This window comes from Chitinophaga sp. OAE865, assembly GCF_040546735.1.
GTDB lineage: Bacteria > Bacteroidota > Bacteroidia > Chitinophagales > Chitinophagaceae > Chitinophaga > Chitinophaga polysaccharea_A.
On the sequence record NZ_JBEPOF010000001.1, the window covers coordinates 7,685,301 to 7,742,971 of the forward strand.

Annotated in this window: 45 protein-coding genes and 7 tRNA genes (2 of these 52 cut by a window edge); 10 read left to right on the forward strand and 42 right to left on the reverse strand. The window is 46.3% G+C overall.

Annotated elements, in window-relative coordinates:
* On the forward strand, window positions 1-432 hold the end of the coding sequence (locus tag ABIE50_RS30585; RefSeq protein ID WP_209862798.1) for a PKD-like family lipoprotein. The gene continues 1,074 nt to the left of window position 1, outside the view; only the last 432 of its 1,506 coding nucleotides appear in the window; its start codon lies beyond the left edge, outside the window; its stop codon occupies window positions 430-432.
* Window positions 433-455: 23 nt separating this feature from the next.
* Window positions 456-1,520, forward strand: a complete 1,065-nt coding sequence (locus tag ABIE50_RS30590) for a redoxin domain-containing protein (protein WP_209862801.1) — start codon at window positions 456-458, stop codon at window positions 1,518-1,520.
* Between the two features lie 59 nt (window positions 1,521-1,579).
* Here the strand turns inward: ABIE50_RS30590 and ABIE50_RS30595 are convergent, their stop codons facing one another.
* From ABIE50_RS30595 to ABIE50_RS30610, 4 genes are all read right to left on the reverse strand, one after another.
* Window positions 1,580-2,671 (reverse strand): sterol desaturase family protein, encoded by a 1,092-nt coding sequence (locus tag ABIE50_RS30595; protein ID WP_354028251.1) that lies wholly within the window; start codon window positions 2,669-2,671, stop codon window positions 1,580-1,582.
* 158 nt (window positions 2,672-2,829) lie between these two features.
* Window positions 2,830-5,151, reverse strand: coding sequence for an arylsulfatase (locus ABIE50_RS30600; RefSeq protein ID WP_209862804.1), 2,322 nt, complete (start codon window positions 5,149-5,151; stop codon window positions 2,830-2,832).
* 26 nt (window positions 5,152-5,177) lie between these two features.
* A complete protein-coding gene (locus ABIE50_RS30605; protein WP_209862807.1) occupies window positions 5,178-6,674 on the reverse strand; it encodes a SusD/RagB family nutrient-binding outer membrane lipoprotein in 1,497 nt (498 codons plus the stop codon).
* 20 nt (window positions 6,675-6,694) lie between these two features.
* Window positions 6,695-9,916 (reverse strand): SusC/RagA family TonB-linked outer membrane protein, encoded by a 3,222-nt coding sequence (locus ABIE50_RS30610; RefSeq protein ID WP_209862810.1) that lies wholly within the window; start codon window positions 9,914-9,916, stop codon window positions 6,695-6,697.
* A 630-nt stretch (window positions 9,917-10,546) separates the two neighbouring features.
* Between ABIE50_RS30610 and ABIE50_RS30615 the strand changes: the two genes are divergently transcribed.
* Window positions 10,547-11,425: a methyltransferase domain-containing protein gene (locus ABIE50_RS30615; protein ID WP_354028252.1), complete on the forward strand. Its 879-nt coding sequence runs from the start codon at window positions 10,547-10,549 to the stop codon at window positions 11,423-11,425.
* Window positions 11,426-11,859: 434 nt separating this feature from the next.
* Here ABIE50_RS30615 and ABIE50_RS30620 read toward each other — a convergent pair.
* The 28 genes from ABIE50_RS30620 to ABIE50_RS30755 form a co-directional block, all read right to left on the reverse strand.
* Window positions 11,860-11,930, reverse strand: a tRNA-Gln gene (locus tag ABIE50_RS30620).
* Between the two features lie 105 nt (window positions 11,931-12,035).
* Window positions 12,036-13,076, reverse strand: a complete 1,041-nt coding sequence (locus ABIE50_RS30625) for a glycosyltransferase family 9 protein (RefSeq protein ID WP_209862813.1) — start codon at window positions 13,074-13,076, stop codon at window positions 12,036-12,038.
* Window positions 13,077-13,086: 10 nt separating this feature from the next.
* Window positions 13,087-13,692, reverse strand: coding sequence for a DUF4254 domain-containing protein (locus ABIE50_RS30630; RefSeq protein WP_142686082.1), 606 nt, complete (start codon window positions 13,690-13,692; stop codon window positions 13,087-13,089).
* 611 nt (window positions 13,693-14,303) lie between these two features.
* The gene (locus ABIE50_RS30635; RefSeq protein ID WP_209862818.1) at window positions 14,304-15,737 is read right to left on the reverse strand and encodes an APC family permease; all 1,434 of its coding nucleotides are present in this window, start codon (window positions 15,735-15,737) and stop codon (window positions 14,304-14,306) included.
* Window positions 15,738-15,816: 79 nt separating this feature from the next.
* Window positions 15,817-16,431 (reverse strand): OmpH/Skp family outer membrane protein, encoded by a 615-nt coding sequence (locus tag ABIE50_RS30640; RefSeq protein ID WP_209862821.1) that lies wholly within the window; start codon window positions 16,429-16,431, stop codon window positions 15,817-15,819.
* 114 nt (window positions 16,432-16,545) lie between these two features.
* On the reverse strand, window positions 16,546-17,544 hold the full coding sequence (locus ABIE50_RS30645) for a glycerophosphodiester phosphodiesterase family protein (RefSeq protein WP_209862825.1): 999 nt from the start codon (window positions 17,542-17,544) through the stop codon (window positions 16,546-16,548).
* Between the two features lie 317 nt (window positions 17,545-17,861).
* Entirely contained in the window at window positions 17,862-18,563 is a 702-nt protein-coding gene (locus ABIE50_RS30650; RefSeq protein WP_209862829.1) for a DUF4397 domain-containing protein, read from the reverse strand.
* Window positions 18,564-18,661: 98 nt separating this feature from the next.
* A complete protein-coding gene (gene rpoC, locus ABIE50_RS30655) occupies window positions 18,662-22,960 on the reverse strand; it encodes a DNA-directed RNA polymerase subunit beta' (RefSeq protein WP_142686077.1) in 4,299 nt (1,432 codons plus the stop codon).
* 121 nt (window positions 22,961-23,081) lie between these two features.
* A complete protein-coding gene (gene rpoB / locus ABIE50_RS30660; protein ID WP_142686076.1) occupies window positions 23,082-26,891 on the reverse strand; it encodes a DNA-directed RNA polymerase subunit beta in 3,810 nt (1,269 codons plus the stop codon).
* Window positions 26,892-27,109: 218 nt separating this feature from the next.
* Window positions 27,110-27,481, reverse strand: coding sequence for a 50S ribosomal protein L7/L12 (gene rplL / locus ABIE50_RS30665; protein WP_142686075.1), 372 nt, complete (start codon window positions 27,479-27,481; stop codon window positions 27,110-27,112).
* Window positions 27,482-27,577: 96 nt separating this feature from the next.
* Entirely contained in the window at window positions 27,578-28,105 is a 528-nt protein-coding gene (rplJ, locus tag ABIE50_RS30670; RefSeq protein ID WP_142686074.1) for a 50S ribosomal protein L10, read from the reverse strand.
* A gap of 58 nt (window positions 28,106-28,163) precedes the next feature.
* Entirely contained in the window at window positions 28,164-28,853 is a 690-nt protein-coding gene (gene rplA, locus ABIE50_RS30675) for a 50S ribosomal protein L1 (protein ID WP_142686073.1), read from the reverse strand.
* A gap of 44 nt (window positions 28,854-28,897) precedes the next feature.
* Window positions 28,898-29,341 (reverse strand): 50S ribosomal protein L11, encoded by a 444-nt coding sequence (gene rplK / locus ABIE50_RS30680; protein WP_079470671.1) that lies wholly within the window; start codon window positions 29,339-29,341, stop codon window positions 28,898-28,900.
* A gap of 227 nt (window positions 29,342-29,568) precedes the next feature.
* Window positions 29,569-30,753, reverse strand: coding sequence for a transglutaminase domain-containing protein (locus tag ABIE50_RS30685; protein ID WP_209862832.1), 1,185 nt, complete (start codon window positions 30,751-30,753; stop codon window positions 29,569-29,571).
* A gap of 87 nt (window positions 30,754-30,840) precedes the next feature.
* Window positions 30,841-31,407 carry a transcription termination/antitermination protein NusG gene (gene nusG / locus ABIE50_RS30690; RefSeq protein ID WP_089902937.1) on the reverse strand — a complete coding sequence of 189 codons (567 nt, stop codon included), beginning with the start codon at window positions 31,405-31,407 and terminating at the stop codon, window positions 30,841-30,843.
* The gene (gene secE / locus ABIE50_RS30695) at window positions 31,408-31,608 is read right to left on the reverse strand and encodes a preprotein translocase subunit SecE (RefSeq protein WP_142686071.1); all 201 of its coding nucleotides are present in this window, start codon (window positions 31,606-31,608) and stop codon (window positions 31,408-31,410) included.
* 110 nt (window positions 31,609-31,718) lie between these two features.
* Window positions 31,719-31,789: transfer RNA gene (locus tag ABIE50_RS30700), tRNA-Trp, on the reverse strand.
* 101 nt (window positions 31,790-31,890) lie between these two features.
* Window positions 31,891-33,078 (reverse strand): elongation factor Tu, encoded by a 1,188-nt coding sequence (gene tuf / locus ABIE50_RS30705; RefSeq protein WP_209862835.1) that lies wholly within the window; start codon window positions 33,076-33,078, stop codon window positions 31,891-31,893.
* 72 nt (window positions 33,079-33,150) lie between these two features.
* Window positions 33,151-33,224 (reverse strand) — tRNA-Lys (locus ABIE50_RS30710).
* A gap of 115 nt (window positions 33,225-33,339) precedes the next feature.
* Window positions 33,340-33,411, reverse strand: a tRNA-Thr gene (locus tag ABIE50_RS30715).
* A gap of 23 nt (window positions 33,412-33,434) precedes the next feature.
* Window positions 33,435-33,507: transfer RNA gene (locus ABIE50_RS30720), tRNA-Gly, on the reverse strand.
* 196 nt (window positions 33,508-33,703) lie between these two features.
* Window positions 33,704-33,785: transfer RNA gene (locus tag ABIE50_RS30725), tRNA-Tyr, on the reverse strand.
* A 57-nt stretch (window positions 33,786-33,842) separates the two neighbouring features.
* A tRNA-Thr gene (locus tag ABIE50_RS30730) sits at window positions 33,843-33,916 on the reverse strand.
* A gap of 236 nt (window positions 33,917-34,152) precedes the next feature.
* Window positions 34,153-34,452 (reverse strand): HPF/RaiA family ribosome-associated protein, encoded by a 300-nt coding sequence (locus ABIE50_RS30735; protein ID WP_089902949.1) that lies wholly within the window; start codon window positions 34,450-34,452, stop codon window positions 34,153-34,155.
* Window positions 34,453-34,613: 161 nt separating this feature from the next.
* Window positions 34,614-35,555: a tyrosine-type recombinase/integrase gene (locus ABIE50_RS30740; RefSeq protein WP_502913949.1), complete on the reverse strand. Its 942-nt coding sequence runs from the start codon at window positions 35,553-35,555 to the stop codon at window positions 34,614-34,616.
* A gap of 86 nt (window positions 35,556-35,641) precedes the next feature.
* Window positions 35,642-35,839 carry a 30S ribosomal protein S21 gene (rpsU, locus tag ABIE50_RS30745; protein ID WP_079470678.1) on the reverse strand — a complete coding sequence of 66 codons (198 nt, stop codon included), beginning with the start codon at window positions 35,837-35,839 and terminating at the stop codon, window positions 35,642-35,644.
* A 71-nt stretch (window positions 35,840-35,910) separates the two neighbouring features.
* On the reverse strand, window positions 35,911-36,237 hold the full coding sequence (locus ABIE50_RS30750; RefSeq protein ID WP_209862840.1) for a cupin domain-containing protein: 327 nt from the start codon (window positions 36,235-36,237) through the stop codon (window positions 35,911-35,913).
* 136 nt (window positions 36,238-36,373) lie between these two features.
* On the reverse strand, window positions 36,374-37,126 hold the full coding sequence (locus ABIE50_RS30755) for an XRE family transcriptional regulator (protein ID WP_142686067.1): 753 nt from the start codon (window positions 37,124-37,126) through the stop codon (window positions 36,374-36,376).
* Window positions 37,127-37,234: 108 nt separating this feature from the next.
* Here ABIE50_RS30755 and ABIE50_RS30760 point away from each other — a divergent pair, with 108 nt between their 5' ends.
* Window positions 37,235-37,684: a hypothetical protein gene (locus ABIE50_RS30760; protein ID WP_209862843.1), complete on the forward strand. Its 450-nt coding sequence runs from the start codon at window positions 37,235-37,237 to the stop codon at window positions 37,682-37,684.
* Window positions 37,685-37,847: 163 nt separating this feature from the next.
* On the opposite strand, the gene ABIE50_RS30765 is transcribed toward ABIE50_RS30760, so the two are convergent.
* Window positions 37,848-38,519 carry an SdpI family protein gene (locus ABIE50_RS30765; RefSeq protein WP_142686065.1) on the reverse strand — a complete coding sequence of 224 codons (672 nt, stop codon included), beginning with the start codon at window positions 38,517-38,519 and terminating at the stop codon, window positions 37,848-37,850.
* 309 nt (window positions 38,520-38,828) lie between these two features.
* Here ABIE50_RS30765 and dinB point away from each other — a divergent pair, with 309 nt between their 5' ends.
* From dinB to ABIE50_RS30785, 4 genes are read left to right on the forward strand one after another with little or no spacing between them, the layout of a single operon-like run.
* Window positions 38,829-40,040 (forward strand): DNA polymerase IV, encoded by a 1,212-nt coding sequence (gene dinB / locus ABIE50_RS30770; protein ID WP_209862845.1) that lies wholly within the window; start codon window positions 38,829-38,831, stop codon window positions 40,038-40,040.
* 6 nt (window positions 40,041-40,046) lie between these two features.
* A complete protein-coding gene (locus ABIE50_RS30775) occupies window positions 40,047-43,004 on the forward strand; it encodes a DNA polymerase III subunit alpha (RefSeq protein WP_209862848.1) in 2,958 nt (985 codons plus the stop codon).
* Window positions 43,005-43,046: 42 nt separating this feature from the next.
* Window positions 43,047-43,502, forward strand: coding sequence for an Xre family toxin-antitoxin system antitoxin (locus ABIE50_RS30780; RefSeq protein WP_142686062.1), 456 nt, complete (start codon window positions 43,047-43,049; stop codon window positions 43,500-43,502).
* 18 nt (window positions 43,503-43,520) lie between these two features.
* Entirely contained in the window at window positions 43,521-43,979 is a 459-nt protein-coding gene (locus tag ABIE50_RS30785) for an RES family NAD+ phosphorylase (protein WP_142686061.1), read from the forward strand.
* Between the two features lie 52 nt (window positions 43,980-44,031).
* Here ABIE50_RS30785 and ABIE50_RS30790 read toward each other — a convergent pair whose 3' ends face one another.
* From ABIE50_RS30790 to ABIE50_RS30830, 9 genes are all read right to left on the reverse strand, one after another.
* Complete coding sequence (locus tag ABIE50_RS30790; RefSeq protein WP_209862851.1) at window positions 44,032-45,354, reverse strand: aspartate kinase; 1,323 nt, start codon at window positions 45,352-45,354, stop codon at window positions 44,032-44,034.
* A 78-nt stretch (window positions 45,355-45,432) separates the two neighbouring features.
* Window positions 45,433-46,446: an Ldh family oxidoreductase gene (locus ABIE50_RS30795; protein ID WP_354028300.1), complete on the reverse strand. Its 1,014-nt coding sequence runs from the start codon at window positions 46,444-46,446 to the stop codon at window positions 45,433-45,435.
* Window positions 46,376-46,834 (reverse strand): DUF3467 domain-containing protein, encoded by a 459-nt coding sequence (locus ABIE50_RS30800; RefSeq protein WP_354028254.1) that lies wholly within the window; start codon window positions 46,832-46,834, stop codon window positions 46,376-46,378. The genes ABIE50_RS30795 and ABIE50_RS30800 overlap by 71 nt, the downstream gene beginning before the upstream one ends.
* Window positions 46,835-46,916: 82 nt before the next feature.
* Entirely contained in the window at window positions 46,917-47,414 is a 498-nt protein-coding gene (locus ABIE50_RS30805) for a lipid-binding protein (protein WP_209862856.1), read from the reverse strand.
* Between the two features lie 26 nt (window positions 47,415-47,440).
* Entirely contained in the window at window positions 47,441-48,931 is a 1,491-nt protein-coding gene (locus ABIE50_RS30810) for a SusD/RagB family nutrient-binding outer membrane lipoprotein (protein WP_209862859.1), read from the reverse strand.
* 126 nt (window positions 48,932-49,057) lie between these two features.
* Window positions 49,058-52,159: a SusC/RagA family TonB-linked outer membrane protein gene (locus ABIE50_RS30815; RefSeq protein ID WP_354028255.1), complete on the reverse strand. Its 3,102-nt coding sequence runs from the start codon at window positions 52,157-52,159 to the stop codon at window positions 49,058-49,060.
* A gap of 695 nt (window positions 52,160-52,854) precedes the next feature.
* The gene (locus tag ABIE50_RS30820) at window positions 52,855-53,991 is read right to left on the reverse strand and encodes a hypothetical protein (RefSeq protein WP_354028256.1); all 1,137 of its coding nucleotides are present in this window, start codon (window positions 53,989-53,991) and stop codon (window positions 52,855-52,857) included.
* A gap of 25 nt (window positions 53,992-54,016) precedes the next feature.
* On the reverse strand, window positions 54,017-55,036 hold the full coding sequence (locus tag ABIE50_RS30825; protein WP_354028257.1) for a ComEA family DNA-binding protein: 1,020 nt from the start codon (window positions 55,034-55,036) through the stop codon (window positions 54,017-54,019).
* Window positions 55,003-55,797, reverse strand: coding sequence for a hypothetical protein (locus tag ABIE50_RS30830; RefSeq protein WP_209862868.1), 795 nt, complete (start codon window positions 55,795-55,797; stop codon window positions 55,003-55,005). Before ABIE50_RS30830 ends, ABIE50_RS30825 begins: the two co-directional genes overlap by 34 nt.
* A gap of 406 nt (window positions 55,798-56,203) precedes the next feature.
* On the opposite strand from ABIE50_RS30830, the gene ABIE50_RS30835 reads away from it, so the two are divergent.
* Entirely contained in the window at window positions 56,204-57,559 is a 1,356-nt protein-coding gene (locus ABIE50_RS30835; protein WP_209862871.1) for a hypothetical protein, read from the forward strand.
* An 18-nt stretch (window positions 57,560-57,577) separates the two neighbouring features.
* Window positions 57,578-57,671 carry the beginning of a hypothetical protein gene (locus ABIE50_RS30840; RefSeq protein WP_209862874.1) on the forward strand. 425 nt of this gene lie beyond the right edge of the window, so the window shows 94 of its 519 coding nt (coding positions 1-94); the start codon lies at window positions 57,578-57,580; its stop codon lies off the right edge, out of view.

The following is a 57,671-nucleotide window of genomic DNA, read 5'->3' on the forward strand; positions in this document are numbered from 1 at the left end:
CTGTTCCTGGCACGCTTCACCGTGGCAGGTAAGCAGAATTATTTTGCAGAAATAACCGGGGAAAATATCGCCGGTGCAGAAACATTTGCAGTAAGCCCCGAGCTTGGTTACCTGTTCTATAACGCTGGTGGAAAATTGTATGAATATGATCACGCTGCCAAACACAGCATCCTTATGCACGACTATGGCAACAGGAAAATTTCGCTCCTGAAATTCCAACCGTTTGCCTCTACCTATGCAACCGCTTCCAATGCCGTGTATTATACCACTCTCAGCAAAAAATTACTGGTAGGCACCTATGTCCAGGGACAGCCGGAAAACTCCGGCATACTCGATATGTATACCGTTCCAGACATCAATGCACAATTACAATTGTACAGATCATATACCGGAACAGGGAAAATTGCCTGCATCGCTTACAGGGAAAGATAACAACCAACATACAATTTTATAAAATGAGAAAAATCAAAACCAACCTCCTCCTGTTGCTGCTGGCGCTTTCCGCCACTGCATCCTATGCCGGGCTGCCATTCACTATCAATGGCAGCCTGCGCAAAGCGGACCATCAAACCTGGGCGCACCTTCATTACCAGCTGGATGGTAAACCGGTACACGACTCCGCCAGGATCAGCGATGACCGTTTTACATTGACCGGGAACATCTCCACACCAGTGAAAGCCAACATCTTCATTACTACTCCTTCCGGTAGCAAAAGAGGAACTTATTCAAGCGCAGGCTTTTACCTGGAAGCAGGCACCATAACGGTGACCAATGCAGATACCGGCCGGCAAATACGCGTAAGCGGCACACCGCTCAATGAAGCATACAACCAACTGAAACTGTCGCTCAGCAAGGCTTCTGACCGGCAGCCCGACAGTACACAGAATACTTACGCAGCCATCTCAAAACGCCAGCAGGATATTTACCGTGAATTTGTGGAAAAACATCCGGCATCCCGGATCAGCCTTGATCTTGTATTGAATGAGATCGGCGGGCTAACAGGCATGCAGCAGAAAGAAAACATGTTCAATACATTATCGCCTGAACTGAAAAACAGCTCAGCCGGGCTCGCGTTCACCAAAACCCTGGAACAGGCAAAGCTGTTGCTTCCGGGGAACCCCGCTCCTGATTTCACTGAAAAGGATACTGCCGGTATTGCCGTTTCCCTGAAAGATTTCCGGGGAAAATATGTGCTGATCGATTTCTGGGCCAGCTGGTGCATGCCCTGCCGCGCTGAAAATCCGCATGTGCTCAAAGCTTATGAGAAGTATAAAGGCAGGAACTTTACTGTCCTTGGCGTTTCGCTGGACAAGTCCAGGGCCGACTGGATCAAAGCCATCCGGGAAGATCACCTCCCCTGGCAGCAGATCTCTTCACTGGATCCGCAGAACGCAGAAGGCGCTAAAAAATATGCGATCCGGTACATTCCACAGAATTACCTGGTGAGCCCCGAAGGAAAAATCATTGCAGCCAACTTAAGAGGAGAAGGACTGGAGAAACTGGATGAATTACTGAAGTAATAAAAGAAACCGCTCCAAACACTTGCCCGGAGCGGTTTCTTTTTGCTATATCCAATATATTATACCGCTTCTGCGCGCACAATGGCAACCACCGGCTGTACAACCACGGGGTCAGGCGCTTCTTCCACTTCATCACCTACTACCGGCCCGTTATGGGCCAGTTCACTGCCTTCCTTCTTCGATTTAAAAATGGGCCACAACAACTGGGCATACCACTCTTCTTCTTTATAATGCTTCAATCCATATGCAACGGGGTACTGCCGGGTAATAATACCTGTTCCGAAGATCAGGTCCCAGATGAAAAACATGTTGCCAAAATTACCTTTGTAATACCCGATGCCATCATCCGATGTATCCGCATGGTGCGCATGATGCGTGGCGGGCGTTGAAATCAGGCGCTCCATTACCCAGCCAATAGGATTCAGCCAGCGGATGGTATAAAACGGCTTATCCCATTTAATACTGGAATGTGCTGCCGTTGTGATCAGTGATTTTATGCCGCCTACAAAAAGCGCCGGGTAACCAAGTCCCAGGTAGGTAAGCGTAACCGTTAGGTAGATCTGAGAAAAGAATGCCGTATAAATAATGTTCTGCCTGCCCGTCATAGCCATACCCATATAAGGAGCGGAATGATGCGTGCGGTGAAAACGCCATAGTAACGGGAGCTGATGATGCAGCCGGTGATACCAGTACTGTGTAAGATCATCCGCCACAGCCATGATGGCAAAGCCCCACCAGAAAGGCACCCAGGCAAATATATTCTTTGCATCAGGTAAAACAAACGGTAATAATTTCAACCCGAAATAAGCAATCATCGGGCGCAATACCACCTTCGGAAGTATAAAGCAAACTATATCCAGCGTGCGCTCGTTCTTCGTCCATTTGTTCTCATAAAATCCCACGGAAAATTCTATCACCCCCACTACCACCATGATAGCTGGCAGTCCCCATGTTTTCAGGTTATTGAACACGGCTTCCACAAATGCAGGTGCGCGGAAACCAAGATGCTCGGAAGTGGCCTGCAGCCAGGGTTTACTGCCACTGATATAAAACGACAGGAACATAAGTCCTATCGGCAATATATATAGCAGTAAGCTTATCAGGGAATCCCTCAGGATTACACGCGACGGCGTTTTTGCTGTTGTTGTCATAATTATCTTTTTTATGTGATCAATGATGTTGATTGAATAAAAAATGAATCAGCCAGATACTGCCACCGATAACCACCAGTGGCACCAGGAATATTATTATGCCGATGGCAATTTTCTTTGTTATTAAAACAAGATCTGTTAACGTCATAATAGAAGATTTAAAGTGAAGGATGTATTATTTCGATATGGTTAAGTTTACCGGTAAAATTAAAAGGCGACCTGTATAAGGGCGATACTGCAGAACCCTGATCCCTTCCTACATCCAGCCCTTCGTCGTAAGGAGAAATAGTTGCATCTGCTTTGGTGATGGCACGCTCCGCTACTTTCTCGTCGTTGATGTATAACGCTTCGGTACCGGCCGGGTCTGTAAGCTGCAGTGCCGGTGTATATTTCAGTTCGTAACGAAGCACCGCTTTCCCGGGCGCCAGCGTTTTTCCTGATGTTAGATCTGTTAACCGCCCGTTATTGTTATGTACTGCTTTCAGTTTTCCCTGCTGCACAAAAAAAGTAAATCCTGAAAAACGCCCGCCAACACTTAACAATACGCCTTCATTCTTTATATCATTCAACTCTACATCTGCCTTAATAATAAACGACTGCTCTGAAAGGAATGGAGCCGAGCGTGTAGGCACCTGCGTTATACCGGGGTATAATATTGCACTGGCCCTGTTATCCAGCGGGCCACGGGTGAGGATCCCAGGAGTAAGGCGGGTAGTATCTCCCAGCAACGGGTACACTTTATACTTCCAGGCCTCTTTATCGAAAAGATCTTGCAGCTCTTTTAGTTTTGCAGGATTGGCAGCGGCAAGATCATGCTGCTCATTAAAATCCTTATCCAGGTTATACAGCTCCCATTTATCTGCCGTAAATGGGGTGCCGCGTTTGTGGCTTACTGCAGCCTTCCAGCCGTCTTTATAGATAGCGCGCCCACCGGCTATTTCGTAGTATTGCACATGATGTCTGCCCGGAGCGGCGGCGTTGTTAATAGTGTAAGCCAGGCTGATACCTTCCAGCGTATCCTGCGGGTAGCCATTGATCACTTCAGGCACTTTCAGCCCTGCAATTTCCAGCACGGTTGGCGTAACACTGTTCACATGTGAATACTGCGTGCGTACGCCTCCTTTCCTGATCAGTTTGGGATAGAAGATCACCAGCGGATTACGGGTACCACCCTCACTGTTGGCATCCTGCTTCAGGTAACGGAACGGTGTGTTCGCAGCCTGTGCCCATCCCACCGGGTAGTTAGGCCCCGATTCCGGGCTGCCTATCTTATCATACAAACTATCAATATCCTTTATCCTGCTTTCATAGTTTTGGGTAAATAAACTGCCATCTATGTACTCGTTAATACCATGCACATGACCGCTCAAACCACCTTCCTTACTGGCGCCGTTGTCGCCTATAATAAGTACTATCAGCGTATTATCCAGCTGTTTGGTATCACGCAGGTAATTAACCAGGCGGCCTACTTCATAATCAGTATGGGAAAGGAATCCCGCATATACCTCGAAGAAACGGGAGAACACCTTTTTCTCCGTAGCGGAAAGCGACTCCCATGGTTTTACACCGGGATTGCGTGGCGGCAGTGTTACATCCTGAGGAACAAGCCCCAGCTGCTTTTGCCGGGCCAATACCTGCTCCCGGTACACATCCCATCCTGCATCAAATTTACCTTTGTACTTTTCTATCCAGAACTTATCTACCTGGTGTGGGCCATGCGTAGCGCCCGGTGTAAAATACAGGAAGAAAGGCTTATCAGGTGCAGCTGAATGCTGCCCGGCGATATAGGAAATAGCCTTATCCACCAATACAGTGGTCAGATGTTTTCCCTGCAGGTCCGGTTCTACCTTCACAGTATTTTCCCAGAGCGCGGGCGTATACTGGTCTGTTTCCCCGGCCATAAACCCAAAGAAAGCGTCGAACCCACGGCCTGTAGGCCAGCGGTTAAAAGGCCCTGCCGGCGTGAGGTCCGGGCTGGGAGTTATATGCCATTTACCAACAGCGTAAGTGTTATACCCATCTTCCCTTAATATTTCTGCTACCGTGCCTTTCTCAAACGGCATATAACCATTGTGACCGGGCAGGTTCACCGCGGCATCAATGACTGTAGGCACATTCACTGAATGATGATTGCGGCCGGTAAGCAAAGACGCGCGTGTAGGCGAACAGATAGCAGTAGTATGGAAATTCGTATATCGTAGACCGTTATTGGCAAGACTATCAAAAACAGGTGTTTCCACTAACCCGCCAAATGCGCTGCTGGCGCCCCATCCTACATCATCCAGCATAATATATATAATATTAGGGGCTCCTGCGGGTGCAACGGGATTGAAAGGCGCAGGGGTAATCACCGTTTGTGCAAGGTTAGTACCCGGCTTCCCGGCGTAACTTTTCTGCGGGCTGTATTGTGCATAAGCGCCTGATGCAACGCCCAGCAGCAGTAATGAAATAAAGGATCCGGAAGAGGAAGAGAAAGTCATTTCTTTTGATTTAATTGGCTGAAGTTTTATTTGTCCCACCACAAAGCAGGGGTTTGATACCCCGACCCCGCAGGAGTGTTTTTATTCAACGACTGCTCATTCTGCGGGTAAGGGATCCTTCGCGGGATCTGCCCGTTGGGGTTGGCAACGCTGGTGGCATTCTTTGCCAGCGGTAATGCAGGATAGCCTGTTCTACGGTAATCCGACCAGGCCTCCGGTTGCAGGAACAAGGCAATATATTTTTGTGTGATAATATTCTTCAGATCATTTCCTGAATCTCCGTTTAATATAGCCTTAGCCGTTATATATGCCTCTTGCTTTTCCGGGGTAGCGTAAGGATCTGCGCTATTGCTTATCACCCGTTGAAAAGAGGCCCGGATGGCCGTTTCCAGCGCTGTTTTAGCTAAAGGGTCTGCCGGGTTGATCCTCCACCTCGCTTCCGCTTCCAGGAATTTGGCTTCGGAGAAACTGCTGATCACCACCGGTGAAGTAGCAGTACCATAATAGCTGCCGATCACTGAAAATGCGCCCGGCACTCCCGGCGCGCTGCCTCGGTATGTATTACTGCCTGCAGGATATGGAGTGGCAAAATAGGCACGGCGCGGATCTGCAAACAGCCCTTCCGGTTTGGTAGGTGCATCGGTTACTTCGTTTCCGTTCAACAGGTTTACAAAAGATGCCCCAAGCCCTATCCATCCCGGCCTGTTGGTATTCTGCTGGTAAAAAGGATTGGCATTAGTGGTAGAAGCGCCAAATACCACCAGCGCATCAGCAGAATTATCTGCTATTCCCCTGTAGCGGGCGCCGTCATACAGTGCATCTAACACGGCCTGTGCTGCCGTTTTGCTGTTTATTTTAGTAAGATGGACCGCATATCTTGCCTTCAATGTATACGCAAGCGATTTCCACCGCTCAATATTTCCGCCGTATATCACATCGTCCGTGGCCGGCAGTGCGCCCAGGTTATTGCCTGCCGGTTGCGACAGCTCCGCAATGGCAGAATCCAGCTGCTCCTGCAACGACTTGTAAATATCTTCCTGCTTGTCATACGCCGGGTTGGTGATGTTGTTACCATACAATGATTCTTTGTATGGAATATCCCCGAAAAGATCGGTTAAGGTGCCATAGCTATATACGCTCAGCACCCGGGAAATACCACTGTAATAAGGCAGTTGCTGCTGCGCTGCAGTGGTTCTCACAATTTTCAGCTCATCCAATACCTCAACATAAAATCCTCTCCAGGTTTGATTAAAATACTGGGTGGATGAAGCATAGTTGTCAAAGGAAGCAGCGTCCCCATTTGCACCGGATGCCTGCTGAATATAGATATTGGCGATAAGGCCTGCGTTAACGCCCAGGTTAAACCCAAGCGCTACTTCGGCGCCTGTAAGTACTGCGCTCACAGATACCTCCGTAGAGGCGTTGGGGTTAACATTCGTATCCTCAAGCGAGCAGGAGGCCGGCGCCGTTAACATGCCCGCTGCAATAAATAAACGTCCTATAGTAGATGAATATATTTTCATGTTGCTGATTACTTAATGGATTAGAAAGAAACGTTTAATGCCACCCCGTAACTTTTCGTATTGGGCGTTGTCCAGAAATCAATACCCGCTGCATTCGACAAACCATTGCGGCTTCCCAGGTCGGGATCGCTGCCTGTATAGTTGGTGGAAAGCAAAAAGTTCCTGGCGGTAAGCGTAACACTGGCCGCCGCTATATGCGCAGGTTTCAACAGGGTAGCCGGCAGGGCGTAGGTAAAGTTTACATCTTTCAGTTTCACCCAGTAGAGATCATGCTCAATATAGAGCCCCTGTATGTTGAAAGTGTTGCGGTACCATGCCTGCGACAACACCGCTTCAATGGTATTAGGCGTTCCCTTTGAGGCAGTAACGCCATCAAAAACAGTGGTAGTGCCCCTCGCTGCGGTAGACGCATCTACACCGTTAAACACCATCTGCAAACGCGGGGCGTTAAACAGGTCAAAGCCAAACCGCCCGTCCAGTAAAAAGGAAAAGCTGAATGCGCCATATCGCAATTCGTTACGCAAACCCACATTGAAATCAGGATTCGGATCCCCGATTTTTGTAAAGGTGGTATTCACCAACGGGTATCCATAGGTGGCACTGTTCGGGTTATCGTCGATGATAGGTTTGCCGGCATCGTTACGCTTTACGTCGGTGCCGTAAAATACGCCGTATGGCTGTCCGGCCTGGCCGCGGGCTTCCATCCATATGCCACCAAGACTAACATTGGAAAGATTATCAGCGATATAGTTCACACGGCTGATGTTTTTGTTAAACAGTGCGGTAGCTGTCCATGAAAATCTTCTGCCGCTGAAAATACGCTGCTGCAAACTGGCTTCAATTCCCTTGTTGATGATGTTGCCTGCGTTGGTAAGCGTATAGGCGGCGCCGGTAGAGTAAGGCAAGGTAACTGGTATGATCTGGTCTTTACTGCTGTTGTAATAGTAAACGGCTTCAAGTTGTGTTCTATCATGGAAGAAATGCAGATCCAGTCCGGTTTCCCAGGTGCTGATCCGTTCCGGCTTCAGGTTGGGGTTACCGATGGTAGCACTGTAGCTAAGCCCCTGCTTGCCGTTGAACGGGAAACTGATTCCGCTCTGTATCCATCCGCCGCTGGTAGTGGGCACATAATAGGTTTCAAGAGAATAAGGGTCAGCATCATTTCCCACCTGTGCATAGGTAGCGCGGATCTTACCAAAATTCAGTATACTGTTGTTCCAATGGAGTGCATCTGTAAAAATAAAACTGGTACTGGCAGAAGGATAAAAGAAAGCGTTCTTTCCTTTGGCCAGTGTGGAGGTCCATTCGTTCCTCCCGGTAAGCTCAAGGTATAACCACTTCCTGTAATCCAGCTTCACATCTGCATACCCGGCTACCAGCTTTCTGCGTATGGTTTGATTAAAAGTTTGGGTAGATGAAGCATTGGAGATATTAAAATTACCGGGGATCGTTAATCCATCACCACGGGTATTCACCTGGTTCTTCCAGGAATTGTAATAGTTGTACCCCGCCACTACGGTAAGCTGCAGGTCGTTGTTGAGCTTACGATCGCCTACCAGTAATACATCCAGGTTGTTGTCTCTCCTTGCATAATTCACATCGTTGATAGTACCGGTGGCTACTCCTGAGGTACCGCGACTGAAAGCGCCTTTCCGTACATCGGTATAGTTATCGATCCCATAACGGGCGGTGGCTTTTAACCAGCTGGTAATATCCAGGGTGGCTTCCGCAAAAGTAATAAAGCGGTTCAGCTCATCGGTTTGCGGGTTCATATTAAGCGACCAGTAAGGATTATCCCATCCAATACCATTGGCGTATGAGCGGCTGTCGCCCCAGGGCTTGTTAGTAGTGGGCGGCAGCTTATAGGATTCCGGGTGCTCCCATGGTTTGGAGTAACCATTTGTAATATCGAAATTTACAGCAGAATTCATCAGCGCACGTACTACGTTGGTATTAAACCCTCCCATCAGCGCCCTATTGCCTGCTCCGTCCTTAATGTAATTAACACCACCGGATACTTTCAGCCGTTCGTTCACTGTATAATCGCCGTTAAAGCGGAAAGTATGCCGGAAGAAATCTGTAGTAGGAATAATACCGGTTTGCTTCAGATTACCGTAGGAGAAATAATACCCCGCATTACCCGTATTACCATAGAAACTTATATTCTGATCGTTCGTATAGCCGTTAACGAAAAAGTTACCGATGTTATCATAGCGGTTAACAGGTATACCGTTAGAAGCAGGATCGCTCTTTCCTACAATCGTTCCGTTCTTATCAAAATTACTTGGTACTGAGCTGTAAGTGAGCGTATCCAGCAATGCGCCCCAGTTTTCATCGGAGCCGGTGATACCGGGTTTCACATATTGCCCACCGATGCCGTTTGAAAAAATGGTTTGCCTCGGCTGCATGCGACGGTTTATTTTATCAACAGTAAATGATCCGCTGTAACTCACACCGAAAGATTTATCCGTAAGCAAACTGCCTCTTTTTGTATTGATCACTACCGCGCCGTTCGATGCACGGATACCATACAATGCAGCGGCAGCAGGGCCTTTCAGCACTGTTACGCTCGCGATGTCTGCACTGTTAATATCAATGCCACGGTTAGATGGCGTAGCCAGCGATACACTGTTTGATACCGGGGAAATATCCTGTATGGAATTATCCACAGGCACACCATCCAAAATGAACAGTGGTGCGTTATTTCCCAGCAGCGAGCTGTTACCCCTGATCTTTATGGTAGATGATCCACCGGGAGAGCCTCCGGAATTGCTGATCTGCACACCGGCTACCTTTCCGCTGAGCGCCGCTACTATGTTGGGTTCCCGGCTGTCTTTCAATGCAGCGGCTTTTACTTCACCAACGCTGTAGCCCAGCGACCTGGTAGCGCTCTTTATACCTACGGCGGTCACTACCACTTCAGACAGCGACTGCTGTTGCTCCAGTTTTATCACCTTGTTCAGGTCATCTTTTGTGATCAGTACTTCCTGCTGCTGATACCCGATGAAAGTAACAATGATGGTTTGAGGCAGCTTCAGCAGGCTTAACTGGTAGGCGCCTGTTGCATCTGCCAGTGTACCTGATGTACCGCCTTTAATACGCACAGATGCGCCTGGCAGCGCCTCCTGCGTTTTATTGTCAATTACTTTTCCTTTCAGCAGCACTGCCGCCTGCGAATAAGCGTTGCTGGTAAAGGACAACAATGCAGCGCACAATAGTGCATTACGTAAATATCTGAACATACAAAGGGAATTAGATGTTGGAAGAATCGGGCAATAAAATGCCCATGATGACTACGCTACGCGTCATTTAGTTATTCGGATGTTTTGACCGGAAAGCCTTAGCAACAACAACAGGCGGATGTAAATGTATCCGCGTTAAGTTTTCCGTTGTTTCTATTGTTGTACAATAGCTGATTCATTGTTGAAATATTAAATTGGTTGAACAAGCCGCTTCCGTGAAGCGACTTCAATAAAGTATGGTAGCTAATAAGGTTTGCTTTGTATGGTGGGTGACAAAGACTTTGGTGGTGGTAAATCCTATTAGTCTACTATAATTGTAGACAAATATACAACCGGGTTTTGGAAAACGCAAGCGCTGCCCAAAAAAAAAGTTGGACAACAGTTACTAATTCCCGCTGATACCCGCTTTACTATTAAGTTTCAACATATCAACATTCACAGGAAATTATCATTAATGGCGCCGGTGTTTAGTATTAACAACCTAAGATCTATATTTTCATTAATGCAACATAGTTGCATTAATGAAAATATCACTACCTTTGTCTTTCAGAGAATACCGGCAAAATAAAATCGGCTGGAAGAAACATGACTGGAAGACTGTTGCAGTTGCCGTCAAATAAATACTTTATCATGATTGAAATCTTCAAAACAAATATCCCGGAACCGGAGCTGGCAGAAAACGTGTTAAAGGCGCTGAAAGAAACGCTTCCCGGTGCACGTATCAACTTTGATCATAATGATCGCGACAAAATACTTCGCGTGGAGGCGTCGGAAATTAATACAGATGCAGTCATTTCAACTGTCCGGGCGTTGGGATTCGTTTGTATACTGATGGAAGACAAGGTTTGTATCAAAAGTAAACCCAGCTCTCACGAAACAGGGTCATTCTGGGAGTCCAGCTTTATTGACAAGCAGACTATGTGGGGGTTTGAGCCGGCGGACTCTACTCTTTTAGCGAAGGATTTTTTTATAAGGGAAGGTATTAAAGATGTATTGATTCCGGGCATAGGATACGGAAGGAATGCAAAAGTATTTATAGACAATGGTATCAAGGTAACAGGCATAGAGATTTCGAAAACGGCTATTGATCTGGCAAGAGCGCATTATGGCAACAGTATGAAAATCTATCACGGCTCAGTAACAGATATGCCTTTTGATCATCATCGTTACGGGGGGATTTTCAGCTATGGACTGATTTACCTGTTGGATGAAGAAGAACGGAAAAAGCTCATCCGCGACTGCTACGATCAGCTGCAGCCCAATGGATATCTTTTCTTCTCCGTTATTTCAAAAAATTCACCCAACTACGGAGCAGGCACACAGATAGGTAAAGATCGTTTTGAAGCAACAAAGGGAGCCAGGATATTTTTCTACGACAACGAATCTGTCCGGGAGGAATTCGGAGAATACGGACTAACAGATTTTTTTGAGATAGAAGAGCCCAATAAAACAATGCCGGGCAAACCTTCCTTCCGGTTTATTATTATAAAATGCAGGAAAGGATCATAAAACGAAAAGCCCCCGGCCGGAAAAACCAGCTGGGGGCTTTGCATCTGCCAATTACCGGCATGCTATTGAATAATTATTCTCTCAGTTGCAACCTGGACACCGCTTCTCACTACCTATACTTTCACCTGCAGGTGTTTGCCGGGTTTATCATCGTCTGCAAATTCCATCATAGTCGCAAAGCCATTGCATGCTCCCCAGTGATCTCCATGATTCAGATGTGCCTGCACTGCATCTTTTGAAATGCAAATGGTTTTTCCTTATGGCAAATAATTACCTTATTTCCATCGTTACCACAGGCTGGAGGATTTATTACAACAAGGGGTAGTACAGGTAGCCTGATTTCCATTGTCCTCATCAACCATAAAAGATAGGTTACTATCATAACCATTCCCAAAATAAAAAAGCCCGCTGATCAGCGGACTTTTTTATTTTTGTTGCCCAACCAGGATTCGAACCTAGACAAACAGAACCAAAATCTGTCGTACTACCATTATACTATTGGGCAATACCCTTATTGTTTGGGATGGCAAAAGTATAACTTTTTTTATTCCTGCAAAAAAAACTTGCAATATTTTTGAAATATCCCGTGAAATCCTTTGCTGCAACGCCTTTATAAAACAATCTCATTTACTTTCTCCGCTATCTGTACCGGTTTTATCCACTCCATACAGGCGTGATCCCCTCTGAAACAGGGTTTATTGCCAAACACAGAACAGGGGCGACAGGGAAGATCATGAATCTGAACAGCATTTTCCGGCGCCTGCCCATAACCCATAAATCCTGCAAAAGGATGGGTAGCGCCCCAAACAGATACTACCGGCACTCCAAACAGGGAAGCCAGGTGCATGTTAGCCGAATCCATACTGATCATCACATCCAGCTGGCTGATCAGCGCCAATTCCTCTTCCAGGGAAAAACGCCCTGCCGCCACAATTACCTCCGGGTATTGCGCCGCCAGTTGTGTCAGTAATGCCACCTCCTGTTTACCTCCTCCCAGCAAAAACAGCTGTATTCCCTGCTCCCGTGCCAGCATTCCTAATACGGCCGCCATTTTCTCCAAAGGATACATTTTTTCCCGGTAAGTGGCAAAAGGAGCCAGTCCAATCCACTTTTTGCCTTGTTTGGGACCAGTTACCGCTGTAACTGATCCGGGCAGTATACGGGGCTGAAAAACAGGTTTACGGCCCATCTCACAGCGAAGACCCAGTTGCCGGAAAACTTCCGCATACCGTTCTATTGTGCTGCTGAGCGGCTGTAATACCTTATTTTCACGGCGGGTCAGCGCCTTCTTTTCTGCACGGCCCTTGTCAATAGCCGCCACAGGCGTACCGCTCAGGCGGAAAAAAGTCCGGATGATCTGGGATCTCAGCACATTGTGCAGATCTGCCACTGCTGTAATCCGGTGGGCTTTCCTCACTTCACGGAACAGGCGGTACAATCCTTTTATCCCTTTGTGAATCCCTTTCACATCTGCCGGGAAAAAACTGAGCCGGGGAATGCCCGCGCACAAAGCTCCCCAGTTCCGGTTGGTCACAAAAACAATCTCCACATCCGGATTTTCATCCAGTACCTGCTTCATTACAGGAATGGTCATGGCTACATCGCCTAAAGCAGACAACCGGGTAACCAATATCGTTTTAACTGTGCCCAAGTATGGAGGTTTATTTTTCGTTCTTGTATAAAACCGGGTTCAGGGAAGGATCGTTATACATCTTCATTTGCTTGTATACCTTCATAAACTTCCTGCCGGCAGCAATATCAGCCAGGAGTGCCTCAATGGCAGTGCCCAGGTCTTTCTGCTGCTCCAGGAGTATATCCAGCTTACGCTGGCATGCGGCCCGGTGCTCAGGCGTGGCGTCTGCACGGGTGGCCTCTTCCTGCATATGATAAATTTTCAGGGCTAAAATAGACAAACGGTCTATTGCCCAGGCGGGGCTTTCCGTATTAATGGTGGCATCTGCCGCGGGTACCGTGTTGCTGTATTTCTCCAGGAAATAGCTGTCAATATACTCCACCACGTCTGTACGTTCCTGGTTAGAGCGGTCTATCCAGCGCTTAATCCCCAGTGCTTCCACCGGGTCAATGTTCGGGTCGCGGATAATGTCTTCCAGGTGCCACTGCACCGTGTCGATCCAGTTTTTCAGGAAAAGCAGGTGCTCAATACTGCTCTTTTCATAGGGATTGGAAATGGCCTGATGCACATCATTGTGCTCATGGTAGGCCACGATACTCTGGTTAAATATCTTATTGCACAATTGTGTAAACATGGCGCAAATGTACAAAAGGCTAACAATAAAAAAGAAGCGCATGGTAGAGACCATACGCTTATTGTAAAAGATTGTCATGTGAATGTTCGAGAATGCAAATCGTGAAGGCTTTCAATGGTTATCTTGGGGTTGAGATGCCGTCAAGGTTATACCACCTTATTTCCTTTTTTTACCGTAAATGATGCCATTGCACCATCCTGGCAATAATATTTTATAATGATTTGTTGCTTTGAATATTTTTTTTGAATGCAGTAAAAATCAATCACTCTAATGGCTACACGTTTTAATTGAGGGTGTTTAAATAATATAGCTGTTAACAAATTGTCAGATCACCAATTACAGGGCCAGGATCACAGACGTTACATTATTCATCAACCGGAAGTGGTTCTCACCACTGCTTTTATGGGATTTCCTCTGCTAATGTTGACAATTTCATTTGTTTAATTATTCTCAAATAGTAACGGGTTTTCTAAAAAATCAGGGTTTAAAAGCGGACATCGTTATGTCCTTGTGTCTTAGTGCAAATTAAAAGGGTCCACTGCATTTTACACTGCAGTGGACCCCTTTTTTTATACAACGTTAGTGGTAATTAATGTGTTTTTTTGTCCAAATTAGCTTTCCGGATCAGCCGTCAGCTTTATTTTGGTGGCATAATAAATCGGAATGCCCAATAATATAATGCCCAGTCCGGGTAAGGTGTAGCTGGTCTCAAACACCAGTAACAGCGCCGCCAGCGATAACGCCACAATAATGTAGATCATAGGCAGCACCGGGTAACCAAATGCCTTGTATGGCCGCTCTGCCTCCGGGCGTTTCTTTCTTAAAATAAAAATACCCAGGATAGTAAGTACATAAAATATCAGTACACCGAAAATCACCAGTGCCAGCAGATCATTGTACCTTCCTGTCAAACAAAGCAGGGAAGCCCATGCGCACTGGATCCACAAACCATAGCCGGGCACACTGTGCTTATTCAGCTCTCCTGCTTTTTTGAAGAACAATTTATCTTCTGCCATGGTGTAATAGATCCTGGCTCCCGACAGGATTAGCCCGTTGTTACAGCCAAAAGTTGAGATCATGATCATGATGGCAATAATAATGGCGCCACTGGAACCAAAGATCTTTTCAGTTACGGCTACGGCTACACGGTCGTTGGCCGCAAATGCAATTTCATTCAGTGGCAGTACAGCCAGGTACATCAGGTTACAGCTCACATAAATGATAGTCACAATCAGCGTTCCCAGGAAAAGGGAACGGCCAATATTCTTGGCGGGGTTCTTAATCTCTCCCGCAATAAAAGTTACGTTGTTCCATGCGTCGCTGGAAAACAACGACCCTTTCATGGAAACAGCGATGGCGCCAAATAATGCCAGCCCCGATAAAGCAGTTGTTATCACCGTACCATTCTGTGAAGTAACTGCAGCTGCATCCCAGGCATGCTGCCAGTTGGCATTCCAGATCCCGGATTTTGTCCCAAACAGCAATCCGAAAATAATGAGCCCGAACAAAGAAAGCAGTTTCGCCAGCGTAAATACCGTTTGTATCAGCTTACCATGGTGTACACCACGGGTGTTAATAAATGTTAGTAAGATGATAGATATAATAGCCACTATCTGTGCTGCAGAAATCTGAACAATACCGGCATCCAGCAGTATATTCTTCTCGCTGAAACCCGGGATCAGGTAAGCGGTAAACTTGGCAAAGGCCACCGCCACCGCGGCAATAGTACCGGTTTGAATAACGCCGAACTGCGTCCACCCGAATAAGAATGCAATGAAAGGATTGTAGGCTTCCCGGAGATACACATACTGACCTCCTGCTTTGGGGAACATCCCCGACAGCTCACCATAACTGAGGGCAGCAATCAGTGTTACCACTCCTGCAAGCACCCACATAGCGGTGATCCATCCGGCGCCGCCCACGCTGCGCGCAATTTCTGCAGTTACAATAAAGATCCCGGAACCGATCATAGAACCGGCCACTATCATGGTGGCGTCCAGCAGGCCCAGGGATGGCTTGAATGATTTAGTCTGGTTGATTTCCATATTGATATTTATAAAAAATCCCGGCTCATAAATGGAACCGGGACTATAAGATAGAAAATTTTTCTGATGCTTTATTCGCTTATTTGGCAGAAGCTGCTGAACCATTCTGGTTCATACCCTTAATAACTTCCGGTGTTACATCGTAAGCCGGATCCTTATAAAGGATATTGCTGGCTGTGCTGCGGTAAGAGAATATATATGCAAAACGTTTGTCGGCATTAAATGCTTTCAGGAAATCGTCCAGTCTCTTCTGCAACTCCTCGTTAAATTTGGTTTCCTGCTCGGTATAAGAGGCACGCAGGTTCTGCGCTTCCTGCTCCAGCTGCTGTTGTTTGGACATCAGGCTGCGCTGCGCGGCTTCGCCCTGTTCCTGGGTAAGTGTAGATGCCCTGCGCTGCAGATCCTCATACTCACTCTGCAATGCACGGGCCTTGCCTTTCAACTGATTATCCATCTGCTGCTGCTTCTGTTCCAGCAATGCCCTTTTTTCCTTGAAATACTCAAAATGCGCTTCCAGTGAGTCCAGGTCTACGTACGCAATTTTGAAACTACCCCCGGCAGGAGTATTGCTGTTTGCAGCAGAGGATGCAGCTGGCGCACTGTTACCAGCTTTATTACCCTGGCAAGACATCAATAATCCGGCTGAAAATGCCGCTAATAATCCTTTAGTCACTAATTGTTTACAAGTGCGCATGTTAATAGGTGGATTTGCTTTAAGTACATTTTAAAAATGGAACGGCTAAAATAAGGTTTTTACCGGATTTTCATATTCCCATCCGTTTTTTTAGCTAGGTTTTAACTAATATTATTATTTCACCTTATCCAACAGGATTTCCGGCTCATTGGTGGTAATATAATCGACGCCGTTTTTCAGCAAATCATCCATTACTTCCGGGTTATCTATCGTCCAGGCATTAGTGGTCACTTTATGCTGTTTCGCAGTAGCTATCAGCTGCGGATCGTTTTTAAATACCTGCTGGTTATAGTCAAGTCCCCATATCCCGTCTGCCTGTAACTGCGCAGGCGTCTTGTCGCCGTTGAGATAGGCTATTTTGGCCGCAGGGTCAAGTTCTTTTATTTTTTTGCAGATGTTGTAGTCAAAGCTGATATAAAACATCCACGCCTGGGCCTTCTTCGCCTGCACCATTGCCACCGCTTTGGAAGCCAGCAGATCGCCCCTGCCGGTACGTGATGGCTTTAGCTCCAGTACCAGCCGCGTACGATGCTGCTTCATAATTATATCAATGAACTCTTCCAGTGTAGGTACCCTGTCCCCGTTCTTCAGCTGCACGGTTTGCAGGTCCGCAAGCGTGCTCTCTTCTACCTTCTTCCCTCCTATCTCCGGGTCATGCGAAATCACCATCTCATTATCCGATGATAACCACACATCAAACTCCGATCCCTCACAGCCTAGTTTTATCGCATCATTCAGCGAAGTAATACTGTTCTGGCTCCCCTCATGGTGCTTCCATGCGCCACGGTGAGCCACTACTTTATTACGGATAAAATCGTCTGCTACCAGCAGGAAATCGGCCGTGTCTGCACCCGCCTTAATGCGTACAGGATATGTAAAGCTGCCTTCTTTGCTTATTGCCGCCTTCTTCTTCAGTTTTAATGCATGACCGCTAACGGTAAATAACCCCGATTTATCTTCCAGCAATGTGGCAGCCGATAATTGCCCGTTCCTGTCGTAGATCTTCCCGATTACGGCGTTCTTTTGCTGAACCGGAATCGTATAGGCGTCCAGGTAAGGAGCACTGGCCTGTTGCCCTGCTGCTGTTGTACCCATTAAGATGATCCCTGCCATCAGAAATATTTTTTTGCAATTGTTCATGTTATCCGCGTTTGTGCTGAAAATAGCGCGCAATTTATTTATTTCCACCCCATGGGAGGAAAATCACTGCATTAAATTAATATAAAGCTTTAAAAAGATGCCTGGTATTGCATTTACAAACTAAAAACTGCTGCGGGCATTGCTACTGTTGTTGTACAACTGAAGACCAGCGGATCATTCCTCCCGGTGTCAGGTCGGGCACTGCATGGTCGCCATTGTTACACAACTGAAGACCAGCCGATCATTTTCACCGATGTTAGGTACTGCTCAGCACTGTTGTTGCCGGCGCTTTAGTTATGCTGTATCACCAACACATTGAACCTGGCCGGATCCAGCGGATAACCATTGCTGATCAGTGTATAGATCTTCCCGGTTTGAGTGGCCATGTCCACGGTTTTCAATACTTTGGAAGTATTGGAAGAATCGGTCGAGCGGAAGTTGATCTTGTAATGGGCGCTGTCGCCACTAAGCGGTGCAAACCCTGTTTGTGCGGGAAACGGAATCCTGTTGAAAAAACGGGGAAGCGTATCGGAATATACGTCCATGAGAAATGGTGAACGGTCAGGCCTGAACCCCTGCGCAAAATTAATCACCCTGAATTTAGCCAGTCCTGCACCCGGATCCCTGAGATCATCTTCTGTAGTGATCAATAGCGGGGCGCCGGCACTGTCGGCCCCCAGGAAAGCGGAGTAATAACGGTTGTTACGGAGATAGATCTGCCCCCGGAACAATTCCACACCTGGCTGCCTGCTGTCTGCAATGATCAGGTTATACTTCTGTGCCCTCAACGATTTATACCCGGTATTGGCACTATAACCTAAATTATTCCCAATGCTGAATGTATCCAGCTTCACATTATACTGAACATTGCCGGGCGCTGCATTTACAAACAAAAAGTTACCATGTGTGTCGGGCACTGCGCTATCACTGTCCTTTTTACAGGCGCCTATTACCACCAGCAGTACTAAAACAGGAATGATCAGGTATTTCATGAAATCCGCTTCTTTTTACGGACTCAAATGTAATGATATTAAAACAAAAAGCGCCTGCCTTTGGGGCAAGCGCTTTTTGTTTTAATATCTGTATAATACTATTCTTCTTCGTCAAACTGGAACACTTCTTTGGAAGAGGCCAGGATGTCGTATTCCTCTTTCGAACCTACGATCATGTTCTCGAACTCACGTAAACCAGTACCGGCAGGGATCAGGTGACCTGTGATCACATTCTCCTTCAGACCCATCATATCGTCGATCTTACCGTTGATGGCAGCCTGCGACAATACTTTGGTGGTTTCCTGGAACGAAGCGGCAGAGATCCAGCTACGTGTGCCGAGAGACGCTTTCGTAATACCCTGCAGGAGCGGGCTGGATGTAGCCGGCTGTGCATCGCGGTATTCTACCAGTTTCTTATCTGCACGACGCAGGAGGGAGTTTTCTTCACGAACCTGGCGCAGTGTCACGATCTGACCTGCTTTCAGGTTAGTGGAGTCACCTGCTTCAGTTACTACCTTCTTGTCGAAGATCATGTCGTTTTCTTCGAAGAAATCAAACCTGTCTTCAGTATCACCTTCGAGGAAGCGGGTATCGCCCGGATCTTCGATGTTTACTTTACGCATCATCTGGCGAACAATCACCTCGATGTGTTTATCATTGATCTTCACACCCTGTAAGCGGTATACTTCCTGGATCTCATTTACCAGGTATTCCTGTACGGCAAACGGTCCCTTGATAGACAGGATGTCTGCAGGAGTAGTAGAACCATCGGAGAGTGAAGTACCGGCCTTCACAAAGTCACCATCCTGAACCAGGATATGACGTGTCAACGGCACCAGGTATTTCTTCACCTGGCCTTCACGGCTTTCAATGATGATTTCGCGGTTACCACGTTTGATGTTACCAAAAGCTACCACACCGTCAATTTCAGAAACGATGGCAGGGTTGCTCGGGTTACGTGCTTCAAAGAGCTCAGTTACACGTGGCAGACCACCCGTGATATCCCTCAGTTTACCGATAACGCGTGGAATCTTTACAATTACCTGTCCGGCTCTTACTTTATCACCTTCGGAGATGACAATGTGTGAACCAACCGGTAAGTTGTAGGATTTCACCTCTTTGTTACCATCTACCATGATAGACGGGATCTTATTCTTATCTTTTGTTTCAATTACCACTTTCTCACGGTGACCAGTCTGTTCATCAGCTTCTTCACGGAAGGTAATACCTTCCAGGATGCTGTCGAAGCGGATGGTACCAGGAATTTCAGACACGATAACGGCGTTGAACGGATCCCATGTGCAGATCATATCGCCTTTCGTTACTTTCTGTCCGTCTTTCACCAACAGGGTAGAACCATAAGGAATGTTGTTGGTTACCAGCAGACGATCGTTTTTCACGTCCATGATACGCAACTCACCGGTACGGCCGATAACCACCTGTACTTTTTCACCATCGTTGTTTTCGTAGGTGGTAGTACGTAAGCCATCGAATTGAACAGTACCATCAAACTTGGCTGGCAAACCGGATTCAACGGAAGTAGAACCGGCAACACCACCCACGTGGAAGGTACGCAGTGTGAGCTGTGTACCAGGCTCACCGATAGACTGTGCAGCGATGATACCCACGGCATCACCTTTCTGTGCAGTATAACCGCTCGCCAGGTTTTTACCGTAACATTTCACGCACACACCCCTGCGGCTTTCGCAAGTCAGTACAGAGCGGATTTCTACGGTTTCAATCGCACTTTCCTCAATGCGGTGTGCAATTTCTTCAGTGATCTCAGCACCGGCAGCAACGATCAGCTCATCATCATTATGAGGATCAAATACATCGTGCAGGGAAGTACGTCCGAGGATACGGTCGTACAGGGTTTCAATCACTTCTTCATTATCTTTCAACGCTGAAGTAGCAATACCACGGAGTGTACCGCAATCTTCCTCATTGATCACCACATCCTGCGCAACGTCTACCAGACGGCGGGTCAGGTAACCCGCATCCGCCGTTTTCAACGCCGTATCCGCAAGACCCTTACGGGCACCGTGCGTAGAGATGAAGTATTCCAATACGTTCAAACCATCTTTAAAGTTGGACAATACCGGGTTTTCGATGATCTCGGAACCGGTAGATCCACTCTTACGCGGCTTGGCCATCAGTCCCCTGATACCAGCCAGCTGTTTGATCTGCTGCTTGGAACCACGCGCACCGGAATCCAACATCATGTATACGGAGTTGAATCCCTGCTTGTCTGTTGCCAGCTCACGGATCAGGGTTTCTGTCACCTTCGTATCCACACGTGACCAGATATCGATGATCTGGTTATAACGTTCGTTGTTGGTGATCAGACCCATGTTATAGTTATCCCAAACTTCGTCTACTTCGCTGGAAGCACCATCGATCATGTCTTGCTTAACATCCGGGATGATCAGGTCATTAATGTTAAATGACAGACCACCGCGGAACGCCATGCGGAAACCTAATTGTTTGATGTCGTCCAGGAACTTGGCAGTTGCCGGGATATTGGTTGCTTTGATGATATCACCGATGATCTCACGCAGTGATTTTTTGGTAAGCAGTGCATTCACATAACCGGCAGCTTTAGGTACGAACTGGTTGAACAGTACGCGGCCCACAGTTGTTTCGATCAGTTTTCTTTCCAGCTCACCGTTTGCATTTCTAACATCTGCCTTAACACGGATATGTGCATGCAGATCGATACGGTCTTCGTTCAATGCGATGATCACTTCCTCAGCAGAGTAGAAAGCTTTACCTTCTCCTCTTACCACCACATCTCCCATTGTTTTCTTACCCTTGGTGATGTAATACAAACCAAGCACCATGTCCTGTGAAGGCAGGGTGATAGGCGTACCGTTCTGCGGGTTAAGAATGTTATGTGAAGACAGCATCAGCAGCTGGGCTTCCAGGATTGCAGCATTGCTCAAAGGCACGTGTACTGCCATCTGGTCACCATCGAAATCCGCGTTGAACGCAGAACATACGAGCGGATGCAGCTGGATCGCTTTACCTTCCACCAGTTTAGGCTGGAAAGCCTGTATAGACAACCGGTGCAGGGTCGGAGCACGGTTTAACATTACCGGGTGACCTTTCAGCACGTTTTCCAGGATATCCCAAACCACCGCTTCTTTCCGGTCTACCAGCTTTTTCGCTGATTTCACGGTTTTAACGATGCCTCTTTCAATCAGCTTACGGATAATAAATGGTTTGAACAGCTCTGCCGCCATATCTTTTGGCAGGCCGCACTCGTGCAGTTTCAGTTCAGGTCCTACCACGATAACAGAACGTCCGGAATAATCCACACGTTTACCAAGCAGGTTCTGACGGAAACGACCTTGTTTACCTTTCAGTACATCCGACAGGGATTTCAGGGCACGACCACCTTCCGCTTTTACCGCATTGGATTTACGGGAGTTGTCGAACAGGGAATCCACTGCTTCCTGCAGCATACGTTTTTCGTTACGAAGGATCACCTCAGGCGCCTTAATTTCGATCAAACGTTTCAGACGGTTGTTACGGATGATTACCCTGCGGTAAAGGTCGTTCAGGTCGGAAGACGCAAAACGGCCACCATCCAACGGAACCAACGGACGCAGTTCCGGCGGTACTACAGGAATATATTGCATTACCATCCATTCAGGACGGTTTTCCACACGGCCATTGGCTTCACGGAATGCTTCCACTACGCTCAAACGCTTCAGCGCTTCCGCTTTACGTTGCTGGGAAGTTTCAGTGGCAGCCTGGTTACGCAGCTGGTAAGAAAGGCTGTCCAGGTCAATACGGGCCAGCATCATTTCCACCGCTTCTGCACCCATTTTAGCAATAAACTTGTTAGGATCTTCATCCGGTAACAGCTGATTGTCTTTCGGCAGGGTGTCCAGGATATCCAGGTATTCTTCTTCAGTGAGCAGGTCACCATAGTTCATACCTTTTTCCTGTTTCATACCCGCCTGGATCACTACGTATCTTTCGTAGTAAACGATGGTTTCCAGTTTCTTGGAGCTCATTCCAAGCAGGTAACCGATCTTGTTAGGCAGGGATTTGAAATACCATATATGTACAACGGGCACCACTAAACGAATATGGCCCATTCTCTCACGACGTACTTTCTTCTCCGTTACCTCAACACCACAACGGTCACACACAATACCCTTATAACGGATACGCTTATATTTTCCGCAATAGCATTCGTAATCCTTTACAGGTCCGAATATTCTTTCGCAGAATAAACCATCACGTTCCGGCTTGTAAGTACGGTAGTTGATGGTTTCAGGTTTCAGCACTTCACCGTATGAACGCTCCAGGATAACATCCGGAGAAGCCAGACTGATGGTAATGCTGTTAAAATTTGATTTAGGACGATTTTCTTTTTTGATAGCCATCTGTAATTAGCTTTTAGCTGTTAGCCGTTGGTGGTAAGCCAGCGACAAAAATTTTATTCCTGCGAAATATCCAAGCTATCAGCCACTGGCATTACTGCCAATGGCTGGTAGCTAAAAGCTCTTAGTCAAATTTCAGATCAAGACCCAGACCACGCAATTCATGGATCAATACATTGAAGGATTCAGGCACACCGGCTTTCGGTATGTTGTCGCCCTTCACGATAGATTCATATGCTTTGGCACGACCCACGATATCATCAGATTTAATAGTAAGCAGTTCCTGCAGGATGTTGGATGCACCGTATGCTTCCAGTGCCCATACCTCCATCTCACCAAAACGCTGACCACCAAACTGGGCTTTACCACCCAGCGGCTGTTGGGTAATGAGACTGTACGGTCCGATAGAACGGGCGTGCATCTTATCATCCACCATGTGGCTCAGTTTAAGCATATAGATAACACCCACGGTTGCTTTCTGGTGGAAGCGGTCGCCCGTTTCACCGTCGTGCAGGTAAGCGTGACCAAAGCTTGGTAAACCTGCTTCCTTGATATATTCAGCAATTTCTTCAGTAGTAGCACCATCAAAGATCGGCGTAGCAAAACGTACTCCCAGTTTCAGACCTGCCCAACCCAATACGGTTTCGTAGATCTGTCCGAGGTTCATACGGGAAGGTACCCCGAGTGGGTTCAGTACGATATCCAGTGGTGTACCATCTTCCAGGAACGGCATGTCTTCATCACGCACGATCTTGGCTACGATACCCTTGTTACCGTGACGTCCCGCCATCTTATCACCCACTTTCAGCTTACGTTTGCTGGCCAGGTAAACCTTCGCCAGTTTCAGTACGCCGGCTGGCAGCTCATCACCAATAGAGATGTTGAACTTCTCACGTTTGTAACGGCCCAGCTCTTCGTTGAACTTGATGTTATAGTTATGCAGCAGGGTATTGATCTGATCGTTCACCACTTCGTCTGTTGTCCAGCCCAGTGGATTTACGTTCATAAAATCAATATTTACCAGGTTCTTCGGAGAGAACTTGGAGCCCTTTGAAATCAGTACTTCACCGTAAGTATTGGTAATACCCTGGGATACTTTATCCTTCAGTAATACCTGCAACTTGCTCATCAGCACTTCCAGCAGGTCTTCCGCATTCTTCTGGTGAATTTTCTCCAGTTTCTCGATAGCTGCCTTTTCACGGGTTTTGGAATTCTTATCTTTCTTCGCGCGGCTGAACAGTTTCTTATCAATCACCACACCTTCTGTTGACGGAGGCGCTTTCAATGAAGCGTCTTTCGCATCAGAAGCCTTGTCACCAAAGATCGCCCTTAACAGCTTTTCTTCAGGGGAAGGATCAGATTCACCACGCGGAGTGATTTTACCGATCAGGATATCGCCTTCCTTGATGTGTGCACCAACACGAATAATACCGTTCTGGTCGAGGTCCTTGGTAGCCTCTTCACTTACGTTGGGGATATCCGGGGTCAGCTCTTCTTCACCCAGCTTGGTATCACGAACTTCCAGTTCATATTCATCAATGTGGATGGAGGTAAACAGATCCTCACGTGCAACACGCTCAGAAATTACGATCGCATCCTCAAAGTTGTAACCTTTCCATGGCATGAACGCTACCTTCAGGTTGCGTCCCAGCGCCAGTTCACCACCACGGGTAGCGTAACCTTCTGTTAAGAAGTCGCCATCCTTAACACGCTGACCTTTCTTTACGCAAGGTCTGAGGTTAATACAGGTGCTCTGGTTGGTTTTTACGAATTTGGTAAGTGTGTAAACGATCAGATCATCTTCAAAGCTCACCAGTTTCTGCATTTCATCACGTTCGTAACGAACATGGATTTCATTTGCATCCACAAATTCGATCACACCGTTACCATCTGCGGTGATCTGCAAACGGGAGTCGCGCGCTGCCTTGCCTTCCAGGCCGGTTCCTACGATAGGAACTTCCGGATTCAGCAGTGGCACGGCCTGACGTTGCATGTTTGATCCCATCAACGCACGGTTGGCATCATCATGCTCCAGGAACGGAATCAGTGATGCACTCAAACCTACGATCTGGTTAGGCGCCACGTCCATGAATTCCACTTCATCCCTGTCGAGGATCGGGAAGTCACCGGTTTCGCGGGATTTCACCTTATCATTTATAAAATGTCCTTTGTCATCCAGTGGGGCATTCGCCTGCGCAATCTTCACAGAATCTTCTTCCTCAGCGCTCAGGAACTCCACTTTATGCATATCCACTTTACCGCTGTTTACTTTACGGTAAGGTGTTTCAATAAAGCCCATCTCATTCACCTTTGCGTGAACACAAAGGGTGGAGATCAGACCAATGTTCGGACCTTCCGGTGTTTCAATGGTACACAAACGGCCATAGTGGCTGTAGTGAACGTCACGCACCTCAAAGCCTGCTCTTTCACGGCTCAAACCACCGGGTCCGAGAGCGGAAATACGGCGTTTATGCGTGATTTCAGACAATGGGTTTGTCTGATCCAGGAACTGTGACAACTGGGAAGTACCAAAGAAGGAGTTGATCACGGAAGACAGCGTCCTCGCATTGATCAGGTCAACCGGCGTAAATACCTCGTTATCACGTACGTTCATTCTTTCACGGATGGTACGTGCCATACGTGCAAGACCAACACCAAACTGAGCATATAGCTGCTCGCCTACAGTACGTACACGGCGGTTTGACAGGTGATCGATATCATCGATTTCCGCCTTACCGTTTGTGAGCTGTACCAGGTACTTGATGATGGAGATGATGTCGTCCTTCGTCAGCACTTTCATGTCTAACGGGGTAGGAAGACCTAATTTTCTGTTGATCTTATAACGACCTACGTCACCTAAATCGTAACGTTTGTCGGAGAAGAACAATTTATCAATGATACCCCTTGCTGTTTCATCATCCGGCGCATCAGCTCCGCGCAACTGGCGGTAGATGTGCTGAACGGCTTCCAGCTCGGAGTTAGATGTATCCTTGTTTAATGTATTGTAGATGATGGAAAAATCACCACTCACCTCTTCCTTCTGAACAAACACGCTTTTCAATCCCATATCTACAATGGTTTCGATATTCGCTTCATCCAGGATGCTATCGCGCTCCAGCATAATTTCATTACGCTCGATGCTCACCACTTCACCAGTATCTTCATCCACAAAGTCTTCCACCCAGCTTCTTAAAACGCGGGCTGCCAGCTTCTTGCCGGCATATTTATCAAGACTTTTCTTGTCTGCTTTTACTTCATCTGCCATGCCAAACAGCTGCAGAATATCTTTATCTGTTTCATAGCCGATGGCACGCAACAGGGTGGTTACCGGGAATTTCTTCTTACGGTCGATGTAAGCGTACATCACGTTGTTGATGTCCGTTGCAAACTCCATCCATGCGCCCTTGAACGGGATCACCCTTGCAGAGTAGATCTTGGTTCCGTTCGGATGTACAGATTGACCAAAGAAAACACCAGGTGAACGGTGCAGTTGGGATACAACAACACGCTCAGCACCATTAATAACGAAAGTACCTCTTGGAGTCATGTACGGAATGTTTCCTAAGAACACATCCTGCACAATCGTCTGGAAATCCACATGCTCCTCATCATTACAGCTTAAGCGGAGTTTCGCTTTCAACGGTACAGAATAAGTAAGCCCGCGCTCAATACACTCCTCGATGGTATAACGCGGAGGATCCACGAAATAATCAAGGAATTCCAGATTAAAGATATTTCTGGTATCTGTAATCGGGAAGTTCTCTTTAAATACTTTAAAAAGGCCTTCGTTGTTTCGCTTGTCTGGTGTGGTTTCTAATTGGAAGAAATCCTTGAAAGATTGGATTTGGATAGCCAACAGATCCGGTGTCTCAGTAACTTGTTTGATCTTTCCAAAATTTACTCTTTCGTTTGTTTGGGCTTTTTTTAGAGACATATTCGAAGTTAGCAGTTATATGACTTGTAAGAATTAGGGAAATTAAGATTTCTTTGCCAATACCATCCCAATTTATTTATGCCTTCTGCACGTGGTCAAAGTCACCTGGTAGTGATTCCCCGTTTTGACTCTCTGAAAAAGACACTTTCCCAAAGGGAATAAGGCCAAAAGTGCAAAAGCACTTTTGACCTTTAAAAGATGTATACTTAAGCAAAGAATTACTGAATTTCAACTTCAGCACCAGCTTCGGTCAGCTTAGCTTTCAGGTCTTCTGCCTCAGCTTTGGTAACGCCTTCCTTGATGGATTTAGGTGCACCGTCAACCAGTTCTTTCGCTTCTTTCAGACCTAAACCGGTCAGATCTTTAACGATCTTAACAACGTTCAGTTTGCTAGCACCTGCAGCTTTCAGGATAACGTTGAAGGCAGTTTTTTCTTCAGCAGCAGCAGCTTCGCCACCACCGGCAGCAACCACAACTGCAGCAGCAGCTGGTTCGATGCCATACTCGGATTTCAGTACATCTGCGAGTTCCTGTACTTCCTTAACAGTTAAACCTACTAATTGTTCAGCTAATGCTTTTACGTCTGCCATTTTATAATGTTTTAATGTAATGTTTGTAATGTTGTTGTTAATTATATTGTGACTTGGAAGCCAATGTTGTATATGGATAGCCCACGGCCAGCCATATTATTCTGCTGCAGGTGCTTCCACCCCAGCTTCTTCTTTCTTGCCTTTTTCCAGTAAAGCAGCAATAACGCGCTTTGCAGGAGATTGCAACAGACCGATAACTTCGCCGATAAGCTCGTTCTTGGTCTTGATGTTGGTTAAAGCAGTCAGCTGGTTGTCGCCTACAAATACCTCATCGGCAACAAATGCAGCTTTCAGTACTGGTTTTTCCAGTTTACCGTTTGCTTTACGGAAGGAAGAGATGATCAGTGCCGGCTCTTTCGGGCTGTCGGAGAACATCAGGGCAGTTACGCCATGCAGACTGTCATAAACACCTGCATACTTTTCGCTGTCCAGGGATTCCAAAGCCTTACGGATCAGGGTGTTCTTAGCCACCTTCATTTCCACTTGCTTATCGAAGCACACTTTCCTCAGGTCATTCACCTGCGCTACCGTTAATGATTCGGTATTAGTGATATAAAAGTTGCTATATTGAGAGAACTTACTTTTCAGCAGTTCAATCGCTTCTTGTTTTTGATCTTTATTCATATTATAACGTTTGTAGCAAGCCCCATCTTTACAGATAACGGCTACAACTCGTGATCAATTAGTTTTGAACAGATTTAGTATCGATAACAATACCAGGACTCATGGTGCTAGCCATAGACAGACCTCTCAGGTAAGTACCTTTTGCAGTAGCTGGTTTCAGCTTGATGATAGCGTTGATCAGCTCTAATGAGTTCTGCTCAATTTTATCAGATGCGAAAGATACACGACCGATAGAAGCGTGGATGATACCAGCCTTATCTACCTTGAAAGTGATTTTACCGCCTTTAACATCGTTTACTGCAGCTGCAACGTCGTTGGTAACAGTACCGGTCTTAGGGTTTGGCATCAGGTTACGTGGACCTAAAATCTTACCCAGTTTACCGATCTTCGGCATTACAGCAGGAGTAGCTACGATTACGTCTACCTCAGTCCAGCCAGCTTCGATCTTCTGGATAAATTCATCCAGTCCAACGAAATCAGCACCTGCTTCTTTTGCAGCAGCTTCTTTATCAGGTGTGCAAAGCACTAACACCCTTTTAGTTTTACCAGTACCGTGTGGAAGCGTTACGGAACCACGGATCGCCTGGTCTGCTTTCTTAGGATCAACGCCTAAGCGGATATGTAAATCGACAGAACTGTCGAATTTAGTACAGTTAATATCTTTAACTAAGCTGGAAGCCTCTTTCAGGCTATAAATCTTATTTTTTTCGAGCTTAGCGTCAGCTACTTTTCTCTTTTTAGTTGCCATTTGTCAAAATGATTTTAAGATCCTGCCTCAACAGGGTGAAACAATTAGTTTTCCCAAGGGGCTTTACCATCAACAGTAATACCCATGCTGCGAGCAGTACCAGCCACCATTTTCATAGCGCTGTTCAGCGTAAAGCAGTTCAGATCAGCCATCTTGTCTTGTGCAATAGCCTCTACCTGAGCCCAGGAAACTTTACCCACCTTGTTACGGTTAGGTTCTTTAGAACCACTCTGCAATTTAGCAGCTTCCAGCAGCTGTACAGGTGCCGGAGGAGTTTTAATTACGAAGTCGAAAGATTTGTCTGTGTAAACAGTCAGCAACACAGGCAATACTTTACCCATTTTATCCTGGGTACGGGCATTGAACTGTTTGCAGAACTCCATGATGTTCACACCTTTAGAACCCAGCGCAGGTCCAATTGGAGGTGCAGGGTTGGCCTGGCCGCCTTTCACCTGCAATTTCACGTACGTTGCGATTTCTTTTGCCATGTTTCTTAATTTAATTTGGTTAAACGCTCCCTGCAAAACAGGAAACTCCCAAAAGTAAAAGACTAAAAATAACCTTTTAAAGGGGATGCAAAGGTATATATTATTACGAACTTGTCAAAAAGTATTTGAAAGTGGGCATTCTTTTTGCTCATGATCAGATTTTTTTTACAAATCCATTGCATTTCCCGTAAAATTTCCTTATTCTCCGAAGCCGGCAAAGTTACAATTTATCCTCCATTTGCATACAACAATTCCTTACGCTTGCCTTTCTCCGTTTTTATATACTTATTCACAAACTGCTGCTCATCCCCTACCTTGTCCTTCATTTCTGCAAGTGCCCGCTGCAATTCCATGATATTCCCCTTCATCGCATCATCGCCACCCGGCAACCCGGATAGCGCCTTTTCAACCGCCCCCAGCTTCAACGCTATTTCCCCGATCGTTTTCCTTAACGCTTCATCCTTCACTTCCGGGGTAAACCTCCGGTTCCTGAAATCCACATACTCATTATATAACTGCACAATAGCTGCATAATCGCGGCTCAGCCTGTTAAACTCGTCTATACTCCGGTTCCGGGCCTCAATTTCCTGGTTGGCGGCCAGCACTTTGATCGACTGGTCCATCCAGTCCAGCTCGCTCATAATAAACGGATTGGCTGCTCCCCCGAAACGGCGGATCCGGGCAGCCGCATATTCCAGCCGTTGCAGTCTCGACTGCCGGAACCAGTTACTCAAAGTATCATTATAAGCAAAAACGGGGCGTTTATTGGCAGCTGCAAAAGCCTGGCTGCCCTGTTCATCATGACGTAAAGGGAAAGGCAGCATCTGCCACATGGGGTCATAAGGCATATGAGTTTTCACTGCTACCTGCGGCACCGTCCGGAACCAGGTCCAGTTGATCCCCGGCACAAAACGGCCGTTCTCCACCACCCCGGCTCCCCAGGTAGGATCTGTTATTGCCCACTGAGCTCCGTTCTTCACCACCACCCAATCGTGCGAACCGGTGGGAATGCCATTCTGCAGGCCATACCCGGTTACCACAATGGCAGGAACTCCCGCTTCCCTGCATACCTGCGCATATAAAACCGCATAATCAGTAGACAGTCCCTTACGGGTACGCAATGTTTTAAGCATTGCAGCCGCCGAATCCCGGTAGCTGCTTATCCGGTTCATATTCTCCACATCATAGGCTATATGCGTGGCCATCCAGTTAAATAAAGCCTGTTGCAACGCTACAGCATTCCCTGTATGGGCTTTCAGCCATTTGGCCATCATCGTTGGAGAAGCCGTTGCCTCTTCCGGGATGGAGACAATTGCAACGGAGGCTGGTTTAACTTGTTTGAGCTTTCCTGGCTGGGCGCCCGCAGTATTCATCAACAGGAATCCCAGCATCACAACAATCACTGATTTCATATCAACAGATATAGGGCATATGTGATAAACGAGAAAAAGCGTCCCGGGTAAACGGAACGCTTTTCAATAAAGATGTTATATAAGTTACTATGAAAGTTTTTCTACCTGCATGAAGTTCAGCTCTACCGGTGTGGCACGGCCAAAGATCTTTACAGTTACCTTCAGTTTTTTCTTGTCTTCAATTACTTCTTCGATCACACCGTTAAAGTCGTTGAACGGACCATCAATGATCTTAATGGTTTCGCCCACAATAAAGGGCTCGCTCATGGTCAATCCCTGATCGCTCAGTTCATCTACCTTACCCAGCATTTTATTCACTTCTGCTTTACGGAGTGCGATAGGTTTTTCTTTTCCGAGGAAGTGGATAACACCGGATACGTTACGTATTGCCTGTATTACTTCATCGGTCATTTTACCATCAACCGCTTCGATCATCACATAACCGGGATAAAAATTCTTTTCGCGCATTACCTTTTTACCAGCCTGCACCTTATAAACTTTTTCTACCGGCAGGAAGATCTGGCTGATCACGTTACCCCAGTCGGAGCGACGTACTTCAATATCCAGGTATTCCTTCACTTTTTTTTCCTTGCCACTAACAACGCGGAGTACATACCACTTTGTTTCCTGAGCAGGAAGATTGGCTGCATCCATTTATTTAGCTTTGAAAATTTGGTAATAGTGAGTTAACACGAAGTTGGAAGCGGCATCCATACCCCATACCAGTGCGGTAACAAATATTGTTGCTATCAGCACGATCATGGTAGAAGACTGGAGCTCTTGCCAGGTAGGCCAGGACACCTTGTAAACCAATTCATGATAAGACTCTCGGAAATAGTTTCTGATCTTATTCATTATATAAAGTTAACTATTTATGGTCAATTGTTTAAAGCCTAAAAAATGGTTGACTTGTTTTATTTTGTAATAACAACAATTCAACCATTTAATTATTTTTTTAAACCCTGCACGGGTACTAGGATTCGAACCCAGATCAAAGGTTTTGGAGACCCGTATGCTACCGTTGCACCATACCCGTGTATAAAGCCATTAGCACTCAGCTTTCAGCGTCAGCAAATATCTAAAAAAATCCTGACATTTAATCGCCAAAGCTAATGGCTTTTAATATAATTGAGTTGCTTACTTCAGGATTTCAGTAACCTGACCAGCACCTACTGTACGGCCACCTTCACGGATAGCGAACTTCAGACCTTTGTCCATAGCGATAGGCTGGATCAGTTTAACAGTCAGAGTTACGTTATCACCAGGCATAACCATTTCAACACCTGCAGCGAGTTCAACTTCACCGGTTACGTCAGTTGTACGGAAGTAGAACTGAGGACGGTATTTGTTGAAGAACGGAGTGTGACGGCCACCTTCTTCTTTGCTCAGTACGTATACTTCGCATTTGAATTCAGAGTGAGGTTTGATAGAACCCGGTGCGCAGATAACCATACCGCGACGGATCTGGGTTTTCTCAATACCGCGGAGCAACAGACCAGCGTTATCACCTGCTTCACCTTCGTCGAGGAGTTTTTTGAACATCTCAACACCAGTACAAGTAGATTTCAGTGGTTCTTCCTGCAGACCTACGATTTCAACGTTCTCACCAACTTTGATACGACCGCGTTCGATACGACCTGTAGCAACGGTACCACGACCGGTGATAGAGAATACGTCTTCTACTGACATCAGGAACGGTTGATCAACCGGACGTGGAGGCAGCGGAATGTAAGTATCAACAGCTTCCATCAGTTGGTCGATAGCAGAAACCCATTTTTCGTCGCCAGCGAGAGCGCCGGTTGCAGAACCCTGGATAACCGGAACGTTGTCACCATCAAAACCGTTAGAAGACAGCAGATCACGAATTTCGATCTCTACCAGTTCCAGCAGCTCAGGATCGTCTACCAGGTCAACTTTGTTCATGAATACTACGATACGAGGTACACCTACCTGGCGGGCCAGCAGGATGTGCTCTCTTGTTTGCGGCATAGGACCATCAGTAGCTGCCACCACGAGGATAGCACCGTCCATCTGAGCAGCACCGGTGATCATATTCTTCACATAATCCGCGTGACCAGGACAGTCAACGTGAGCATAGTGACGAGAAGCTGTCTGATACTCAACGTGAGCTGTATTGATAGTAATACCTCTTTCTTTTTCTTCAGGAGCAGCATCGATCTCATCATATCCTCTCTTCTCTGCCAGGCCTTTATTTGCCAAAATTGTGGTAATGGCAGCAGTCAAAGTAGTTTTACCATGATCCACGTGGCCGATGGTACCAATGTTTACGTGGGGTTTATCCCGCTTGAAGGTTTCTTTTGCCATTGTATTTTCTTTTTAGATGGTTTGTAAAGATTGTATTGATTGTTGTTTTAAAAAAACGGTTTTACAAACTTGTACCGTTGATGAGAATTGAACTCATGGCCTTCCCTAAATAAAAATGGGTTGCTCTTCCATTGAGCTACAACGCTAAGTTTTAATTTCGGAGTGCAGAATTAACAAATTCGAATTCCGAAATTCGAATTTTATGGAGTTTGTTGAGGCGATTGAAAAACTCACTACAACTATTCTTCTAAAATTCATTTGAGCTGTTGAAGAGAATTGAACTCTCGACCTCTTCCTTACCAAGGAAGTGCTCTACCCCTGAGCTACAACAGCTTGAAAAATTGCTTAAAAATACGAGCGGGAGACGAGGTTCGAACCCGCGACCTACAGCTTGGAAGGCTGTCGCTCTACCAACTGAGCTACTCCCGCATTTTTTAATTCACTAAGCTTCCGGCAAACAACACTGCAACTTTCCACTTATAGAATTATTAGAATAAAAATAAGAGCTTTATAAGGCTGTTGTACCACAGGTTTAGGGTATTGTCTACTACTTCTGAATAACTCACCTTCTACTCACAACTATGTTCCGCCTCTGCGAAGGGCAAAAGCGGAACACGCTGTTTTGTGGGCAGGATAGGATTCGAACCTATGAAGACGTAGTCAGCGGATTTACAGTCCGCCCCATTTGGCCGCTCTGGAACCTGCCCTAACTATCTTTTGATTTTGTCATCCGGTGCATCCATATCACCAAATAAAAACCGATGAGCCAGCAGAGGGATTCGAACCCCCGACCCACTGATTACAAATCAGTAGCTCTGGCCAACTGAGCTATGCTGGCATCTTTCAAAAAACATTCTTTCAAGTAAAGTAACTCGTTGAAAGAGAGCGCAAAATTAAGAGATTTTTTCAATTCTCAAAATCTTTTTTTCAGTTTGTTACAGATATTTAAAATTTTATCTGCTTCCCCGAAAACGCCCTACCATAAAGAACTTTGCTACCTTTACCGACCCTCTTTTTGAATCGGGATGGCAAAGGTAGCAAAGAGATTAATATTTCCAAAATTATTTCAGAAAATTATTGAAATTTCTTTTCCTTCTTTCTTTTAACCTGCTCAACGAGGGATTCAAAGGCCAGGTCGAAGGACTCTTCGAAAGATTTAGACTCATGTTTAACAAACAAATCCTGACGGGGTATTCGAACTCGGATCTCTGCTATTTTATCTTTGATCTGATGCGCAAAATTGTCCAACTTTAGAAATACGTCCACACTAATGATTCGATCATAAAAAGTGTTTAACTTCTGCACTTTCTTGTTCACGTGATCTATCAATTTGGAATCAGCATCAAAATGCACAGTTTGAATTTGTACGTTCATAGCACTAATTTTTTAAATATTTAACAATCTAGGTTCTAGTTAGTAAAGGAAGGTCATAGGCATTCTCTTTTAGTATAATGAACTTGATTACTAATATAGTCACTTTTGCAATGCAATGCTGTTTAGCTGCGTAATATTTTGTTAAAAGCCCGAAATAATAATTATGCTTTCGGGTGCGCCTGCTTATACACCTTCTTTAACTGCTCTATCGTATTATGCGTGTAAACCTGTGTGGCAGCCAGACTGGAATGCCCCAGCAACTCCTTGATCGCATTCAGGTCTGCCCCGTTATTGGCAAGATGTGTGGCAAAGGTGTGCCTCAATATATGCGGACTCTTCTTCTTTAATGTAGTGATCTGGTGCTCGGTAAGATACTTTCTCACCGTCAGGTACACATATTTCGGGTATAAACGCCTGCCGCTGTGCGGATGAACCAGCAATACCCCCTTCTCAAACTCTTCCAGCCGGCGGCGCTTCTCCTCTGTGTATGCGCGTATCTGTACCAGCAGCCCGGGACTCACCGGTATGATCCGCTCCTTCCCCCCTTTCCCCATTACCTTTAAAGATTGGTTTCCCTCGTCTACCCGGAATTCCTGTAAAGCAATCAACTCCGACAAACGGATGCCCGTCTGGTAAAAGATCTCAAAAATTAACCGGTGGGTAATGCCTTCAAAATCGTTGGCGAAAATATATGGGGAAATAGCCGGGGCAGGACTCACATTGTCTTCCAGCGCCCGCATGCCCTTTTCTTCGATATACCCGGGCAGGCGACGGCTGATCTTGGGTGCAATAACCCTGATCATGGGCGACTGTTTAATCAGGCCCTGACGCAGACAGAATTTGAAAAAAGATTTGAGTGTGGAGATTTTGCGGTTAACACTTTTGGCGGTCATGGTATCTTCCATGAGCTTCGCCAGCCAGCTGCGGATCATAATATGATTGAGATCCCCAACAGCTGTATCGCCGTAGCTAAAGGTAATATATTCAAGAAACTGGGAAAGATCGTTGCGATAGGCAGTGCAGGTATGCGCTGAGTACCGTTTCTCGAGCCGGATATAGGATATAAACCGCTCCGCTAAGGAATATAAAGCTTCGTTCAACACAAAAAGATTGATGATTGTAAAGTTATTAAATAACCTTACAATCATCAAATATTTTGAGCTGCTAAAGGCTTATCGCCTAAGCAATATTAATCTTCAAATTTACCTGTTGCCAGCTGTTGTTTGTAAACGGCTTTTAACACCTGGTTACGACGTTTAACAGATGGTTTAGTAAAAGACTGGCGCGTTCTCAGCTGCAGCAAAATGCGAGCTTTTTCAAACTTCTTTTTATACTTTTTAAGCGCCTTGTCTATGTTTTCGCAATCTTTAGAATCAATGATCAACATAATTTTTGCCTCTTATTTTTAGGAACGCAAAGATAACACAAGATTTGTAAAAAAACAAAAGACCATAAGAATTATTCCATTTCCCCGCCTTCAACTCCATATAAGATCACCCATAACAACAAATCGGGGGTAAAATTCCGGAACCGGTGCGATGCACCGGCAGGCACAAACAGGAAATCACCCACTCCCACCTTCACTATCTTCCCCTCCATTTCAAACTCCCCGCTCCCCCTCATTACCAGGTAAATCTCATCCTGAATATGCGGTTCCTGTCTATCTATCTCATCCGGGGCAAAAATGACTCCCCGCATGGAACCGTGCTCAAACAATACTGCGAAATCATCATCGCTTTTCTCCAATTGTCGTAACGACTCGGCAAAAGAAACATGAAATCTCATCCTGTGGTTGATTTAACGTGTTCTCAGATAACCGAAATTAAGAAAGAATTGCGAAATAGCATGACGGGTGGACCGGAAGCACACGCCCCCGGTCCACCCGTTTATATATTAAATAAGGTAGTCGGCCAATTCCCGCTTAATCCTTCAGCTTCTTCTTCAGCAGGCTTACCTGGTCCTGCAGATGACTCACCATATCCGCCAGGTGGTTTACACTCATCCGGCTTTGCTGCCCTGCTTTACTGATCACCGCATCAGACTGCCACAATTCCAGTACTTCCTCCATATCCACACCATAAGGCTCAAACTGCGGGTTATCAGATACCAGCGTGATCTTTGATTTAGAACGGTTATTCTTAAGTATCCGCTTAAAAACAATGCCCTCCCTGGAAGTGATCACCACATAGGTTTCATTGTTCTTGATCTCATCCCATCCTTCTATCTTATGGCAAACGATCACCGATCCTGAAGTAACAGGCAACATGGAATCTCCCGCTATTTCAAAAGCCCTGTAATCACCGGCCCCGAGCATAGGAAGGGTAAAGGTGTTCAGTTCTTCAATGAATTCGTCGTCATTATAACCGGCCAGGTAACCGGCGGCCGCTTTTACCGGCACAAAATGGATCGCCTGACGGGAATTCCCCAGCTTAAGCTGCCGGCGCTTCTCCAGGAAATTATCTTTCTGGGAGCCGAGATCACGGCGGAGCAGATCATCGATAGACACCCGGAACATATCACTCACCTGTTCCAGGATCTCCGTACGGGGCTCTGCACGCTCTTCCTCATACGCACCCAGCAACGAACGCTTGATACCGAGCTTATCGGCAAACTCTTGCTGCGTCCAGGCTTTTTGCTTACGCAGGTATTTCAAATTCTGACATACTACGGACATAACCTAAATAATTTAGTACCTTGCTAACAAAATTAGCAAATATTTTTATCATTTACCAAATATATTCGGGCGGTGTAGCTTATTTTTGCCCGGTAAAATCCACTCGATATGTTAATAAACTATGTACACTCGTTCCTAAGATGGGCTATATTGCTGGCTGGGTTATGGGCGGTAATCCGCTCCCTGAAAGGCGTAACAGGTAACACACCATATACTGCAGCAGATAAAAAGGCCGGGCTTTTCTTTATGATCTTCTGCGATCTTCAGCTGGTAGTAGGATTGATCCTTTTTTTCCTGAGCCCTTTTTCCAAAGCAGGCATAGCCGATATGGGAGCTGCTATGAAGGATCCCGTTTTACGCTTCTTCACAGTGGAACATGAAACAATGGCCATCATTGCCATCGCACTGGTACATATCGGTAAATCAAAAATCAAGAAAGCCGTTTCAGATGCACAGAAACATAAGCTGGGCCTGATCTTTTTCGGCCTCGCCCTTATTCTTATACTGGCGCTCATTCCATGGCCGTTCCGGGCAGCGCTGGGCAAAGGCTGGTTCTAAGCCATATAGCGGCCGGATACTCTCCGCATAAAAGAGGCGGCGTTTTCCATAAGAGCCTGCTGCCTCCCCGAAAAATTAAAAAGTATATACCGCTTTATAAAATTAAATGGCGTCCCTTATCAGGACGCCATTCCTTTTTCCGATGTATTGATTGACCACTGAATTAACCTTTGTCTTTATTATATAACCTGAAAGAATAAATGTAGGGTAATGCCGCCAGCACAAGTGCCGCAAAGAAAATAATAAATACCCCCGTAATAAGCGACAGGAAAAATCCACCAACAATGATCACCGCGCCAATACTGATCCACAGGGTGCTCGCCATCTGGTGCGTTGCTGTCCATATTTCCGGGCTTTGCAATGTCCACGGCGTCCTTACCCCTACATAATTGTTAGGTTTCAGTTTGCGCAGGTACGCCCCTATGCCCACAATCAGCAACCCTACGCCTATAAAAGCCCAGCGCTCCATGATAAATGGCTTGCCCTGGTTCACCAGGAAAATAATGATACAGGTAAATACTGCCTGGTAAGCATGGATCAGGAACCGTATCCTGTAATACTCTTTATGCTCCATCTCAATAGCAGAAGGCCTTAATTGGGTTTCATCAGCCCGCGGAATATAACGGAAAAGGAAATAGATCAACCCGTTGGTAAAAAAGAGAAAGATCATCAGCAGCAGGAAATCATTCTTTGTCCCCATCTCGGGAGAGCCCGCCGCATTCACACTATTGGATAATACAGCTGGTAAATCTTTGTAGATAACAGCCAGGTAAACCATCGGCACCAGCAGTAAAGCGAGGATAAGTAACTCCCTGGTAAAATCCGGTTTTTTCATGTGGAGATCAGTTTAAATGTTCACGTAACTCCTTTTTTCCTTCATTTCCATTCTCTTATCTATTACATATTGATTGCCAGATATGTTGTATTAAAGTTACGAAAATTGGGGCGACCTGAATTTTAATATTTTTTACTAAATTTATTAGCATTACTAAATAAATTAGTAACTTAGTGGTCACTTTAAAAGGGATTCCGGCTGGCAGGCCTGCTGCTATACTATCCTCCCTCTGCCCGGTCCGCCATCCGTAATCACTTTTAACAGCCCCTGCCTGTTCCGTCCTTTGTTTATCCATAAACCGTTGTCATTATGATCACTTTACAACAGCGAACAATAGCGCATTTCGACCTGGACTGCTTCTTTGTATCAGTAGAATGCCTGCGGGATAGTCGCCTCAGCGGTAAGCCCCTGCTGGTAGGCGGTAGCAGTGATCGCGCGGTGGTAGCTGCCTGCAGCTATGAAGCAAGGCGGTATGGCATCCATTCAGCTATGCCCATGAAAACAGCCCTGCGCCTTTGTCCACATGCCATTGTGCGCAGCGGCGATATGGAATTGTACAGCGCTAAATCCAGGGAGATCACAGAGCTCATCGCCGGGAAAGCCCCTCTCTATGAGAAGTCTTCCATCGATGAATTCTACCTGGATCTCTCCGGCATGGACAAGTTCTTTGGCTCGATGAAGTGGACCTCCGAACTGCGGAAAACGATCATAAAAGAATCAGGACTGCCCATTTCATTCGGACTGGCCTCCAACAAACTCGTTTCCAAAGTAGCCACCGATGAAGCCAAACCTAACGGTCAGCTTGAAATCCTGTTTGGAGAAGAAAAAAATTTCCTGGCGCCGCTGGCGGTGGAAAAGATCCCGATGGTAGGCCGTGAAACCGGCGCCCTGCTGAGGCGCCGCGGCGTAGAAACCGTAAAAACACTGAGTGAAGTGCCCATCTCCCTGCTGGAAGCATGGATGGGAAAAAACGGAATAGCCCTATGGAAAAAAGCCAATGGAATCGATGAATCGCCGGTGGTGCCTTTTTATGAACAGAAATCCATCTCCACGGAAAGTACCTTTCCCGCAGATACTATCGACATGCAATTCCTGCACGCAGAACTGGTACGCATGACGGAAAAAATTGCGTTTGAACTGCGGCAGCAGAATAAACTTACCGGTTGCATCACCCTCAAAATCCGGTACTCTGACTTTGAAACCGTTACCAAACAAATGTCCATCCCCTACTCCTGCGCCGATCATGTACTGCTGGAAAAAGTAAAAGACCTCTTCAAAAAACTGTACGACCGCCGCCTGCTGGTACGCCTTATCGGCGTGCGTTTCAGCCATCTCGTTCATGGTAATTACCAGATCAGCCTGTTCGACGATAAACAGGAAATGATCGCACTTTACCAGGCAATAGACCAGATTAAGAACCGCTTCGGATGGGAATATCTGATGAAAGGCACCAACGTAATACCGCCGGAAAAAAAAGGACAGCTCCGGCCCAAAAAAGATATCATGCCGTACTTTAAATAATCATTCATGTTCCTTAACTGCAAAACATTTTTCAGCCTGCGATATGGCACTATGCCCGCGGAAATGCTGGTCCGCAAAGCACATGAACTGGGAATCGGCACACTTGCGCTCACCAATATCAACATCACCTCCGATGCATGGGAATTTGTAAGCCTCTGCCGCAAACACGATATTAAACCTATACTCGGACTGGAATGCAGGAATGGAAATGATTTCAAATATCTCCTGCTGGCAAGGAACCAGGAAGGCTGGTATCATATCAACGTTTTTTTATCCACTCACCTGCAACAGGAAACACCCTTCCCCGACCAGGCCCCTGTTATTCCGGACACCTGGGTAGTATATGAGCTTGGAAGTCGCGCTCCTGAAGACCTGGCGCCTCATGAGCTGATAGGCGTTAAACCCTGGCAACGCAATAAATTATTCAGAACAGATACCGCCGCACTGCGTAATAAACTGGTGATCCTCCAACCTGTTACCTTCCAGGACAACACCCATTATGAACTGCACCAGCTACTGCGCGCCATCGATATGAATATCCTGATCACACAGCTGGAACCGGCTGCTACAGGCCATCCGCAGGAACAATTCATTACACCGGCCGCACTAGTGGAACACTTCGCCGATTACCCGCATATCGTACAGCGTACCGTGGAAGTGATGGAAGATTGCTGCATAGAAACACCCCTTCATCATTCCATCTCCCGGAATAAAAAATGTTTCCTGGGCAGCGTGGAAGAAGACCGCGCAAAGCTCCGGGAGCTGGCCCTGGAAGGCATGATATACCGCTATGGCCATGATCATAAAGAAGCGCGGGCGCGGATTGAAAAAGAACTGGCCATTGTGGCGCAGCTGAACTTTGAATCCTACTTCCTCATCACCTGGGATATCATACGCTATGCACAGGAACGCGGTTTCTTTTATGTGGGCCGGGGAAGCGGCGCTAATTCCATTATCGCCTACTGCATAAAAATTACAGATGTAGATCCTATAGAGCTTGATCTTTATTTTGAAAGATTTTTGAATCCCTACCGCAGCTCGCCCCCTGATTTTGATATCGATTTTTCATGGCGCGACCGCGATGAAATTATCCGGTACGTTTTCAATAAATACGGTGCGCAACATACTGCCCTGCTGGGCACCGTCACCACTTTTCAAACCAATGCCGTTATCCGTGAACTGGGGAAAGTATACGGGCTTCCTAAAAAGGAAATAGACAGGATCCTGGAAAATGGCTTCCACATTAAGCTGGAAGACGACAGCATCCATCAGAAAATAGCCCGCTTCAGTAAACTGATGGATACAGAAAAAGCATTTCCCAACCATCTCAGCATTCATGCCGGCGGTATCCTGATCAGCGATGAGCCCATTCACCGGTATTGCACTACGTACCTGCCGCCCAAAGGCTTTATCACCGCGCAACTGGATATGTGGCAGGCGGAAAGGGCAGGCCTGTTTAAGTTTGATATCCTCAGTCAGCGCGGCCTCGGTCATATCCGCGATGCAATTGATATCATTAAGAAAAATCGGGGTACAGACATCGACATTCACAATGTAAAAGCATTCCAGGCAGACCCTCTCGTACGGAAAAACCTGGCGGAGGTGAACACTATTGGTTGCTTCTATATCGAATCACCCGCTATGCGGCAACTGCTGCTGAAACTGGGCTGCGATGACTATCTCACCCTGGTGGCGGCCAGCTCCATTATCCGCCCCGGTGTGGCGCAATCAGGGATGATGAAGCAATATATCCACCGCTACCGCAATCCATCCCAGGTGGTATACCTGCACCCTGTTATTGAGGAACTGCTGAAAGAAACTTTTGGTATCATGGTGTACCAGGAAGATGTTATTAAGGTGGCGCACCGGTATGCCGATATGGAGCTTGCAGATGCCGACAGCCTGCGACGGGCCATGGCAGGTAAATACCGGGGATCGAACGACTTCAGGATGATCCAGGAACGTTTCTTCCGCAACTGCGAACGGCTCAACCGGCCACCGGATGTATCAGCAGAAGTATGGAGGCAGATCGCCAGCTTCGCCAACTTTTCCTTTTCCAAAGCGCATTCCGCCAGCTTCGCGGTGGAAAGCTACCAGAGCCTCTACCTGAAAACATATTTCCCCGCAGAATTCATGGTAGCTGTTATCAATAACTTCGGCGGCTTCTACAACCGCGAACTCTATTTCCGGGAACTGCAGAAAACAGGCGTAACATTACACCCTCCCTGTATTAATCACAGCGACTATGCCACCAATATCAGCGGTCGCGATGTGTACACAGGACTGGTCCATATAGAAGGCCTGGAACAACAGTTGGCGGAAAGGATCCTGAAAGACCGTGAACAATACGGCCCGTTTTTACACCTGGAGGATTTTACCAGCCGCATCCCCACAGGGCCGGAACAACTGGAAATACTGATCCGTATCGGTTGTTTCAATTTTACCGGCCATACCAAAAAGGAATTGCTGTGGAAAAGCAGTTTACTGGTAAGCAAGAAAGAAGCCAACCCACACAGCGTTTCCCTGTTCGGTAATACCACTGCTGTTAATTGCGAATTACCCACGCTGGCGTACCACGCACATGAAGATGCCTTTGATGAAATAGACCTGCTGGGTTTCCCGCTGCAATCTCCGTTCAAGGTATTACAACACGATCAAAGTGCGTATATGCCTTCCCGTGAGTTCAGGCAACATATCGGCCAGCCGGTTACAACACTGGGTTACCTGGTTACCACCAAATCCCTGCGCAGCAATAAAGGCGAGCCCATGTGCTTTGGCACTTTCCTGGACCGGGACAGCGCATTTATGGATACCATCCATTTTCCCGAAAGCTTTCGCAGATACCCCTTTCAGAAAGGCGGTTTCTATGTGCTCCAGGGCATAGTGGCAGAAGAATATGGCGTAATACAGCTGGAAATCAATAAAATGTGGAAGATTGGGTATTTTGAAGATAAAAAGCTCTAATCCCGACAATTTGTTGTATTTTTGTGACAAATGTCGGGTATTATGAAACACGTAAAAGGATACCGCGTGCAGGAAAATGCATTGTTGATAGTAGAACAGCCAGGAGGAAGTGCATATATTGCCGGTAGTGGCTACTTTGATTTTATACAACTTTCCCGCAGTGGAATTATTAAAAGAGCGTTATTGAACCTGAGCAGGCAGCTGTCTTTTTCTTTATCAGAACTGGCACAGGTGGTCCATGTTTCAGAAAGAACGCTGCAACGCTATGCAGACGACGAGAAATTGTCTGCAGACACGTCTGAGCGTGCTATTTTACTCTCCCAACTTTATCAGCGCGGCACTGAAGTATTCGGTCAGCTGGAAAACTTCAAGGAATGGATGAGAACTCCGTTACCTGCCTTCAACTATCAAACCCCTATTTCGCTTTTAGATACCACTTTTGGGTTCCAGCTTATCCAGGATGAGTTGGGGCGCATTGAACATGGCATCTTTGCATAAATCTACGAAACCATCAACATGGAAGTATACAGGATCAGTAAGTGCGCTTACATCAATGATCTGAGTGGAACAGGTGCGCGCCTGTATGGAGGCCGCTGGAACAGCCCGGGGCATGCTATTGTGTATACGGCCGGCAGCAGGGCCCTATCTGCGCTGGAAGTGCTGGTACATATTCCTTTGAAAAATATTGTACAGGACTTCTGCATCGCTACCCTGCAGATCCCTGATAATATTGCCATTAAAGTGCTCACCAAATATGATCTGCCCTCCGGCTGGCAATCGCTGGCGCCCTCGCCGGAACTGCAATGTATCGGGGATGAATGGATAGATACTGCTAAATATGCGGTGCTCCGCATCCCCTCTGTAGTTATTGCCGATGAATATAATTACCTGATCAACCCGCTGCATCCCGATGCTGAAAATATTACCATCGTGAATACTCAGCCCTTCGTATTTGATCAGCGTTTGAAGAAATAAAAAAAGCAGCGGACAATCATCCGCTGCTCTCTATCTCTCAATATCTTTCTTCCTATTCCAGGCCAAATAATCCCTTATTCAGCACCTGCAGTGTTTTCTCTTTATACTGACCATTGATCAGGATAGATATGTTATGCCTGCTGCCGCCATAGGAGATCATCCGTAAAGGAATTTCTTCTATCGCATCAAATAATTTGGTGATGATAGATGGAGTAGCCGCTACCTCGTTACCAACAATGGAAACGATGGTTTGATGATAATCCAGTTCCACCGTGCCGAATGGCTGCAGCTCTTTCAGGATCTGGTCCAGGTACTGCTGGTTATCGATGGTAACAGATACCGCTACTTCAGAAGTAGTGATCATGTCGATGGGTGTGCGGTACTTCTCAAATATTTCAAAAATCTTGCGGAGGAAGCCATAAGCCAGCAGCATGCGGCTCGACTTGATCTTGATGGCAATGATACCGTCTTTTGCAGCAATAGCTTTTACCCCGTTGCCATTAGGCATTTCAGTGATGATAGTGCCTTTTGCTTCCGGCTGCATGGTGTTCAGCAGCTTCACCGGGATGTTGAAATGCTGCGCCGGCCAGATAGAGGCAGGATGCAGGATCTTGGCGCCAAAATAGGCCAGTTCCGCCGCTTCATCAAAGGAAAGCTGATCAATAGGGAAGGTTTTTTTCACCACCCGCGGATCATTGTTGTGCATGCCATCGATATCTGTCCAGATCTGCACTTCATCTGCCTGGATAGCAGCGCCTATCAGGGAAGCAGAATAATCGCTGCCGCCGCGTTTCAGGTTATCCACCTCGCCTCTGGCGTTACGACAAATATATCCCTGTGTGATAAAGATATGCTGTCCTTTAAGCTGGCTGATCAGGTTAGCCAGCTTAATCTTGATCTTTGGAATTTCCGGTTCTTCAAATTCATCGATGCTCATGAAATCCAGCGCCGGCAACAGTACTGCGGGAATGCCGGCTTCTTCGAGATATACGCAGAAAAGACGTGTGGACAATAACTCGCCCTGTGCAAGAATATCTTTATTCAATGCTTCGTTGAAAGATATCTTCAGGATGATATTCAGAAATTCGAAGTGTTCATCAACGATAGCCTTTGCATTTGCGCGGCCGGCTTCCTGCTTCACCAGGTCGTTGCAAAAGGCCCGGTAATGGCTCTCCAGCTTATCTATCTGCTGCTTTGCCTGTTCCTTCTTACCTTCCGACAGCGACTGACTGATTTCCACGAGGGAATTTGTGGTGCCTGACAGTGCAGACAACACCACAATTTTCTGATCATTATCTGCTGTGATCAGTTGCGATACCGACTGCATACGCTCTGGTTTTCCCACGGAGGTTCCACCAAATTTTAACACTTTCATCTGAATGTATATTTTGCTTTAGCTACCCGGAATGCTGCATTGGCTTCACTCCGGGTGTTTTTTATGAACGATTGAGAATTAAAAATTCAAATTAAACTTAGCAGCAACTTCCTGCAAGTCCTTTACCACTGGCGCTATTACGGGAACGCCCTTTTCCAGCCGCTCATGATGCATTTCCCTTTCAGGGTCCCCGGGGATCAGCACCTTTTTCCCCGCTACCGGTGCAGCTGCGCGAAAACGGCCGATCCAGGTGTCCATATTCGCCTTAAACTCATCTGCCGGCCGGAATGCGTCTACACGCATAGCGCCGAAGAAATGCCCCAGGCCCTCTCCTACCGGATCCGGCGCCAGCGGGAGAAAACTCACAAAAGGCGGCGCCCATGGACCATAATTGGCGCCTGAAAGAACGGCCGAAAATATATCAACAATTGCTCCCAAACAATACCCTTTATGACTTCCATGCTCACGATCGCCACCGAGAGGCAGCAAAGCCCCGCCGCTCTTGAGTTCATGAGGATTGTTGCTTGGGTTACCTTCTTTATCCTGGATCCATCCGTAAGGAGCTTCTTCATTTTTACGCTGCAATATTTCCAGCTTACCATTCGCCGCGGTGGTAGTAGCGAAATCGGCCACAAATGCAGGTTGCTCCTTTGCCGGAATAGCCACTGCAATAGGATTGGTGCCCAGCATTCGTTCAGTGGAAAAAGTGGGCGCTACGAGTGGACTGGCATTGGTCATTGCCATCCCTATCATATCCTGGTCCAGCGCTTTCATGGCGTGGTAACCAGCTATTCCAAAATGATTGGAGTTTTTCACGCTTACCCAGCCGGTACCTGCTGCTGCAGCCTTTTGCATGGCTACTTCCATGGCATAAGGCGCTACTACCAGCCCCAGGCCGGCATCGCCGTCGATAACAGCTGTGCTGGGAGTTTCATGTACCACCCGGATATTGGGCCTGGTATTGATCCGCTTAGCCTCCCATAAACGAACATAGCCCGATAAGCGGGCTATTCCATGGGAATCAATACCTCTCAGATCTGCCGATACCAGCACTTCGCTGGCCAGGGCTGCATGTTCCAGGCTGCAACCCATGTGGATAAATACTTCCCTGGTGAATTCTCTCAAATGATGATAAGAAAAAATATGCTCCATCTGTCAACGGGGTTAGGCCTGAGCGGTGGGACCACCGAAATTCAATGGTACTGACACCTGCTCCTGGTCCTGGATCGGGGCCGTGTACAGATTCGTATTTCTTAATATTATCAAGCATGGCTTTCATAAAACGCTTGGCATGCTGCGGTGTGAGTATAATACGCGACTTCACCTTAGCCTTTGGCAGACCGGGCATCACATTCACAAAGTCTACCACAAACTCGGCATTGGAATGGGTGATGATAGCGAGATTCGCATATTGCCCCTCGGCGATTTCTTCATTCAACTCTATATTAAGCTGATTCTGTTCTTCATGCTGATTTTCCATGTTGTACGATTTAGCCGTACAAAAATAGAAAAAGAGGACTCAAATGAGCCCTCTTTTTTTATAAACAGCGGATTGACCGGTACTAATAGTCGTCTTCATCGAATTTTGTCCTCAGTACACCCGCCACCACGTACTTCTTCCCGGGATCAGAAGAAATTTGCAGTTCCATGTAAATACTGTCGGTTACATGCCCGGCTTTTGATTTACCTCCATCAGGGAAAACCTTTCCGGAAGTGATGGTAACGGTAGCGGCACTATTCTCATCTTTGGCATTGGTGGCACTGAACGTGAGATCGGAAAGGTTCACATCTACCTTCGACTGGAAATCAAATCCCAGTCCTGCATCCTGTACCCACATTTGCTTCCCGTCATCGGCGGCCGTGTTAAAAGTATTGATCTGCACATGGTCCCCATCCAGCTGCGGAGCACCGTTGAGCGACATGGTTACCCACCAGGTGCCAGCCATTTTCACTACCTGCGTGTTCTTCACTTCCGGCAATTCTTTCTTACAGGAAGCAAAAAGAACAGCGCCAGCCAGCAGCAACCCTGCGATATATAGTTTATTCATTATTGTTCTCATGGTAATTGTTTTAAGATCCGTTAACATTATAAAGCCCACCAAACCTTTTGATAAATAGGCACTTCCGCTGGTGTATTACTGTTCCTGCTCCTCTCCACATCCGGAAATACCAGTCGTTTGGGAAATTTGCCGGCGCCGGTTACCCCGTTACGGGAATATACCAGCTGGCCAGGGATGTAAGACGGATCAGTAGAATATACCGGGCTGTACTTGGGATACCCCGTTCTGTTTTGTTCGAGGAAACCTTCCAGTGCATGCGAACCGGGGAAAGAAGCCCATTTCTGCGTAATGATGGCCTCCAGTTTTTTGTCGAAGGATGCTCCTGTTGGATAAGCGTATACCTTTCCCGCCTGGATGAAAGTATCAGCACTCAGTTTGTATTGCTGGAATGCAGCACGTACTCCTGCATCATAGTAATCTTTCGCCTTGGCGCCACCGAAATACCGTTCGTCTGCTTCAGCCAGCATAAAATTGGTTTCAGCCCTGGAAATCAGGTAAGCGGTGTCTATAGCTGTTTGCCTGTAAATAGCTGCTACATTGTAAGTGGGAGATAAACTGGTAAAATCGCCCTGGTTGATGCCATAATAAACGCCCCCTGCTGCACCCGGTGCACGGAAGATCTTGTTCATCCGTGAATCCTTGTTCTTCTGCAGCCACGACATCATGGTATAGCTTGCGCGGATGTTGGTGGTAGTATTCAGGCTTCGGATATTGGATTCATATAAGGGATTGTCCTGCCCCGGAGCATCCTTGAAGTTACTGTAGGAAGCATCCACATCGGTGAGGAACTCAGCGCCGCTGTTAATCAACTCCATGATCTTTGTTCTTGCCTGGTTGGGATCTGCATTCACCAGCCGCAGGTACATTTTCAGTTTCAGCGTATTGGCAAACTTCACCCATTTATCCATATCTCCCTTGTAAATAATATCCTGCGCGGCATTCTCATCAAGGATGGTAACGGTGAGGTCTTTTGACAACGCAACATCCAGTTCTTTCAGCAACCACTGATAAATGCTATCGCCCCTGTCAAATTTCGGCTGCAGCTGGTTTAATCCCCCAAAGGCTTCCTGGTAAGGTACCTGGTCGTACAGGTCTACCAGTATCTGGTAGGAATATGCCTTCATCACGGTTCCCATCAAACCAAAACTATAATCATGCAGGCTGTCGCACAGTTTGAGCATCAGGCTGTAATCTTCCAGTGCGCCGGAAAACATCTGTGTATACAACGCATTGTAGTCGGTACGCTGGATGTTATAGGCATCAATTGTTTTGTACTGGTTAGAGGCATTGCTCTGTGTCCAGTATTGCGCCCATATACCACCAATAATAGCGCCATCAGTACCGGCGCATGATATGGTAGACATCACTGCCGGCGGGAACAGCACATAAGGGGTAGCCTTCTCCAGCGGCGGGTTATTCGGATCATTGTTGATATCCAGGTTCTTCTTGCAGGACGTGCCCAACATCACTACCGCAGAAAGAAGGATAAAAATATATTGATGATTGTACGTTTTCATGATATCAGAATTTAAAAAGATTAGAAGGTTACCCTCAATGAAACACCATAAGATTTGGTGGTAGGCATGCTCCTGAATTCACCAAGCTCACTGTTCAGGTCATTACCATAGTTGGATACTTCAGGATCAATGGATGTATTGCCTTCCGGTGTCCCATATAAATAAGTTGCGCGCAAAGGCTGTCAGCGTCAGGTTGCTGGCGGCAATTTTCCTGGCGGCCGAAGAAGGTAAGCTGTAAGAAAGCGTGATATCACGCAGTTTTAAAAAGGTTTTATCAAGAATACGCTGTGAATAGGCACCGCCTTTATTGGTAGTATGATACCAGTAGGCATCATAATTATAGTCTGTGAGCGGAATGGTGTTTTCACCATATATCGGCTTAGCCTGGGCATCAGTACCTATCTGCATTACAGAGTTTGGCACTACGAATGCCCTCCTGTCGTTATAGGTGGTTTGCAACGCATTTCCTACGAAGTAGGTAAGGTCCGCAGTACCGGAGTAGAACACGCCTCCTTTTCTCCAGTCAAAAGAGAAGCCGAGGGTAAAGTCTTTATAGCGGAGCGTATTTACCAATCCCATGGTAAAGTCGCGCTGGGAAGTACCGTAATATCCATCCACATCTGCTGCCTTTGGCAACCCGGTAGCATCCACAATTGTTTTCCCGTCTGGTGTGGTGGCCGATACCGGTGCATAAAATACACCGAGCGGATCACCCTTGCGGGCCACAAATTTTACGTCGTAAACAAAATTCAGTACAACCTGGTTAAGCCCTGATGGCAGTTCTTCTACTGTATTCCTGTTGCGGGCATAAGTATAATTTATGTTCCAGGTAAAATCTTTTGTTTCTACGGGTATAATGTTAACAGATAATTCTATACCCTTATTCCTCACCTTACCAAAGTTCTGCGTAATGCTGGCATAGCCCGAACTGGGTGTGGTGGGCACTGCAAGGATCTGACCTTTGGTAAGTTTGTTATAATAGGCAAGATCAAATCCCAACCTGTTGCGCAGGAATTTTACTTCACCACCCAATTCATATTCTGTACTCAGTTCAGGGCCAAGCTCAGGGTTTCCAATATTATCACCTACCGTGTAACCCGGGATACCATTAAAAGGAAAATCCAGCGTACCAAAAGGAAGATCTATGATCTGCCCGGTAGATAAAGTTGTTTTAGTGAGATAAGGACCGGCATCATTACCTGTTTTACCCCAGCTGGCGCGAAGTTTCGCAAAAGAAATACCCCGTTCATCCAGTTTCAGCGCTTCAGATAAAATGAAGGCGGCGTTTACGGCCGGATAAAAATAGCTGTTGTTTTTTTCTGGTAAGGTAGACGACCAGTCGTTGCGCGCATTCAGGGTCAGGAACAGGTACTCACGGAAGCCCAGAGTTGCCTGTGCATAAAGACCATAAATACGACGCCTGAATTCCTGTGTTTGTGACACCGGTGTATTAGGTGAGTTGGAGATCACGTAGAAGCCCGGAATAGCCAGGCCTTTCACAGCCGAAGTGAATATTTTTCCTTCCCGCTGGTTAACGTTAAAACCAATCAATCCATCAAGAGTAAAATCTGAGCTCAACTTTTTATTGGCAGTAAGCAGGAGATCGGAGTTGAACTCGCCCCTGTAATCACTGTTTTCCCTTACATAACCAACGTCCTCCTGCCGTTGTGCACCTTCCACATTATTGCCATCATTCCAGCTGTCGAGCGATGGCCTGTTTTTCGCCTTATATGTTTTAGACTGGGCATTTGTAACATCAGCACCAATACGCCATTGTACATTCAACCAATCTGTGATACCATATTTCAGGTCAATGTTTCCAAAGATCCTGTTACTCTTCAGGTTGTTCCCATTTTCATACAGGGAATAATAAGGATTCTCTGCGTATGGGGTAAAGTAGTTATCTACATTGTAATATTTATTCTTGTAATCTTTGAACTGGGAAATATTGATGTCTACCGGGATCTGTATAATGTCTTCAAACAAAGAAGAGCCAAGTCCGGATTCACTGCGGGTAGACGCTGCTTTAGCATTTTTATTTACATAGTTAAAGGAAGCAGAAGCGGAGAACCTGCCATATTTTGTAGATGCTCTTGCAGAGAAAGTATTTCTTTTATAAGAATCTGCATCTGTAGGCAGGATACCATCGCTGTATACATTACCATAAGACAGGAAAAAAGTGGAGGTTTCATTTCCTCCGCTAACAGCAATACTGTTGTTCAGTTCCTTACCGGTTGTGAAATAGTTACGTACATTATCCTTTACAAAAGAAAATGGTTTTGTTAATGACACCCCATCCACCGGAGCGCCCCACTCGCGGTTCTCACCGGTTAAGCGCGGGCCCCAGCTACCATTTTCAGAAAGAATGAAAGTACCGCCCCATCCCTGACCAAACTTTTCCTGCATAGTAGGCAACATACCTACATTGGAAAATGTGGCAGCGGAGGCCACATCAACTTTCAATCGTCCGCTTTTACCTTTTTTGGTGGTGATCAATACCACTCCGCTGGCGGCCCTGGAGCCGTAAATTGCGGTAGCAGCGGCGCCTTTCAGGATACTGATGGCTTCAATGTCATTAGGGTTGATATCATTGGCATTGTTACCAAAATCGTAACCGCCGTTGTTGACTCCTTTTCCATCAACGGTAGAACCGGGGCGATCGTTATTCAATGGCACCCCATCTATTACATACAGTGGCTGGTTACTTCCCTGCAGCGAAGAATAGCCGCGCAGGATTACCTTATTGGATGCACCGGGAGCGCCACTGGTAGTGGATATTTCCGCACCGGCTATTTTACCGGACAAGCCATCCATCATACTTACAGGCGCCACCCTGTTAATTTGTTCTGTAGCAAAATTGCTGGTGGCGTACCCAACGGTCTTTTTCTCCCGCACCAGTCCTAAACCTGTTACTACTACTTCCTGCAGGTTTTTATTATCTGCTATCAATGTAACCTGGAGATTGGAACTTTCACCCACGGTTACTTCCTGTGCTTTGTATCCAACGCTCCTTATAATGAGCACTGCAGATGCACCAGGTACGCTCAGGTTAAATACGCCGTTATCATTGGCGGTAGTGCCTGTGGAGGTACCTTTAACCTGGATGGTGGCAAACGGAACCGGATTGCCATCATTACCCTTAACGGTACCTGTAACCTGTCGCTGCTGCGAGTAGGCCAGGCTGATAATTGCCATTAGCATGGCAAAAAGGAGGAACCCCTTTTTCATAAAAGTTTCAGATTTTGGTTGAAGAAGAAATACACTGGGTCGTATAAATGCTTACCCGGTAAATATCACCAGGAACTGCTACCGGTGTATTCACCGGGCATTGTTGTATCGTGATGCCATTCTTTAACAGCATAAAGAGGCCTTTCATGTTCCGAAGACATGATTAAGAAGAAACCGGTTCTGCGTTCGCAGCAACCAATAAGCATCCTTTATACTGTTAGTACAATGGTGGCTTACTATGTAAAAGCAGCATTGTTCTTTTTCATATACAGTTCGGATTTTGGTTGTACAATTGGTTCAGAAGTCTATGCCAGACTATCTATGTCCTCTCACAGCAATTTGTTGTACTTTTCACTGTTAGTAAACAGTTAATCTCATTAATAAAGGAAATATGGTTAAGTGCCCGTCTTAATCGCAATCGGTAAAAGTTTAGTCTTAGCTCTCTCTGTGTCTTATTTATTATCGATTTGAATCATGACAAACGTTGTGTAGCGGGTTTACAGCCATAATCACAAGCCTTATTATCTTGCAGATAAGTCCTTCTCATAAAGCAAATCAAATTTAGATTTTGGTTGATATCCACAAGGTAGAAAAAAAAAGTAAATCACGGTACATCTACTTAACATTATTTTAACAGCTGATAAATTTCACTACGCAAGGAGCTGATAATCAATTTATAAGCAAGTTAAAAAAATTCATCTTCCGGCTATAAGATACTGCAGCTGAAACTGGAACATTGTTTTCCTATTTCCGTTTATAACATCATTACCGCTGCCGATACTGGTTTGGCCCGGATACAAACCCTGGTGGAAGCGTCCCCAGCATGTTAACCGGCGGCTACTCTTCCACTTTATATTCAGGTAATACTGCCAGCCTTCGCCATACAACTGAGACACTGCATTATCATATAGCACGCTGCTTTCTGTTGCATATATCCTGCTGTTGTAACTACTCGTCTGAAAACGTGATAACCTGCCGCTTATTGTGAATGGCAAATGATTAAACCGGTAACTGGCATCCTGGTAAATCATCCAGCCCCGCTGTTTATTTCCTTCCAGCCCGTAATTACTGTATTCCAGCCTTGTTTTGATATCCAGTTGCCTGTTTATTTTCAGACTCCATTGAAAACGTAGGCGCGTAGCCGTTACAGCCGCCAGTACCTTTACAGGGTTACCGGGCAGTAAAAGGTTTTCTTCGCTTTGCCGGAAATTATACCTCAGCAATAAGGCCATCTTCTTACCTGGCACATAGCTACCCTGCAGGAAAAAGTCTTTCCCCTGAGAAGGCGCATTGCTCCGGTATTTCAGCCAGGGAAAATGAAAAAGATCCGCGTATCCGTCTACCTGCCAGCGTGGGGTTATTTTCAATGCAACCGCAGCATATAATCCCTGTTCGTTAGCAGTCCGGTAGCCATCCCCGAATCCTTTGGCGTACAATGATTGGTAAGCTCTATCATAGTACCTGTACACAATGGCCACATCTGCCGTTGGCGCCACGCTTGTCAGCAGGCCCTGAACTACAGCGGGCTTCCCGTTACTGCTCACTGCAGCCTCACCGAATAAGTGTACGTTTCTCCAGGTACCGGAATAATCCACACTCGCGGCATTGAGCTCTCCGCCGTTAAAATCAAACTGGTTATACGGCGCCAGTTTCTTTTGCAGTACCGGCTTTAGATGGTGACTGGTTATATTCGCACCCAGCTGCCATCTTGCCGCATGGTAACGGATGCTGCCGCCGGCGCTTAGCTGTTGCACCTGTCCGCGTTTGGCTGCTTCTGTTACCGTACGGTGATAACCGCTGCTGATGATACTGGCAGCGGTCACTTCATCCATTAAAGTATCCGTGCCTGCATCCTGTTTACGAAGCGAAACAAAGGTTGTCAGCTCCCAACGCCGCTGTGCCAGCGTAATAGCTGCCCCCCTGAAAAAAATAAAATTCCCCTGCCGATGTATATGGCCGCAACACTTCTCCTTCCCTCTTTACCTGCATCACAGCAGCTCCTTTACCATAGGCCTGGCCCTGCCAGTTCAGTAATCCCTGACCTATGTTCACGGTATAGTCGCCCAATGCAAGCGCTTTCACCTTCCCATAGTTCCGGATAAAAATATGCGCACTGTAAAAATCGAATCCCTGTTTCTGTGCACCTTTAAAGAAGGCTTCCCCGGCATCTTTCTCCATTACTATCCCCCAGCTCATGTATCGAGGGAAACTATAACGGTAACGCATAAACACTTTATCAGGGCTTCCCCTGTAAGCAGGTAAAGTACTGTCGGTATGCATATAACCTTTGGCTTTCTCCCCTGCACGGCTATATCGTAGTAACAATGAATGATCCCCTTTACGCACATAGTCCTTCAGGGTATAATGAGGAGCCAGGTCATTGCCCACCTCTACATATGGAAGTATACGCCTGATCACATCCGGCTCAAACCCAGGCACTGCCTGTAATTCATAAATGCTCAGCAAATCTCCCAGTAAAGCCCGGTACTGCAAAAACCTGCTGATCTGTAAAGGCGTCAGCAAACCGATCGACTGCAATGCAGCTTCATCAGCTGTATTCAACCGGATCTTATGCCGCGCTAATGCATTTAACGTTTGCCACTGGGCATCATCCTCTGATACCATTTCCGTTCCCGCTGTTTCCCGTTCCAGGTTATTCTCTGCAGCAGGAGATAATACTTCTTCCTGCTGACGCGCGTATGCTTCACTACCCGCCAGCAGCAATAACAAACAGGCGGCGATGCCTCCCATCATCAAACGGTTATTGGCCATATCAATAATAGCGGATATAACTTCGGGGTACATATAAAACCTCCCCGCCCACAGCGTAAAGATTTTCCACATCATTCTGTTGGTGACGAAGGTGAAAGCTGCCATACCAGGGAAGTAGCGGGTGTAATGCCAAGCTGCGGATGAAACGCGGCGGCAATATCTATCCGTAGTGACCTTAGGAATAAAATCACCGCCGCATTATTGTAAGCGGCGCCGGATGCAACACCTATTTCCAGGGCCAGTTGCCGGATAATACGGTAATAGGCAGATGCCTTTACGGTTGTAAAAGTACCCATGCCAATCACTTCGCCGGTCAGCAGGAAATCGCGCGATGCTTCAAACCCCAGACCACCGCTGTACACAATAGCCGCATCGGCTGGTTTGTACACATGCAATCCTCCATGCCACTGCTCACTGATATGCCAGAGCAATCCCCCATCCACGCTGATTTTCGCTGTGCTCCCAAATCCCTGCACACTAATGGTTTCATAATTGAACTGCAACCCGATACCAGCCTTCTTTCCCACCTGCATACCATAGGCGCCGCTCATTCGCTGCTGATGCCAGGCAGTATTACCCAGCCGTGCAATACTGCCGCCGAATGCACCTCTGTGAACAGGAACAGCTATCATCGCCACATATAGCGACGCATCCTTCAACATAAACCTGTTCTCTGTATAAATACCTGCAGACAAAGAAGACAAACACGATAATCCTGCCGGGTTGGACCATGCAGACAATAACTGCTGGAAATGACGACTGTAACTGCCGCTACCGGTATACTTTCCTACCGGTGTTAATAAAGATTGCGCATACAGCAACGATATCCACCACGTGAATAAAAAGGTCAGCAATAACTGTTTCATCAGGGAATTGGGTTTAACAATAAAATCAGCCGGCAAACAGGTTAACAATATCTCACCGGCGAATACAAAAATAAACAGCTGAAATAAGAGAAGTGTTAATGAAACATAAACACCGCGGATGTTGTCTGACTCAGGATTATGATGATTACGCTGATTTAACTGGGGAATGGCAACATGATTTTAAAGATGCAATTCTTGGTTAGCTTGCAGGGATATATAAATAAGAGGCTACGTTTTCATACGTACACCGATTCTATATCTCATAGCAACTAAATCTCAAACATCTTGTACTTATCTAGATCATTGAATTTTGTGATCTATTTTGTTTATTTCACCCGAAGCATGTACTTTCATGAAAGTCTGTTTGAGAACTAAATTTTAATGATTAACCCGCACCCCTAGTAACATGTTAAAGATTGTTATGAGACCCCTTAAGTCGGCGATGCCTGTACTTCTTCTGTTGGTTTTAGCTATATCCGGCTGCCAAAAAAATTCTTCTGAATTAGCCCAAAATCGACCAACCGATATTTCAGTTAAAGAAGCGAAAAATTGGCTTTCGTTAGGACCATCAGGAATTCAACCGGTGCTAAAGCAACGACCTAACCCTGGAATTCCGGATTGGGGAAACGCCCAGTTTTTTAAGTTTCAAGATAAATCAAGCATTTTAAAAGTGCCATTAATCGGTTATAATCTTCCAGTCGGCTACCGGGACATTTTGTTTCAGAAAGATTCAAATGGGATTATCTTAGGAGCTATTCAGGAAGTACGGCCGGTTAAAGCATATCTGACTGCAAAAGGTCGGGAGGGAGATGAAAACATGAGGCAATTTGTGACCAATGGGGATTTTACTGGTGACATAATTATTTTTGATCCATTTGACAACGTTCCTCTCAGGGGCAGACGTTTTAAAGATGGCCTTGTGACTGGTGACCTGAAATACAAATCACGGGCTTTGATGGTGGATGATCCCATAGATCCGCCGAAGCCAAAGAAAAAACCAGGAGGTCTTGATGATGATGGTCCAGGCTTTGAAATTGACCTCCCTCCAGTGGAAGTGACCGCACCCGGACCGCGTACTCCAAGTACCCCTGGTACTGATATTCCCTTTCCTTCAGAGCCGGTACTGCCTAAGCCTGGCGGGCCGGTTACTCCTAATAATCCAATGCCTATAGGGGGCGGAGGGAGTGGTACCCATACCAGCGTTTTTGATATTGCAAATAAATTAACAACACCGTGTTTTAAAACTATATTCTCAGAAATACAATCTAAAACATTGCAAAATACAATTAGTAAAATGCTTAATAAACTTTTTGGAAGCACGGATGTCATAAATTTGGATATTGAAGAAGGTAAATTAAAACAGGGGGTTGATGGAGATACAAGAGATATGGGTACCTCACGGGGATACAGAGCAATAGGGATTACCTTAAATACCAGTGAGCTTCAAAATGCCTCGAAAGAATATATTGCGGCAACAATCCTTCATGAAGCTGTTCATGGTATTTTCCTCATAAAGAATAAAAACCCATTATTAGATCAACACAATGAAATGGGATCATTCTATATTACCTACATGGCTGAAGCCTTGGAAGAATTGTATCCAACGATCTCACCAGATGATGCAACTGCTTTAGCTTGGGGTGGAGTTCAGGAGTCATACGGATGGTCTGAATTAGTCCGAAAGAGTCCAGTTGGTATTAACTCAATAATTGAAGCCAATAAGAAATATAAAACTGGTACATTAGGGACGAAGTGTAATTAATAATAATCGGAGACTCTTATGAAAACATTTTGCATCTTAATCTTATTATCTTGCTTTGGTAGAATTATGGTAACTGCCCAAAACAAAGAGACAATGTATCAGGCAGAATTTG

What these genes read in the sequence shown, in the direction of transcription:
- ABIE50_RS30605 (WP_209862807.1), bottom strand. Translation starts at nt 6,674, where the DNA reads ATGAAAATATATTCATCTACTATAGGACGTTTATTTATTGCAGCGGGC.
- ABIE50_RS30780 (WP_142686062.1), top strand. Translation starts at nt 43,047, where the DNA reads ATGAAACACGTAAAAGGATACCGCGTGCAGGAAAATGCATTGTTGATA.
- ABIE50_RS30815 (WP_354028255.1), bottom strand. Translation starts at nt 52,159, where the DNA reads ATGAAAAAGGGGTTCCTCCTTTTTGCCATGCTAATGGCAATTATCAGC.
- ABIE50_RS30635 (WP_209862818.1), bottom strand. Translation starts at nt 15,737, where the DNA reads ATGGAAATCAACCAGACTAAATCATTCAAGCCATCCCTGGGCCTGCTG.
- ABIE50_RS30810 (WP_209862859.1), bottom strand. Translation starts at nt 48,931, where the DNA reads ATGAAAACGTACAATCATCAATATATTTTTATCCTTCTTTCTGCGGTA.
- ABIE50_RS30650 (WP_209862829.1), bottom strand. Translation starts at nt 18,563, where the DNA reads ATGAAATACCTGATCATTCCTGTTTTAGTACTGCTGGTGGTAATAGGC.
- ABIE50_RS30685 (WP_209862832.1), bottom strand. Translation starts at nt 30,753, where the DNA reads ATGAAATCAGTGATTGTTGTGATGCTGGGATTCCTGTTGATGAATACT.
- ABIE50_RS30785 (WP_142686061.1), top strand. Translation starts at nt 43,521, where the DNA reads ATGGAAGTATACAGGATCAGTAAGTGCGCTTACATCAATGATCTGAGT.
- rplJ (WP_142686074.1), bottom strand. Translation starts at nt 28,105, where the DNA reads ATGAATAAAGATCAAAAACAAGAAGCGATTGAACTGCTGAAAAGTAAG.
- tuf (WP_209862835.1), bottom strand. Translation starts at nt 33,078, where the DNA reads ATGGCAAAAGAAACCTTCAAGCGGGATAAACCCCACGTAAACATTGGT.
- rpsU (WP_079470678.1), bottom strand. Translation starts at nt 35,839, where the DNA reads ATGTTGATCATTGATTCTAAAGATTGCGAAAACATAGACAAGGCGCTT.
- ABIE50_RS30820 (WP_354028256.1), bottom strand. Translation starts at nt 53,991, where the DNA reads ATGGATGAAGTGACCGCTGCCAGTATCATCAGCAGCGGTTATCACCGT.
- ABIE50_RS30805 (WP_209862856.1), bottom strand. Translation starts at nt 47,414, where the DNA reads ATGAGAACAATAATGAATAAACTATATATCGCAGGGTTGCTGCTGGCT.
- ABIE50_RS30775 (WP_209862848.1), top strand. Translation starts at nt 40,047, where the DNA reads ATGTTCCTTAACTGCAAAACATTTTTCAGCCTGCGATATGGCACTATG.
- ABIE50_RS30615 (WP_354028252.1), top strand. Translation starts at nt 10,547, where the DNA reads ATGATTGAAATCTTCAAAACAAATATCCCGGAACCGGAGCTGGCAGAA.
- ABIE50_RS30600 (WP_209862804.1), bottom strand. Translation starts at nt 5,151, where the DNA reads ATGACTTTCTCTTCCTCTTCCGGATCCTTTATTTCATTACTGCTGCTG.
- secE (WP_142686071.1), bottom strand. Translation starts at nt 31,608, where the DNA reads ATGAATAAGATCAGAAACTATTTCCGAGAGTCTTATCATGAATTGGTT.
- ABIE50_RS30795 (WP_354028300.1), bottom strand. Translation starts at nt 46,446, where the DNA reads ATGGGTTGCAGCCTGGAACATGCAGCCCTGGCCAGCGAAGTGCTGGTA.
- dinB (WP_209862845.1), top strand. Translation starts at nt 38,829, where the DNA reads ATGATCACTTTACAACAGCGAACAATAGCGCATTTCGACCTGGACTGC.
- ABIE50_RS30590 (WP_209862801.1), top strand. Translation starts at nt 456, where the DNA reads ATGAGAAAAATCAAAACCAACCTCCTCCTGTTGCTGCTGGCGCTTTCC.
- ABIE50_RS30830 (WP_209862868.1), bottom strand. Translation starts at nt 55,797, where the DNA reads ATGAAACAGTTATTGCTGACCTTTTTATTCACGTGGTGGATATCGTTG.
- rplL (WP_142686075.1), bottom strand. Translation starts at nt 27,481, where the DNA reads ATGGCAGACGTAAAAGCATTAGCTGAACAATTAGTAGGTTTAACTGTT.
- ABIE50_RS30760 (WP_209862843.1), top strand. Translation starts at nt 37,235, where the DNA reads ATGTTAATAAACTATGTACACTCGTTCCTAAGATGGGCTATATTGCTG.
- ABIE50_RS30765 (WP_142686065.1), bottom strand. Translation starts at nt 38,519, where the DNA reads ATGAAAAAACCGGATTTTACCAGGGAGTTACTTATCCTCGCTTTACTG.
- rplK (WP_079470671.1), bottom strand. Translation starts at nt 29,341, where the DNA reads ATGGCAAAAGAAATCGCAACGTACGTGAAATTGCAGGTGAAAGGCGGC.
- ABIE50_RS30800 (WP_354028254.1), bottom strand. Translation starts at nt 46,834, where the DNA reads ATGGAAAATCAGCATGAAGAACAGAATCAGCTTAATATAGAGTTGAAT.
- rpoC (WP_142686077.1), bottom strand. Translation starts at nt 22,960, where the DNA reads ATGGCTATCAAAAAAGAAAATCGTCCTAAATCAAATTTTAACAGCATT.
- rplA (WP_142686073.1), bottom strand. Translation starts at nt 28,853, where the DNA reads ATGGCAACTAAAAAGAGAAAAGTAGCTGACGCTAAGCTCGAAAAAAAT.
- ABIE50_RS30645 (WP_209862825.1), bottom strand. Translation starts at nt 17,544, where the DNA reads ATGGCAGGGATCATCTTAATGGGTACAACAGCAGCAGGGCAACAGGCC.
- ABIE50_RS30790 (WP_209862851.1), bottom strand. Translation starts at nt 45,354, where the DNA reads ATGAAAGTGTTAAAATTTGGTGGAACCTCCGTGGGAAAACCAGAGCGT.
- ABIE50_RS30610 (WP_209862810.1), bottom strand. Translation starts at nt 9,916, where the DNA reads ATGTTCAGATATTTACGTAATGCACTATTGTGCGCTGCATTGTTGTCC.
- ABIE50_RS30835 (WP_209862871.1), top strand. Translation starts at nt 56,204, where the DNA reads ATGTTAAAGATTGTTATGAGACCCCTTAAGTCGGCGATGCCTGTACTT.
- rpoB (WP_142686076.1), bottom strand. Translation starts at nt 26,891, where the DNA reads ATGTCTCTAAAAAAAGCCCAAACAAACGAAAGAGTAAATTTTGGAAAG.
- ABIE50_RS30640 (WP_209862821.1), bottom strand. Translation starts at nt 16,431, where the DNA reads ATGCGCACTTGTAAACAATTAGTGACTAAAGGATTATTAGCGGCATTT.
- nusG (WP_089902937.1), bottom strand. Translation starts at nt 31,407, where the DNA reads ATGGATGCAGCCAATCTTCCTGCTCAGGAAACAAAGTGGTATGTACTC.
- ABIE50_RS30825 (WP_354028257.1), bottom strand. Translation starts at nt 55,036, where the DNA reads ATGGCAGCTTTCACCTTCGTCACCAACAGAATGATGTGGAAAATCTTT.
- ABIE50_RS30735 (WP_089902949.1), bottom strand. Translation starts at nt 34,452, where the DNA reads ATGAACGTACAAATTCAAACTGTGCATTTTGATGCTGATTCCAAATTG.
- ABIE50_RS30755 (WP_142686067.1), bottom strand. Translation starts at nt 37,126, where the DNA reads ATGTCCGTAGTATGTCAGAATTTGAAATACCTGCGTAAGCAAAAAGCC.
- ABIE50_RS30595 (WP_354028251.1), bottom strand. Translation starts at nt 2,671, where the DNA reads ATGACAACAACAGCAAAAACGCCGTCGCGTGTAATCCTGAGGGATTCC.
- ABIE50_RS30750 (WP_209862840.1), bottom strand. Translation starts at nt 36,237, where the DNA reads ATGAGATTTCATGTTTCTTTTGCCGAGTCGTTACGACAATTGGAGAAA.
- ABIE50_RS30630 (WP_142686082.1), bottom strand. Translation starts at nt 13,692, where the DNA reads ATGTTTACACAATTGTGCAATAAGATATTTAACCAGAGTATCGTGGCC.